Annotated in this window: 43 protein-coding genes and 2 pseudogenes; 26 read left to right on the top strand and 19 right to left on the bottom strand. The window is 67.8% G+C overall.

What is annotated here, in order from left to right; all coding sequences use genetic code 11:
* Positions 1-207 precede the first annotated feature (207 nt).
* The 7 genes from VL15_RS31805 (at position 208) to VL15_RS31775 (ending at position 6713) form a co-directional block, all read left to right on the top strand.
* Positions 208-561, top strand: a complete 354-nt coding sequence (locus VL15_RS31805; RefSeq protein ID WP_048250751.1) for a YgiW/YdeI family stress tolerance OB fold protein — start codon at positions 208-210, stop codon at positions 559-561.
* A 55-nt stretch (positions 562-616) separates the two neighbouring features.
* On the top strand, positions 617-1477 hold the full coding sequence (locus VL15_RS31800; protein WP_048250749.1) for a MurR/RpiR family transcriptional regulator: 861 nt from the start codon (positions 617-619) through the stop codon (positions 1475-1477).
* A 55-nt stretch (positions 1478-1532) separates the two neighbouring features.
* Positions 1533-1958 (top strand): GNAT family N-acetyltransferase, encoded by a 426-nt coding sequence (locus VL15_RS31795; RefSeq protein ID WP_048250748.1) that lies wholly within the window; start codon positions 1533-1535, stop codon positions 1956-1958.
* A 189-nt stretch (positions 1959-2147) separates the two neighbouring features.
* A complete protein-coding gene (locus VL15_RS31790; protein WP_048250746.1) occupies positions 2148-3815 on the top strand; it encodes an ankyrin repeat domain-containing protein in 1668 nt (555 codons plus the stop codon).
* Positions 3816-3971: 156 nt separating this feature from the next.
* Positions 3972-4832: an isocitrate lyase/PEP mutase family protein gene (locus tag VL15_RS31785; protein ID WP_048250744.1), complete on the top strand. Its 861-nt coding sequence runs from the start codon at positions 3972-3974 to the stop codon at positions 4830-4832.
* 343 nt (positions 4833-5175) lie between these two features.
* Complete coding sequence (locus VL15_RS31780) at positions 5176-5442, top strand: YodC family protein (RefSeq protein WP_048250743.1); 267 nt, start codon at positions 5176-5178, stop codon at positions 5440-5442.
* Between the two features lie 101 nt (positions 5443-5543).
* Positions 5544-6713 carry a cytochrome P450 gene (locus VL15_RS31775; protein WP_048250742.1) on the top strand — a complete coding sequence of 390 codons (1170 nt, stop codon included), beginning with the start codon at positions 5544-5546 and terminating at the stop codon, positions 6711-6713.
* Between the two features lie 15 nt (positions 6714-6728).
* Here VL15_RS31775 and VL15_RS31770 read toward each other — a convergent pair whose 3' ends face one another.
* Positions 6729-7055, bottom strand: coding sequence for a superinfection immunity protein (locus VL15_RS31770; RefSeq protein WP_048250741.1), 327 nt, complete (start codon positions 7053-7055; stop codon positions 6729-6731).
* 90 nt (positions 7056-7145) lie between these two features.
* Positions 7146-7565 carry a rhodanese-like domain-containing protein gene (locus VL15_RS31765; RefSeq protein ID WP_048250740.1) on the bottom strand — a complete coding sequence of 140 codons (420 nt, stop codon included), beginning with the start codon at positions 7563-7565 and terminating at the stop codon, positions 7146-7148.
* Between the two features lie 114 nt (positions 7566-7679).
* On the opposite strand from VL15_RS31765, the gene ftrA reads away from it, so the two are divergent.
* The 7 genes from ftrA to VL15_RS31730 all read left to right on the top strand — a co-directional run bounded on the left by ftrA (position 7680) and on the right by VL15_RS31730 (position 14663).
* A complete protein-coding gene (ftrA, locus tag VL15_RS31760; protein ID WP_048250738.1) occupies positions 7680-8642 on the top strand; it encodes a transcriptional regulator FtrA in 963 nt (320 codons plus the stop codon).
* A gap of 53 nt (positions 8643-8695) precedes the next feature.
* Entirely contained in the window at positions 8696-9427 is a 732-nt protein-coding gene (locus VL15_RS31755) for a hypothetical protein (protein WP_048250737.1), read from the top strand.
* 48 nt (positions 9428-9475) lie between these two features.
* Complete coding sequence (locus VL15_RS31750) at positions 9476-10546, top strand: NAD(P)H-dependent flavin oxidoreductase (RefSeq protein ID WP_048250736.1); 1071 nt, start codon at positions 9476-9478, stop codon at positions 10544-10546.
* Positions 10547-10627: 81 nt separating this feature from the next.
* Positions 10628-12082, top strand: coding sequence for a M20 family metallopeptidase (locus VL15_RS31745; RefSeq protein ID WP_048250734.1), 1455 nt, complete (start codon positions 10628-10630; stop codon positions 12080-12082).
* A gap of 45 nt (positions 12083-12127) precedes the next feature.
* Positions 12128-13237 (top strand): malate/lactate/ureidoglycolate dehydrogenase, encoded by a 1110-nt coding sequence (locus tag VL15_RS31740; protein ID WP_048250733.1) that lies wholly within the window; start codon positions 12128-12130, stop codon positions 13235-13237.
* Positions 13234-13815, top strand: a complete 582-nt coding sequence (locus tag VL15_RS31735; RefSeq protein WP_048250758.1) for a TfoX/Sxy family protein — start codon at positions 13234-13236, stop codon at positions 13813-13815. The genes VL15_RS31740 and VL15_RS31735 overlap by 4 nt, the downstream gene beginning before the upstream one ends.
* 269 nt (positions 13816-14084) lie before the next feature.
* Entirely contained in the window at positions 14085-14663 is a 579-nt protein-coding gene (locus VL15_RS31730; protein WP_048250732.1) for an NnrU family protein, read from the top strand.
* 28 nt (positions 14664-14691) lie between these two features.
* Here the strand turns inward: VL15_RS31730 and VL15_RS31725 are convergent.
* Together VL15_RS31725 and VL15_RS31720 are read right to left on the bottom strand one after the other, a co-directional pair.
* Positions 14692-15243 (bottom strand): annotated as a pseudogene (locus tag VL15_RS31725) (amino acid permease); the annotation flags it as partial.
* An 80-nt stretch (positions 15244-15323) separates the two neighbouring features.
* Positions 15324-16061, bottom strand: a complete 738-nt coding sequence (locus tag VL15_RS31720; RefSeq protein WP_048250731.1) for a sulfite exporter TauE/SafE family protein — start codon at positions 16059-16061, stop codon at positions 15324-15326.
* Positions 16062-16325: 264 nt separating this feature from the next.
* On the opposite strand from VL15_RS31720, the gene VL15_RS31715 reads away from it, so the two are divergent.
* Genes VL15_RS31715 through VL15_RS31705 form a run of 3 tightly spaced genes read left to right on the top strand, consistent with a single transcriptional unit; the run spans position 16326 to position 18759 of the window.
* A complete protein-coding gene (locus VL15_RS31715) occupies positions 16326-17381 on the top strand; it encodes an aromatic ring-hydroxylating oxygenase subunit alpha (RefSeq protein ID WP_048250730.1) in 1056 nt (351 codons plus the stop codon).
* 20 nt (positions 17382-17401) lie between these two features.
* A complete protein-coding gene (locus VL15_RS31710) occupies positions 17402-17572 on the top strand; it encodes a rubredoxin (protein WP_048250728.1) in 171 nt (56 codons plus the stop codon).
* A complete protein-coding gene (locus tag VL15_RS31705) occupies positions 17569-18759 on the top strand; it encodes an NAD(P)/FAD-dependent oxidoreductase (RefSeq protein ID WP_048250726.1) in 1191 nt (396 codons plus the stop codon). Before VL15_RS31710 ends, VL15_RS31705 begins: the two co-directional genes overlap by 4 nt.
* A gap of 168 nt (positions 18760-18927) precedes the next feature.
* On the opposite strand, the gene VL15_RS31700 is transcribed toward VL15_RS31705, so the two are convergent.
* A complete protein-coding gene (locus tag VL15_RS31700; protein ID WP_048250725.1) occupies positions 18928-19869 on the bottom strand; it encodes a LysR substrate-binding domain-containing protein in 942 nt (313 codons plus the stop codon).
* A 276-nt stretch (positions 19870-20145) separates the two neighbouring features.
* On the opposite strand from VL15_RS31700, the gene VL15_RS31695 reads away from it, so the two are divergent.
* Positions 20146-20577 (top strand): hypothetical protein, encoded by a 432-nt coding sequence (locus tag VL15_RS31695; RefSeq protein WP_048250724.1) that lies wholly within the window; start codon positions 20146-20148, stop codon positions 20575-20577.
* A gap of 154 nt (positions 20578-20731) precedes the next feature.
* On the opposite strand, the gene VL15_RS31690 is transcribed toward VL15_RS31695, so the two are convergent.
* From VL15_RS31690 to codB, 3 genes are read right to left on the bottom strand one after another with little or no spacing between them, the layout of a single operon-like run.
* A complete protein-coding gene (locus tag VL15_RS31690) occupies positions 20732-21412 on the bottom strand; it encodes a TetR/AcrR family transcriptional regulator (protein ID WP_048250723.1) in 681 nt (226 codons plus the stop codon).
* 38 nt (positions 21413-21450) lie between these two features.
* Positions 21451-22704, bottom strand: coding sequence for a cytosine deaminase (gene codA, locus VL15_RS31685; RefSeq protein ID WP_048250722.1), 1254 nt, complete (start codon positions 22702-22704; stop codon positions 21451-21453).
* A 44-nt stretch (positions 22705-22748) separates the two neighbouring features.
* Complete coding sequence (codB, locus tag VL15_RS31680) at positions 22749-24044, bottom strand: cytosine permease (RefSeq protein ID WP_048250721.1); 1296 nt, start codon at positions 24042-24044, stop codon at positions 22749-22751.
* 803 nt (positions 24045-24847) lie between these two features.
* On the opposite strand from codB, the gene VL15_RS31675 reads away from it, so the two are divergent.
* Complete coding sequence (locus VL15_RS31675) at positions 24848-25762, top strand: LysR family transcriptional regulator (RefSeq protein WP_048250720.1); 915 nt, start codon at positions 24848-24850, stop codon at positions 25760-25762.
* A 278-nt stretch (positions 25763-26040) separates the two neighbouring features.
* Complete coding sequence (locus VL15_RS31670; protein ID WP_419188706.1) at positions 26041-26292, top strand: LuxR C-terminal-related transcriptional regulator; 252 nt, start codon at positions 26041-26043, stop codon at positions 26290-26292.
* Positions 26293-26333: 41 nt separating this feature from the next.
* Here the strand turns inward: VL15_RS31670 and VL15_RS31665 are convergent, their stop codons facing one another.
* The gene (locus VL15_RS31665) at positions 26334-26774 is read right to left on the bottom strand and encodes an acyl-CoA thioesterase (RefSeq protein WP_048250717.1); all 441 of its coding nucleotides are present in this window, start codon (positions 26772-26774) and stop codon (positions 26334-26336) included.
* A 207-nt stretch (positions 26775-26981) separates the two neighbouring features.
* Between VL15_RS31665 and VL15_RS31660 the strand changes: the two genes are divergently transcribed.
* The 5 genes from VL15_RS31660 to VL15_RS31640 are packed head-to-tail and all read left to right on the top strand — an operon-like array spanning position 26982 to position 30562.
* Entirely contained in the window at positions 26982-28088 is a 1107-nt protein-coding gene (locus tag VL15_RS31660; protein WP_080971020.1) for a 3-deoxy-7-phosphoheptulonate synthase, read from the top strand.
* Positions 28089-28101: 13 nt separating this feature from the next.
* The gene (locus VL15_RS31655; RefSeq protein WP_047902669.1) at positions 28102-29361 is read left to right on the top strand and encodes an aromatic ring-hydroxylating oxygenase subunit alpha; all 1260 of its coding nucleotides are present in this window, start codon (positions 28102-28104) and stop codon (positions 29359-29361) included.
* Positions 29362-29889, top strand: a complete 528-nt coding sequence (locus VL15_RS31650; protein ID WP_048250716.1) for an aromatic-ring-hydroxylating dioxygenase subunit beta — start codon at positions 29362-29364, stop codon at positions 29887-29889.
* A gap of 14 nt (positions 29890-29903) precedes the next feature.
* Positions 29904-30254 carry a non-heme iron oxygenase ferredoxin subunit gene (locus VL15_RS31645; protein ID WP_048250715.1) on the top strand — a complete coding sequence of 117 codons (351 nt, stop codon included), beginning with the start codon at positions 29904-29906 and terminating at the stop codon, positions 30252-30254.
* Positions 30251-30562 (top strand): DUF1330 domain-containing protein, encoded by a 312-nt coding sequence (locus VL15_RS31640; RefSeq protein WP_048250714.1) that lies wholly within the window; start codon positions 30251-30253, stop codon positions 30560-30562. Before VL15_RS31645 ends, VL15_RS31640 begins: the two co-directional genes overlap by 4 nt.
* 398 nt (positions 30563-30960) lie before the next feature.
* Here the strand turns inward: VL15_RS31640 and VL15_RS31630 are convergent, their stop codons facing one another.
* The 10 genes from VL15_RS31630 to VL15_RS31585 form a co-directional block, all read right to left on the bottom strand.
* Positions 30961-32499, bottom strand: coding sequence for a DHA2 family efflux MFS transporter permease subunit (locus tag VL15_RS31630; protein WP_048250712.1), 1539 nt, complete (start codon positions 32497-32499; stop codon positions 30961-30963).
* Positions 32500-32501: 2 nt separating this feature from the next.
* Positions 32502-33701: an efflux RND transporter periplasmic adaptor subunit gene (locus tag VL15_RS31625; RefSeq protein ID WP_048250710.1), complete on the bottom strand. Its 1200-nt coding sequence runs from the start codon at positions 33699-33701 to the stop codon at positions 32502-32504.
* A complete protein-coding gene (locus VL15_RS31620) occupies positions 33698-35143 on the bottom strand; it encodes an efflux transporter outer membrane subunit (protein ID WP_053077749.1) in 1446 nt (481 codons plus the stop codon). Before VL15_RS31620 ends, VL15_RS31625 begins: the two co-directional genes overlap by 4 nt.
* Positions 35144-35296: 153 nt before the next feature.
* The gene (locus VL15_RS31615; protein ID WP_196319647.1) at positions 35297-35821 is read right to left on the bottom strand and encodes a shikimate kinase; all 525 of its coding nucleotides are present in this window, start codon (positions 35819-35821) and stop codon (positions 35297-35299) included.
* Positions 35818-36489, bottom strand: coding sequence for a hypothetical protein (locus tag VL15_RS31610; RefSeq protein ID WP_048250709.1), 672 nt, complete (start codon positions 36487-36489; stop codon positions 35818-35820). Before VL15_RS31610 ends, VL15_RS31615 begins: the two co-directional genes overlap by 4 nt.
* Positions 36489-37628, bottom strand: coding sequence for a prephenate dehydratase (gene pheA, locus VL15_RS31605; protein ID WP_048250708.1), 1140 nt, complete (start codon positions 37626-37628; stop codon positions 36489-36491). Before pheA ends, VL15_RS31610 begins: the two co-directional genes overlap by 1 nt.
* Positions 37625-38644: an NAD(P)H-dependent flavin oxidoreductase gene (locus VL15_RS31600; RefSeq protein WP_048250707.1), complete on the bottom strand. Its 1020-nt coding sequence runs from the start codon at positions 38642-38644 to the stop codon at positions 37625-37627. The genes pheA and VL15_RS31600 overlap by 4 nt, the downstream gene beginning before the upstream one ends.
* 17 nt (positions 38645-38661) lie before the next feature.
* On the bottom strand, positions 38662-39066 hold the full coding sequence (locus VL15_RS31595; RefSeq protein ID WP_034180561.1) for a thioesterase family protein: 405 nt from the start codon (positions 39064-39066) through the stop codon (positions 38662-38664).
* Positions 39067-39102: 36 nt separating this feature from the next.
* A complete protein-coding gene (locus VL15_RS31590) occupies positions 39103-40251 on the bottom strand; it encodes an acyl-CoA dehydrogenase family protein (RefSeq protein ID WP_048250706.1) in 1149 nt (382 codons plus the stop codon).
* Between the two features lie 496 nt (positions 40252-40747).
* Positions 40748-41644 carry a LysR family transcriptional regulator gene (locus VL15_RS31585; RefSeq protein WP_048250705.1) on the bottom strand — a complete coding sequence of 299 codons (897 nt, stop codon included), beginning with the start codon at positions 41642-41644 and terminating at the stop codon, positions 40748-40750.
* A 104-nt stretch (positions 41645-41748) separates the two neighbouring features.
* Between VL15_RS31585 and VL15_RS31580 the strand changes: the two are divergent.
* Positions 41749-41968 (top strand): annotated as a pseudogene (locus VL15_RS31580) (alpha/beta hydrolase); the annotation flags it as partial.

The following is a 41968-nucleotide window of genomic DNA, read 5'->3' as shown; positions in this document are numbered from 1 at the left end:
TCCCTATGTAAACAGACCCTAATGATAAGCGGGCGTGCCTTAGCGGGAGCTTAAACACGGACGCCTCCGTGCGTTGGCGCACCGTATCGACACGGTCGCGTGCCATGTCGGACGTTCTTCAGGTTTGCTTAATCTTACGCTCCGTAATCTCGGGCCGTCGCGTTCAACGGGAGCGCGGCATACGATCAAAACCGGAGGAACAACACCATGAAACACCTGACGAGAATCCTTGCCGTGGCGCTCGCCGTGCTGCCTGCCGCCGTCTACGCGGAATATAACGGGCCGTCCACGCTGACCACGACGACCGTGAAGGAACTGCTCGCGAACGGCAAGGACGACCAGCACGTGCAGTTGCAGGGGCGCATCGTCAAGCATGCCGGCGGCGAGGACTACGAGTTCGCGGACGCAACCGGCACGATCCGCGTCGAGATCGACGACAAGCTGTGGGCGGCCGGGCAGCCCGTCAACGACAAGAACGAGGTGAAACTGAGTGGCGAATTCGAGCGCAAGTGGTCGGGCAAGGTGAAGGTGGACGCCGATCACGTCGAAGTGCTGCACTGACCGATGCGCGCGGGGCCGGTGATAACATGGACGACCGGTTCCCGCTCCCACCAAGATGGCCGACAATTTCGACGAACTCGCGTCCCGGATCCGGGCGCAATTTTCCGAGCTGAGCCCGCAATTCCAGGCGGGCGCCGCTTTCCTGCTCGATCATCCCGACGAAGTCGCCACGTCGTCGATGCGCAAGGTCGCGCAGCGCGCGCAGGTGCAGCCCGCGTCGCTCGTGCGGCTCGCGCAGCAATTCGGCTTCCCCGGCTGGAACGAGCTGCGCGACCTGTGCGTCGCGCGCGTGCGCACGCGCCCCGAGCCGCTCACGCAGCGGGCGCGCTCGCTCGTGCGGCCCGACGCGAAAGCGTCGCTCGCGCACGACCTGCTCGCCGCGCAGCAGCACAACCTGTCGGCCACCGCCGCGCAGAACGAGCACGCGCTTGCGGACGCGGCCAAGCTGATCCGCAAGGCGTCGCACGTGCATGTCGCGGGGTTTCGCTCCTGTTATCCGGTCGCGTTCGGCTTCGTGTACGGCTACCGGCTGTTCCGACCGACCGTGTCGCTGCTCAACGGCGTCGCCGGCTCGCTCGAAATGGAGCTGCGGACGATCGCGAAACAGAGCGTGACCGTGGTCATCAGCTTTGCGCCGTATTCGGCGGAAGCGACGCGCGTCGCGCAGGCCGCGAAGGCGCAGGGCAGCCGGATCGTCGCGATCACCGACAGCGCGGTGTCGCCGATCGCGCTGCATGCGGACGCGCAACTGATCTTCACGCACGACAGCCCGTCGTTCTTTCCTTCGCTGGTGGCCGCGCATGCGATGACCGAGGCGCTGGTCGCGCAGTTGCTGGCGCTCGAAGGCAGCGATGCGGTCGCGGCGCTCGAGCGCACGGAAGCGGAGCTGCACGCGAAGGGCGCTTACGTCGTTTGACGTGGTACCCACGGCTTCGGCCGTTTCCCGTTCACGATTCAATCCGAACCATCCGATGACGTTCACATACGAGGTGACCGACGCGGGCGATGCGAACATGCGCAAGCAGATCGTCGCGCCGCTCGTGCGATTCAACGAAAGCCAGGCCGGCCCGAACGACTTCCGTCCGCTGGCCGTGCTGGTGACCGACGCGGACGGCTCGGTGGTCGGCGGCCTGTGGGGCGGCACGGCGTTCGGCTGGCTGCATGTCGACCTGCTCGTGGTGCCGGAGGCAGCGCGCGGCCAGGGCGCCGGCACGCGCATCATGGATCTGGCCGAAACGGAGGCCGTCGCGCGCGGCTGCCACAGCGCGTGGCTCGACACGTTTGACTTCCAGGCGAGGCCCTTCTACGAGAAGCGCGGCTACGTTCGCTTCGGCGAGCTGCCGGATTATCCGGTCGGACACACGCGCATTTTCCTGACGAAGAAGCTCGCGGGTTGAGCGGCGCCGCCGCCGCGCGGCACGGTTGACGATGTCACCGGCCGTCGCCTAGGATACCGGTCAGCGATGCAGGTCGCTTCCGGGTCCGCGGAAAGGGTTGAACCCACCTGTCGCAGCAAATCCAGTCTTTCCCCATCCTTTGTGCTGGCGGTATTGCGGACCTTCGGCCATTTCTGCACGAGGATCCGCATGAACACGCTGCCCCCCAGGGCCAATCCCGAACATCTGAAAAAGCAGGCCAAGGCATTGTTGCGCCTGTACCGGCAGGGCGACGCGCATGCCGTCGAACGCTTTGTCCGGTTTCTCCCCGCCGCCGCGAACCGCACGCACGCCGAAGTGCTCGCACTCGGGCTTCGCCTGCACGACGCGCAGTCGTGCATTGCGCGCGAGTACTGCGTCGCGTCGTGGGCCGATCTCGGCGCGTTCGTCGAAACGCATGCGCTGGCGCGGCAGCAGCGCTCGCTGCTGATCCGGCGCTGGCTCGATCTCGCATACGGCGGCGATGTGACCGGCGGCTTCGGCGCGGCCCGGCCGCGGGTCGCCGCGCAATTGCTGCGCGACCAGCCCGACCTCGTGTCGGGCGATCCGACCATCGCGTGCGCGGCGGGCGATCTCGACGCGGTGCAGGCGGCCCTGGCCGCCGATCCCGGCTGGATCGCGCGCGCCGGCGGTGCGCTGAATCTGCCGCCGCTGGTCGCCGTCACGCATTCGCGGCTCGGGCAGATTCCCGAGTTTGCCGTCAGGCTGCGCGCCTGCGCGCGTCTCCTGCTCGATGCCGGCGCCGACCCGAACCAGCGGATCGGCAACCGGTTCCCACCGGCTTCGCTCGCCGCGCCCGACGAGTCGGGCCCGCTGTCGGCGCTGTATGGCGCTGCCGGCGTCAATCGCGATCCGGTGCTCACGACCCTGCTGCTGGAAGCCGGCGCCGACCCGAACGACGGCGAATCGCTGTATCACTCGCTGGAGAACCCGGCGTGCACGCGCCTGCTGCTCGAGCATGGCGCGCGGGTGGGCGGAACGAACGCGTTGCGGAGGGCGCTCGACATGCGCGATGCGGCCGCGCTCGAACTGGTGCTCGCGCATGGCGGCGACCCGAACGAACCGGCCGGCGAGGGGCCGACGAAGATGTGGGGCGCGCCGTTGTTGCGGGCGATCGCCGTGCGCTGCTCGGCGCGCCATATCGCCGCGCTGCTGGCGGCCGGCGCCGATCCGGGCGCGCGGACGGTGGCAGGCGTCAGTGCGTACCGGCTGGCCATGCAGGCCGGGCTGCCCGACGTCGCGACGTTGCTGCGCGCGGCCGGCGCGGAGGAGACGCTCAGCGCGGAAGACGCGTTCGTGGCAGCCTGCGCGCGTGCCGACGCCGACGCCGCGCGACGCATCCAGGCGCGGCATCCCGAACTGCCCGGCGCGCTGCCCGACGACCGGCTGCGGTTGCTGCCGGACGCCGCCGCGTGGGGCTCGGGCGACGCGGTGAAGGTCATGGTCGAACTGGGCTGGCCGATTGCCGCGCGGGGCGGCGACTGGGACGCGAGCGCACTGAATCAGGCCGTGTTCCGCGGCGACGCGGCGCTGCTGGCGTTCCTGCTCGAACACGGCGCAAGCTGGCGCGAAACGCACGGGTTCGGGAGCGATGCGCTCGGCACGCTGTCGTGGGCGTCCGTCAACGAACCGGAGGGCGTCGGCCATCCCGACTGGGAAGCCTGCGCGCGCGTGCTGGTCGCGCACGGCATGCCGCAAGCCGCGCGCGATCCGTCGGATCCGGACGGTGTGCTGATCGGCGGTCGTGCGATGCGGTTCTCCGAAGCCGTTACCGACGTGTTGCTCGGCATCGACGACGGGCAGCCCGTATCGAAGTGAACGACAGCGGCTGGGCAGCGGGCAGGCGGCGATACCTGCCCGCGCGTTGCCGGTCGCGAGATTTTTCCTGTCGTGCGACGACATTTCGGCCATCGCTGAAACGTCGCGTGCACGACCGGCGTAAGCTCACCCGTCAACACCTTCCGGGAGTCCACGATGACCCGTTCCGACCTTCAAGCCCGCCAAGCCGAAGCTTTCCGCGCACTGCACACGCGCCCCGGCGCGTTCATCATCCCGAATCCGTGGGATGCCGGCACCGCCCGCCTGCTCGCGATGGCCGGCTTCGAGGCGCTCGCCACCACGAGTGCCGGTTACGCGTTTTCGAAAGGGCAGCCCGACAACGCGATCGACCGCGATGCGATGCTCGATCACATCGCCGATCTCGTCGCCGCGGGCGGCCTGCCCGTGAGCGCCGATCTCGAGAACGGCTTCGGCGACGCGCCCGCAACGGTGGCCGAAACGATCCGGCTGGCGGCCGAGGCCGGCGCGGTCGGCGGCTCGATCGAGGATGCGACGGGCCGCACCGATGCGCCGATCTATGCGCGCGAAGCGGCGATCGAGCGCATCGCGGCGGCCGTCGACGCGGCGCGCGCGCTGCCGTTTCCGTTCACGTTGACCGCGCGCTGCGAAAACTACCTGCATGGCCGCCGCGACCTCGCCGATACGATCGCGCGGCTGGTCGCCTATCGCGACGCGGGCGCCGACGTGCTGTACGCGCCGGGCATCACCGATGCCGACGAGATCGCGGCGGTGACGCAGGCGGTCGGCGCGCCCGTGAACGTCGTCATGGGATTGCAGGGTGGCTTGCTGAGCCTCGATGCGCTGGCGGCGCTCGGCGTGAAGCGCGTCAGCGTTGGCGGCGCGTTGGCGCGGGCCGCGCTCGGCGCGTTCCTGCGCGCCGCGATGGAGATGGCGCGCGACGGCACGTTTACATTTTCGCAAGCAGCCGTGCCGGGTCGCGAACTCAATCGCTGGTTCGCGGCGCCTGATAATTCGCCGGTTTTGTTCGATGAATGACGACAAATAAAAGGTGGGATCGTTTCCAGTCGAAACGTTGATTGACAATAATCAACCGATTTCGCGTCCGAATTAAATGGCAATGACGGCGCGAAAACCATCGTTTATTCTCCGCATTTCTCCGGTTCACCCGGAACCGGCGCGCAAGCCGCGCCGGACCTGGCGATTGCCTTTCGCCGCGCGTGCCATGCGGCGCATTGTTACATTTTCCCGGGCGACGCGTTTTTTGTGCGCGGGAGTTGCCGGTTATTTTTTTGATTGATAATCTGCCGCACGTCGAACGACCGGTCGATGAGTTGCCGGGAATATCAATATATTCAATATATAAAAAATTGAGAGAACGATGACGATCCGAGAAAATCAGCGTGTCGGGTTTCGCGTCGGCGATGTCGTGACGCTGAAAACCGGTGGGCCGCGCATGACCGTCACCTATGCCGGGCCGGTCGTGTTCGACGACGCCGACTGGCTGATCTGCCAGTGGTTCGACGAAAGCGGCGAGTTCCGGCAGGAAATGTTCCATCACGACACGGTCGTGCCCGAGCCGCGCGCGATTTCGGCCGGGCGCGTCCGGATGCGCATGCAGTCGCATCGCTATCGGTCGGCTGCCTGACGTCGGCCGGTCACGTCGATGCGGCAGTGCGCCGCGCCCGCGCCACGACATTTCACGCCAGCCCGAAACATGAGGCGGCGCGTTGCGCCGATACTGCACGCATGAACCCGACCGATCCCATTGCCGCGGTGACGCACCGCGATCCCTATCCCTACTACGCAGCGCTCGTTGACGGGCCGCCGCTCGCGTTCGACGCGACGCTCGGCCTGTGGGTCGCGAGCCGCGCGGCGGCCGTGACCACCGTGCTCGGCCATCCCGCGTGCCGCGTGCGTCCGCTGGACGCGCCCGTGCCGCCCGCATTGCGCGGCACGACGGCCGGTGCGCTGTTCGGCGAGCTGGTGCGGATGAACGACGGCCCGTCGCGTCACGACGTGCCGAAACAGGCGCTGCGCACGGCGTTCGCGCCGATCGACACGGATGCGCTGCGCACCCGCGCCGCGCAGCTGGCCGAGCGGCGGTTGCCGGCGCCGGGCGACGCCGACGCGCTGAACGCGTGGTGCATGACGGTGCCCGTCTGCGCGGTCGCCGATCTGCTCGGCTTCGACGAGACGCAGCTCGACGACATTGCGGTGCAGGTCGTCGACTTCGTCGCCGCGCTGTCGCCGCTGTCGGACGCCGCGGCGCTGGCCCGCGCGAGCGACGCTGCGCGGCAACTGCTCGACCGGATGACGGAGCGCGTTGCGCAGACGCACGCGCACGACGGCACGCTGGTCGCCGCGGTGCAGCAGGCGGCCCGCGCGGCGGGCTGGCAGGCGAGCGGCGCGCTGGTCGCGAATCTCGTCGGGTTGCTGTCGCAGACCTGCGAGGCGACGGCCGCGTGGCTCGGCAATGCGCTGGTGGCGTGGAACGGGGAAGCGCAAGCCGCGCGCGTCGCGCCGGACGACGCGACGCTCGACGCGTTCGTGGCCGAAGTGGGACGCTTCGATTCGCCGGTGCAGAACACGCGCCGCTTCGTCGCGTCGCGCACGACGATCGAAGGCGTGACCGTCGAAGCCGGCGACGCGATTCTCGTCGTGCTCGCCGCGGCGAACCGCGACCCGGCCGTGCATCGCGATCCGCATCGGCTGATGCCGGGCCGCGCGGCCGGGCCGAATTACGGTTTCGGCACGGGGCCGCACGGCTGTCCGGGCGAGCGGATCGCACGGGCGGTGACGACGGGGGCGTTCGGTGCGTGGCTGCGCGCGGGCGGCTGGGCGCCGCGCGACCGGCTGGCGTGGCATTACCGCGCGTCGACCAACGTCAGGATGCCGACGTTCGACGCGGCGCGGTGAAGGGGAAAGAGGGACTTAACGGCAGCCTTGCTTCTCCGCCCATTGCTCCTGGGCGGCGACGCGGCGTTGCACGCGTTCGACGAGGCCGGTCGAGAAGGTGCGCATGCTGATGCCGCGACGCTTCGCGATGATCGTCTGCGCGACGTCGGCTTGCGGGTTCGGCTGGCATGCCCAGTACAGCGTCATCAGCCAGCCGATGCCCGTCCATGCGAACAGCGCGTTGAACAGCGCGATCGTCAGCTTGTCGCGCCGGCCGCGCCGGTCGGCAATGATGGCAGGCAGAAAATAGAGCGCGATCGCGACAACCGAACCCACTGCTTCAAACAGGACTGCGTCATGCATGGTGCTGCTCCGTCCGAACTGCAATGGGACCGATTGTCGCGCTTTTTCCGTTCGTGTGCCGGCAATTGATTGTTGCGTTTTTAATCACGATCAGCCGGCTTCGGCGTCCTCCAACTGCTCATCGTTGCTCAGGATGAACCCTTCGTCGAGCCAGCCCGTCACACCGCCGATCATCAGCTTGACCGGCCGGTCGAGGCGCGCGAGCTGGATCGCCGCGCGCGCGGCGCCGTTGCAGTGCGGGCCCGCGCAGTAGACGACGAACAGCGTACCGGCCGGATAGCCGGCGAGCTTGCTCTCGATGATCTTGCGGCGCGGCAGGTTGCGCGCGCCGGGCACATGGCCGGCCGCGAACTGGTCGGGGCCGCGCACGTCGAGCAGCACGAAATCGGGCGCGCCCGACGCGAGTGCGTCGTGCACGTCCCAGCAATCGGTCTCGAATCGCAGCGAAGCCTCGAAATGCGCGAGGGCGGCGGGGCTGTCGGCGGCGGGTACGTCGGTGACGTAAGACATGGGCAGGCTCTCCTGGTCGAAAGGGCGCGGAAGGCGCCGTCATGAAGGGCAGTATCGCGGTTCGGCGCGTTTCGCGGCAGTGGCGCGATCGACAAGTTCCGGTAACATCGCGCCATGCACAATCATCTCGTCGTCGCGCTCGCCTACGATCGCCTCTGCACCTTCGAATTCGGCTGCGTGGTCGAACTGTTCGCACTCGAGCGCCCCGAGCTCGGCGTCGACTGGTATCGCTTCGCGGTATGCGCGAGCGAGCCGGGGCCCGTGCGCGCGGCGGGCGGCATCACGGTCGCCGCGCCGTACCGGCTCGCGACGCTCGATCGCGCGGATACCATCGTGATTCCGGGCTGGCGCGATCCGGACGAACTGCCGCCGGAGCCGTTGCTGAAGAAACTGCGGGCCGCGCATCGGCGCGGCGCGCGGCTCTGCTCGATCTGTTCGGGCGTGTTCGTGCTGGCGGCGGCCGGCGTGCTCGACGGTCTCACCGTGACGACGCACTGGCGTTACGCGGAGCGCCTGCAGGCACGTTATCCGGCGCTGCGCGTGAATCCCGATGCGCTTTACGTCGACGAAGGGCAGATCGTCACGTCGGCAGGTTCGGCGGCGGGGCTCGACATGCTGCTGCATCTGGTGCGCCGCGATTACGGCGGCGCGATCGCGAACCGTGTCGCGCAGCGCCTCGTGTTGCCGCCGCATCGCGACGGCGGCCAGGCGCAGTTCGTGCCGCGTCCGGTCGCGCCGGGCGGCAGCGACCGGCTCGCGAAGCTGATCGACTGGATGCGCGTGCACGCGGCCGAGCCGCACACGCTCGCGTCGCTCGCCGCGCAGGCCGCGATGAGCACGCGCACGCTGCAGCGCCAGTTCGCGGATGCAACAGGGATGTCGCCGCTCGCGTGGCTGATCCGCGAGCGCGTGAATGTCGCGAAGGACATGCTGGAAGCGCAACCGGCGCTGCCACTCGCACAGGTCGCGGCGCGCGCGGGGTTCGGTTCGGAGGAATCGCTGCGCCGGCATTTCCGGCGCGTCGCGGCGACCAGCCCGGCCGCCTACCGGCGCGGGATGGGTCGCGGCGAAAGATAATGACGGTCGCCGAACGGGGCCGTTCGGGCACGACAACAAAAGGAAAAGACATCATGGGTTTGTTCGGAAAGCTGTTCGGAAAGAAATCGCGCGACGAAGCGTCGTCGGCATCTCAGGTGCCTTCGACCGGCGAGCAAGGTGAGCAGAACGAGCAAAACGGCCCCGACATCGCACCCGAACTCGCGCCCGCGCTGGCGGCCTACCAGGCCGGCCGGCACGAGGCCGCTATCGCGATCGCCGCGCCGTATGCCGAGCGTCTCGCCGATGCGGCGCGGCTCTGCGCGCTCGCGTATTCGGCGATGGACCGGTATACCGACGCCTTCCCGCACTGGCTTGCGTTGTTCGAACACGAGCCGAGCGCACACAACGCGGTGCAGCTCGCGACGACATCGGTGATGTGCGGTGAGGTCAAGCGCGGTGAAGCGTGGATGCAGAAGGCCGCCGAGATCAATCATGAAACGCACGAGCAGTCGGATGTCGCCGCGCGCGTGAACTTCGTCTCCGCGCTGATGCAAAGCGGCCATCTTTACGACGCGCTGCCGCATATCGCGTGGATGCGCGACGTGTACGGCCAGGTGCGCATCACCGATTCGACGTTCCTCTACATGCGCGGCATTCCGTTCTTTCCGTCGTTTCTCGAGAAGAGCCTGGAGATCCTGAAGGCCACGCAGCCGGCCGACGCGATCGCGCCGTGGTACGGCGCGCTCCACGGCAAGCTCGACGAAGAAGGCGAAGCGCAGCTTGCCGCGTGGGTCGGCCAGCTGCCGGGACAACCGGCCGCCTGAACGGCCGTCGGCGCTCGCGATAACCATTCATTCCGAACAAGGATTCCGATGACGATGCTGCCTTCCCGTTTGCCGCTGATCCAGGCCCCGATGGTCGGTTCGCTGAGCCCGCTCGCGATCGCGGTGTGTGAAGCCGGCGGGCTCGGCTCGCTCGCGTGCGCGGCGCTCGGCCCGCAGCAACTGCGCGACGAGATCGCGGCGATCCGGGCACGCACGTCCGCGCCGTTCAACGTGAACTTCTTCTGCCACACGCCGCCGGCGCCCGACGCCGAGGTCGACGCGCGCTGGCGCGCGGCGCTCGCCGGCTACTACGCGGAAGCCGGGCTCGATCCGGCCGACGTGAAGGGCGGTCCCGGCCGCGCGCCGTTCGACGATGCGATGTGCGCGGTCGTCGAGGACTTGCGGCCGGCCGTCGTGAGCTTCCATTTCGGGCTCCCGGACGACACGCTGCTCGAGCGCGTGCGCCGCACCGGCGCGCGGGTCGTTTCATCCGCGACGACCGTCGAGGAAGCGCGCTGGCTCGATGCGCGCGGCGTCGATGCGATCGTCGCGCAGGGCGCGGAGGCCGGTGGTCACCGCGGAATGTTCCTGACCGACGACATCCATGCGCAACCGGGCCTGTTCGCGTTGCTGCCGCAGATCGTCGACGCGGTGCGCGCGCCGGTGATCGCGGCCGGCGCGATCGCCGACGGGCGCGGCATCGCGGCCGCGTTCGCGCTCGGCGCGCGCGCGGTGCAGATCGGCACGGGCTACCTGCTGACGCCGCAGGCCGGCCGCTCGGCGCAGCATCGCGCGGCAGTGCGCGCCGCGTGCGACGACGGCACACGCGTGACCAACCTGTACACGGGCCGCCCCGCGCGCGGGCTGCTGACGCGCTTCATGCGCGAGCAAGGGCCGATGAGCGCGCTCGCGCCCGCGTTCCCGCTCGCGACGGCCGCGGTCGATCCGCTGCGCGGCGCGTTCGAGCGGCAGGGCCGCGACGATTTCTCGCTGCTGTGGTCGGGCGAGGCCGCGGCGCTTGCGCGCGAAGAGGATGCCGGCGCGCTGACGCGGCGCCTGTGGGACGACGCGCTGGCGTGCGCGGCGGGGTTGCGCGACGCGTTCCCGCAGGCGGTCTGAACGGCCAGGGCAGGGGGCGCCGGAGCGGAAGCATCGGCGTATGATCTGGGTTTTCGTCAGCCCGATCCAGGCACCCCCATCATGACCTCCGTTGACACTACCCCCGTCCTCGACCATGACAAGCTCGTTACCTTCATCGAGCGCAAGTGGAACGATGAAATCCTCCACGCACTGACCGACTACATCGCGATTCCCGCGAAGAGTCCCGCGTTCGACCCCGATTGGGCGAAGCGCGGTTATCTCGAGCGCGTCGTCACCGACGCCGCGCAGTGGGCCGAACGGCAGCCCGTGAAGGGCCTGAAGCTCGAGATCGTGCGCCTGCCGGGCCGCACGCCGGTGATCTTCTTCGAATCACCAGCCACGCGCTCGGGCAGCACCGACACGATCCTGCTATACGGCCACCTCGACAAGCAGCCCGAATTCGACGGCTGGCGCGCGGACCTCGGCCCGTGGACGCCGAAGTTCGAGAACGGCAAGCTGTACGGCCGCGGCGGCGCGGACGACGGTTATGCGATCTACGCGAGCCTCGCGGCGCTCGGCGCGCTCGACGAGCAGGGCATCGAGCGGCCGCGCTGCGTCGGCCTGATCGAGACTTGCGAGGAATCGGGCAGCTACGACCTGCTGCCGTACGTCGACGCGCTGCGTGACCGGCTCGGCCAGGTGTCGCTCGTCGTGTGCCTCGATTCGGGCGCCGGCAACTACGACCAGATGTGGCTCACCACGTCGCTGCGCGGGCTCGTGTCTGGCGACCTGCAGGTCGAGGTGCTCGAGGAAGGCATCCACTCGGGTGTCTATGGCGGCATCGCGCCGTCGAGCTTCCGCGTGATGCGCCAGCTGTTCGAGCGTCTGGAAGACGCGAAGAACGGCAACCTGCTGCCGGGCGTGTTCCATTGCGAGATTCCGTCGAGCCGCGTGCGCGAAGCCGACGCGGCCGCCGCGATCCTCGGCGACGCGGTGTGGAAGGGGCTGCCGTGGGCGTGCGGCGCGGACGGCAAGCCCGTGCTGCCGACCACGACCGATCCGCGCGAGGCGCTGCTGAATTCGACGTGGCGTCCGTCGCTGTCGGTGACGGGCGCGGCCGGCATGCCGGCGCTTGCCGATGCGGGCAACGTGCTGCGTCCGCGCACCGCGTTCAAGCTGTCGCTGCGCCTGCCGCCGCTCGTCGACGCCGCGCAGGCCGTGCAGCAGCTGAAGAAACTGCTCGAACTCGATCCGCCGTACAACGCGAAGGTCACGTTCAAGCCCGACGCGGGCGCCGCGACCGGCTGGGCGGCACCCGATCTCGCGCCTTGGCTCGCGTCGTCGCTCGACGCCGCGTCGCGCCGCCACTTCGGCGCGGACTGCGCGTACATGGGCCTCGGCGGCACGATCCCGCTGATGAACGTGCTGCAGGCAGGCTTCCCGTCTGCGCAGTTCATGGTGTGCGGCGTGCTCGGGCCGAAGTCGAACGCGCACGGCCCGAACGAGTTCCTGCACGTGCCGTACGCGAAGAAGCTGACGGCCGCGGTTGCCGACGTGATCGCGTCCGCACGCTGATCGTCGCGACTGTCCGACCCAATTCGACCTGATGGAGTCCTGCCGATGACCGCACTGCCGACGCCCGACACCGAACCGCTGCGCATGCGCGCCGAACCGCTGCATGCGTTCGTCGCGGCACTCTGGGAACGGGCCGGCAGCAGCGAGCGCGAGGCGCGGCTCGTTGCCGATCACTTGGTCGGCGCGAATCTCGCGGGCCACGATTCGCACGGGATCGGGATGATCCCGAACTACGTCGCATCGTGGCGGGAAGGGCAGTTGCAGCTGAACGGGCACGCGTCGATCGTCCGCGACGGCGGCGCGGTGCTGACGATCGACGGCGGGCGCGGCTTCGGCCAGGTGATCGCGTTCGAGGCGATGGTCGAAGGGATCGAGCGCGCGCGGCGCATGGGCATCTGCGCGATCGGGCTGCGCGACGTGCATCATCTTGGCCGCATCGGGCACTGGGCCGAGCAGTGCGCGCGCTCGGGGCTCGTGTCGTTCCATTTCGTCAACGTGCCGGGCGACCTGCTGGTCGCGCCGCTGCACGGCACCGATCCGCGCTTCGGCACGAACCCGTTCTGCGCCGCGTATCCGCGTGCGGGCAAGCCGCCGCTGCTGCTCGATTTCGCGACGAGCGCGATCGCGTACGGCAAGACGCGCGTCGCGTACAACCAGGGCAAGCGCGTGCCGGCCGGGTCGCTGATCGACCATCTCGGCCAGCCGACCGACGATCCGGCGGTGATGCACGAGCAGCCGTTCGGCGCGCTGCTGCCGTTCGGGCTGCACAAGGGGTATGCGCTGGCCGCGATGTGCGAGATCTTCGGCGGCGCGCTCGTCGGCGGGCATACGACCTATGGCGACACGCTGCAGAAGACGAGCGCGATCGTCAACGGGATGTTGTCGGTGCTGATCGATCCGAACGCGTTCGACGCGGCCGACGCCGAGCGCGAGGCCGATGCGTTCGTCGCATGGGCGAAGGCGTCGCCGCAGGCCGGCGATGCGCCGGTGCAGGTGCCCGGCGAGCCGGAGGAAGCGAGCCGCGCCGCGCGCGGCGCCGGCGGCATTCCGGTCGATCGCGCGACGTGGCGGCAGATTCGCGAGAGCGCGGCGGCCGTCGGCTTTGACGATGCCGAACTCGATGCATGGACGCAGCGCTGCGAGGCTTCCGCGTGAGCTGGCAGTCGGAGAAGGCGCACGGCGAGGAGATTGCGTACCAGCTTGCTCCGCTCGGCATGGTCGAGGTCGCACGGTTCTTCAGCGGGGCGGCGATGCGGCTCGATGGCGTGATGTTCGGCTTCATGTCGCGCGGGTCGCTGTTCCTGCGTGTAGACGACGTGAATCGTCCGGCGTTTGTCGCGGCGGGCATGGGGCCGTTCTCGTACGCAAGGCCGACGCGTACCGTAGCGCTCGAGGGCTACTACGAAACGCCGGCCGACGTGCTCGAGGATGCGGGCGCGCTGTTCGACTGGTGCCGCAGCGCGTATCGCGCGGCGCTGCTGGCGGGGCCGCCGAAGCGCAAGGCGAGGGCCGCCCGTAAGCCGGTGTCGGCGACGGGATCCGCGGCGGCGCCGAAATCCACATCGAAGCGTTCGGTGAAACCGGAGCCGAAGAGGGCATCCACGGCGGCAGCGAAATCCACGCCTAAGCTTGCGCCAAAACCGGCGCCGGAGCCGAAAGCGATAGCGGTAGCGGCGTCGAAACCTTCGCGGAAACCGGCATCGAAACCCCCGGCCAAGCGCAAACCGGCATAGCGCCGGTCTTGCGAGGCGATCGCCTCGCGACGTTCCCTTTCCTTTCTTTCAGGCGTGCCCATTGCCGCGCGACGGGTGCGCGAAAGCGTCAAGCTTGCCGCACCGCACATCCGGCATGCTTCACAACGGCGGCCCCGGCGTTTATGATCGGCGCGGGTTGCGCCGGTGCCTGGCACGACCCGCGCCGGCCTCGCCGCCGGCCCCCGCGAACGGCGCATCGTACGCCGCGCGGGACGCTTCCCCACTCATCATTCCAGCGGAGACAGCCGATGCTCGTCCTGATTCTCGGTTTAGCGATCTTCCTCGGTGTGCACTCGATCCGGATCGTCGCCGACGGCTGGCGTTCCGCGATGATCGCGCGAATCGGCGAGAAAGGCTGGAAGGCCGGTTATGCGATCGCGTCGATCGTCGGCTTCGTGCTGATCGTCCGCGGCTACGGGATCGCGCGCGAGAGCGCGACGCAGCTGTGGGTGTCGCCCGTCGGCGTGCGCCACCTGACGGGCGTGCTGACCGCGGTCGCGTTCGTGCTGATCGCCGCGTCGTATGTGCCGCGCAACCGGATCAAAACGCTCGTCGGGCATCCGATGCTGGCCGGCGTGATGGTCTGGGCGGTCGCGCACCTGCTGATGAACGGCACGGTGCACGCGGTCGTGCTGTTCGGCGCGTTCTTCGTATGGTCGCTCGTCGATTTCGTCGTGTCGCGCACGCGCGATCGCCGCGACGGCGTTCGTTATCCGGCCGGCGCGCTGCCGGGCGACATCGCGGCCGTCGCGGCCGGGCTCGTCGTCTGGGCCGCGTTCGCGCTGTTCCTGCATGGCCCGCTGATCGGCGTGCGGCCGTTCGGCTGAACGCGCACGCCGGGCAGGCGTCCGGCGGTCAGCGCAGCTTCGCGCCGGACGCCTGCCCGAACGACGGCTGCCTGCGCCGCAGGAAGTACGACGCGACGATCGCGAGCGCCGTCGATACCGTGAACCAGAACTGGAATCGCGAATCCGGATTGAAGGCCTGCGATCCGAGCACGGCGACCAGCGCCAGCAGCGCGACCCAGTTCGACACCGGATAGAACCACGCGCGGAACGCCGACGGGTCGCGCTGCTCGTGCTTCGTCTGCCGGCGCATCGCGAAGTGCGCGGCGATGATGAAGATCCACACGATCATCACGAACGCGCCGCTGCTCTTCGCGAGCATCAGGAACAGGTCGCCGCCGCTCACGAAGTGCACGCCGAGGATCGACACACAGATCGCGAGGCACAGCACGAGCGCGTTCATCGGCACGCCCTTCGCGTTGGTGCGCCCGAACATCGCGGGCGCATGGCCGCGCTGGCTCAGCGAGAACAGCATGCGCGAGTTCGAGAACAGGAACGAGTTCATCACCGACATGAACGACACGAACAGCACGATCTTCATCGCGACGGCCGCGCCGGCAAACGAGATATGCGAAAGACGTCTTGCGGTTTGCTCATCAATTGCCGCTGCATTGCCGTGATGGCGGCAGCGGCGAGCGTGCGTCAGATCGGTTTGACGAACAACCCGATGGTCAGTATCGCGCCGATGCAGACGATCCCGATGCGCAGGATGCGTTCGTTCACGCGCTGCAACGCCCACGTGCCGAGCAGCCCGCCGACGATCGCGCCGCCGCCGAGCGCGAGTGCGGAGCGCCAGTGCAGTTGAGGTGAGGTCAGGAACAGCACGACGGCCGATGCGTTCATCACGCCCGCGAGCGCGTTCTTGGTCGACATCGCGTGACGCGGCGACAGGCCGGCCATCGTCAACGTGGCCATCATCAGGAAGCCGAGCCCGCCGCCGAAGTAGCCGCCGTAGATCGCGATCATGAACTGCGAGATCGCGGCGGGGACGGCGCCGAGGTGAGCCGTGCCTTCGCGCGGCTTGCGGAAAAAGCTGCCCCATGCGAACACGATCGTCGCGAACAGCACGAGCCACGGCACGAGGTGCGAGAAGATCGACGAAGGCGTCTTCAGCAGCAGCAACCCGCCAAGGGCGCCGCCGACGACGCTGATCGCGAACATCGCGCGAAACGACAGCTTGCCCACGCCGCGCACCATGTTCCGGCTCGCCCAGCCGGTGGTGACCTGTGCGGGAAACAGCGCGACCGTCGACGTGATGTTCGCCGCGAGCGGCGACATGCCCGACACGATCAGCGCGGGCAGCGTGACGAACGAGCCGCCGCCGGCGAGGGTGTTCTGCAGGCCGGCCCAGAGGCCGGCGAGGATGACGAGAGCGAGCATGGGTGCGGGAGCGGGGAGGTGGCTGGGCTCGCTTGCCGGAGGCGGGCAGGCGCGGTGGACGCACGATGGTAATGCAGGATCGCGGGCGCGGGAAGCCGATGCGGCACGCGCGTGCGGTGCGCGTCCATGCCGGCGTCGACATGGACTACATGGCGGTCCGGCGATGGGAGCACGGCAACGCGTTCTATATCGTGGGTTCCGCGCGGCTATGCAATGACCTTCGACGGTCACCGCGTTGACAGCCACTCATGCCAGGAGACACGAATGACGCATACCCAGGTCGTGCCGTTGACTCGGTCACGCTCGCCCGTCCCGCCCCGCAACTGCACGTTCGACGTGCGCGATTGGGAAATACTGAGCCGCTACTGGCATCCGGTCGCGTTCGCGAGCGACGTGCGCGAACGCCCGCTCGGCGTGACGCTGCTCGACGAGCGGCTCGTGCTGTTCCGCTCCGGCGATACCATCGTCGCCGCGCGCGACGTGTGCCCGCACCGGGGGGCGCCGCTGAGCCGCGGCTGGGTGGTCGGCGATCGGCTCGTGTGCCCGTATCACGGCCTCGAATACGCGGCCGGCGGCAAGTGCGAGCATATTCCGTCGCAGCCCGACGGCCCGATTCCGGAGCGCCTGTGCCTGACGACCTTTGCGGCGCAGCAGGCCTACGGGCTCGTATGGGTATCGCTGGGCGGCGGGGAACTGCCTTTGCCCGACTTCCCCGCGTGGAACGAGGAGGGCTTCCAGCAGATCCTGCCGCCGTCGATCGATATTCGCGCGTCGGCCGGCCGGCAGACGGAAGGGTTCATCGACGTCGCGCACTTCGCGTGGATTCATCACGACAGCTTTGCCGACCGGCGCAATCCGGTCGTGCCGCAATACTCGGTGGAGCGGCGCGAGAACGGGTTGCGGGCCGAATACGTCAGCACGGTCAGCAACTTTCCGAAGTCGATGCAGCATCGCGCGCCCGACGGGTTTCTGTGGCGGCGCGTGTTCGAGGTCGATGTGCCGTTCTTCGCGCGCCTTACCGTGCATTTTCCGGAAGGCGGCCGGCTCGCGATCCTGAACGCGGCCAGCCCCGTGTCCGCGCGACTGACGCGCCTGTTCGTGCCGATCGTGCGCAACTTCGATCACGACCTGCCGCTCGACGACGTGTACGAATTCAATCGCCAGGTGTTCGAGGAGGATCGCGAGATCGTCGAGCAGCAATGTCCCGAGGATCTGCCGATCGATCGTTCGCAGGAAGCGCCGATCCTGGCCGATCGCTCGTCGGGTGCCTACCGGCGTGCGCTCGGCGAGTTGGGGCTCGGCCAGTCTTACGCACGCTGATCGCTGCACGGGAGAACACGATGAAGATCTGGGAATGCGTGATCTGCGGGTTTCGATACGACGAGGCCGAGGGTTTGCCGCAGCACGGGATCGCGGCCGGCACGCGCTGGGAAGACGTGCCCGACGACTGGATGTGTCCGGACTGCGCGACCGGCAAGCACGATTTCGACATGCAGGTGGTGGCCGCATGAGCACACTTGAAACGTCGAATAACCGGCGCGATCCCGTCGTCATCGTCGGCACGGGCCTCGCGGGTTACACCGTGGCGCGCGAGTGGCGCAAGCTCGACGGCGAGACGCCGCTCGTGATGATCAGCCGGGACGACGGCAGCTTCTATTCGAAGCCGGCGCTGTCGAACGCGCTCGCGCAGCGCAAGACACCCGAGCAGCTTGCGATGTCCGATGCGGCGACGATGGCGGATCAACTGCACGCGTCCATCTGGACGCAGTGCGCGGTGCGGCGGATTCGCGTGGACACACATGAGATCGTGCTCGACGACGCGCGGGTGCTGCGCTATCGCGCGCTGGTCCTCGCCACCGGCGCGGATGCGCGGCGCGTGCCCTGCGAAGGCGATGGCGTGGCCGACGTGCTGTCGGTCAACGATCTGGCCGACTACGCGCGGCTTCGCGGCGCGCTGCGCGACTGTCGCTCGGTCGCGATCCTCGGCGCGGGTCTCATCGGTTGCGAATTCGCGAACGATCTGGTCGCGGCGGGGCTGACGGTCACCGTGATCGATCCCGCTGACGCGCCGCTGTCGCGGCTGCTGCCGCCGGAGGCCGGACAGGTGTTCGCGCATGGGCTGCGCGACGCGGGCGTACAGCTTCGGCTTGGCGCGGGCGTGCGCTCGATCGCCCGTCTCGTGCGCGGATACCGGCTTGCGCTGACGGATGGCGCGAGCCTCGACGCGGACCTCGTGATCTCGGCGATCGGGCTCGTGCCGCGAACCGCGCTCGCGCGAGAGGCGGCGCTCGATGTCGCGGACGGGATCGTGACCGACGCGTGGTGTCGCACCAGCGCGCCGGACATCTTCGCGCTGGGCGACTGCGCGGCGATCGACGGGCGCGTGCGGCCTTACGTGCTGCCCATCATGCATGCGGCGCGCGCCTTGGCGCAGTGCTTGCGGGGTACGCCGGCACGGGTGGATTTTCCGGTGATGCCGGTCGTGGTGAAGACGCCGGCCATTCCAGCCGTCGTCGTGACGGCGGACGACGGCGGCCGCTGGACCACCGAGATCGGGGTCGGCGATGTGCCGCGCGCGACGCGCGCGCTCTGCTCGGATCCCGAGTCGGGGCGCATCACGGGTTTTGCGCTGCTCGATGCGGCGACGGCGGAAAAGGCCGCGCTGCTGAAGGTGATGAGCGGCGGACCCTCGACCTAGCCGCATAGCCGCGCGCCTGCGCGCGGCCCCTGAAATGGCGCTTTTCCAGGTGCGCCTTCGACAGGCAGCCCCTTCGCTGACCGACCCCTGTCGCGGACGCGGTCCGCACGATGTGCGCGGGCCCGTCCGTTCGTCGCCGCGAGCATGTGCTCGCGGCTTTTTTGCTTTTCACCGCCTGTCGCTTGCGTTTTCCGGCACCAGCTTCTTCGCGACGCCCGACACGAGACGCCGCAGCCAGATGGCAGCGGCGCTGCGATGCGTGCGGTCGTGCCAGAGCTGGTAATAGCTCAGTGCCTGCGGTTCGCACGGAAGCGGTTCGATGCGCAGCGGCAGCAGGCTGCAGAAATGCATCGCGAGCGTGCGCGTCGTCGTGAACAGCAGGTTCGAGCGCATCAGCACATAAGGCGCCATGCCGAAGTAGGGCATCGTCGTGGTGACGTTTCTCGACAGGCCGCCGCGCGCGAGTTCCCGGTCGATCGTGCCGAGCCCCGTCGCGTGATGCGTGGTCACGCCGAGATGTTCCGCTTCCCGGTAGACGTCGGCGGTAAGCCGGCCGTGCTTGATCCGGTGATCGTCGCGCATCAGGCACACGAGATCGTCCCGGCACAGCGGCTGCAGGTGCAACTGCTGGGCAGGCGTGCTCCAGTTGCCGACCGCCAGATCGAGCGCGCCGCTTTCGAGCGCGTGTTCGTATCCGCCGTCCACCGTCATCAGGTGCTGGAACTCGATACGCGCGCCCGGCGCCTCGTGCTTGAACGCGTCGACGATCGCGGGAAGGAAGAACACGTCGAGATAGTCGGGCGAGCCGATGCGGAACGTGCGACGCGTCGTGGCGGGGTCGAACTTGCTGGCGGGATTCAGCACGGCGGCGATGCCGGCGAGCGCCTGGTCGAGCGGCTCGACGAGCGTCATCGCGTGACTGGTCGGCACCATCCGGCTGCCGCTCCGCACCAGCAGCGGATCGCCGGTGATCGCGCGCAGCCGGCGTAGCGCGACGCTGATGGTCGGCTGCGATTGTCCGAGCAGCAGGGCGGTGCGCGAGACGCTCGATTCGGTGATGAGCGTGTGAAGGGTCTTCAGGAGATGGGCGTCGATGACGTGTCGGGACATGCTGGCTGCCGGTGAGTTCGTTCGTGCAGCGATGTATACGTAGCGATATTTCGATCGTCAATCGAGTGGATCGCCGGAGCGGCCGGACGGGCCTTGCGGGGCGGACTTCATAACGGATCGGATATCGCGTCTATGTCCGTGGGTTCATGGCCGCGACGTGGGCCGCAGTGCGGATCCGACCCGAAAACCGCTGATTTAACGCTTCATTACGATGGGTTTACCGGAAAGGTGCTAAATTCGCCGATCGATATCTCGGAAAGCGAAGAGGGCAGACAGATGCTGAAGAAATTGGCCGGAATGGCAGTGGTGGTCGGTGCGGCGGCGGTGGTATCGCTGCCTGCGGTCGCAGGCGATACGAACAATGCACTGGGCGGCGCGCTGGGCGGCGTTGCCGGCGCGGCGGTCGGCAACGCGGTCGGCGGGAGCACGGGCGCCATCATCGGCGGCGCGGTGGGCGGTGGCGCAGGCGGTGCGGTGACGTCGAACAAACGCGAACGTACGGGCGCGATCGTTGGCGGCGCACTGGGCGGCGGCGCAGGCACCGCCGCGGGCCACGCGATGGGCGGCACGACCGGCGGCCTCGTTGGCGCCGCGGTGGGCGGCGGCGCGGGTGCGGCGTTGGGCGGCCACGTGTCGCGCAACAACTCGCGTTCCGATGACCATTACCACGGCAACAAGCACAAGAAGCGCCACAAGCACAACGACTGACCGGCGATTCCCCGGCGAGCCTCGATAAAGCGAGCGGCGAGCGAACGGCGACGAAGCGGACCTCATCGCGACTTCATCCCGGACGGCTCGACGAACGCCGAGGGCGCCGGGTCGCCGTTGTATGACCGACCTCGCGACGGAGGCGGTCAATCCATCATTTCGTCGCGCCGTCGTTGGTGATCAGGGCCTTGAGCACCAGGTCCGAGATGGTGCGGTAAGCCGCGTCGAAATCGTCGCTTCCCAGCGTGCGCTTGCCGAGCACCAGCAGCATCTGGGGCGCGAAATCCGCATACGCCTGCGTGGCTGCCCAGATCAGGAAGAACAGGTGTTCCGCATCGACCGGCCTGACCTTGCCGGCATCGATCCAGCGTTCGAGCACCCGGATGTCGTCGCGCAGCACCGGAATCAGTTGCTTGCGAATTTCCTTTCCGTAAGTCTTCGCGCCGCCGATGATCTCCAGCGCAAACACCCGCGATCCATGCGGGCGATTTCGGGAGAATTCGAGCTTGGCCCGGATATAGGCCGACATGGCTTCCGCGGGCGCTCGATCGGGCGCCGCAAACTCCCGCATTCTGCCGAGCCAGTCCCGCATTACGTCATCGAGCACGCGCTTGTAGAGCGCCAGCTTCGTCGGGAAGTAGTACATCAGGTTCTGCTTCGACAAGCCGGCGGCCGCGGCGATCGTCGCAACGGAACTCCCCTCGAATCCGTAAGTGGAAAACGACTCTTCGGCCGCGGCGAGAATGGCCGCCTCGAGCGTGTCGCGCAGCGCCTCGCGCCGGCCATGGGGCCGGGCGGGCGTTCCGGCCGTCGGCTCGGATGGGTTTGTTGCCATGTCTTCCACCTGCAGGTCGGGCCGGGGGTGTCGTCCGCTCAATGCGTGTTCGCGTCCGGATAGGTGATGCGTTCAGGCGCGCGCTGCATGATGACCTTCCCGGCGCGAAGCGACATGTGCACCTTGGCTTGCTTGCGAACCACTTCGTAGTCGCAATCCGCGTCGAGGATCAGCAGGTTGGCCGGCCGCCCGACGGCGATGCCATAACGATCGCCCAGCGACATCGCATTGGCGCTGTGCTCGGTGACGAAATCGAGGCACCGCTGCAGGTCGTCGTAACCGAGCATGTGGCACACGTGCAGGCCGACGTCGAGGATGCGCAGGATGTTGCCGTTGCCGATCGGATACCACGGATCCTTGATCGAATCCTGTCCGAAACACACGTTGATGCCGGCGCGATCGAGTTCCGCCACCCGCGTAATGCCGCGTCGTTTCGGAAAGGTGTCGAAACGCCCCTGCAGGTGGATGCTTTCGGTCGGACACGAAACAAAATGGATTTCCGAGCGCTTCAGCAAACGGAACAGCTTCGAGCAGTAGGCGTTGTCGTAGGAACCCATGGCGGTCGTGTGGCTGGCGGTGACGCGCGTGCCCATCCCGCGAACCCGCGCTTCTTCCGCGAGCACCTCCAGGAAGCGCGAATGCGGATCGTCGGTTTCGTCGCAATGGACATCGACCAGGCAGCCCTTGCGTTCCGCGAGATCCATCAGGAACTTGATGGAGCTCACGCCCTGGTCGCGAGTGTTCTCGAAATGCGGAATGCCGCCGACGACGTCGGCGCCCATCTCGATCGCGCGCTCCATCAGCGCACGTCCGTTCTCGAACGATTCGATGCCCTCCTGAGGGAACGCGACGATCTGCAGATCGATCAGATCGCGCGCCTCGTCCCGGACCTCGAGCATCGCCTTCAATGCGGCGAGCGTGTGATCGGTGACGTCCACATGCGTGCGCACGTGCTGGATGCCGTTGTCGCGCAACATCCCGATCGTGGTGTGGGCGCGGGCTTTCGTATCGTCGTGCGTGATGGTGGCCTTGCGCTGCCCCCATCGCTCGATGCCTTCGAACAGCGTGCCGCTCATGTTCCACTCGGGTTCGCCGGCGGTCAGCGTCGCATCCAGATGAATGTGCGGCTCGACCAGCGGCGGGATGACGAGATTGCTGCCTGCATCGATCGTGTCGTCCCCTTGCGGCGTCAGCGGCGACGGCTGGAGGTCGATGCTTCGAATCGTGTCCGCATCGATGTCGATCGTGAAGAGGCCGCTACGGCCGCGCAATTTCGCATTGACGATTTTCATGAAAGCTCCTGTTGTTCGGGGGACCGGGACGGCGCTCGGCGGCATCATTCGCCCTGGACGGACGGTTCGCGCGAGAGCGCGCGGGCAATCTGCAGCAGCACGACGTACGCGCCGGCGGACGCCGCGATGCCGACGATCGGCGCGATCCACGGCGACGTGTAGGCGAGGATGGCGCCGATCGCGTAGGCGGCCAGACCCACCAGATTGAAACGCGGAAGGCGCGCGGTGGCAAGCGGCGGGTATTTCCCGCGATGGCGGTACCAGTAGTCCGCCATGATCACGCCGCCGACCGGAGGAATGATCGAGCCGAGCAGCACCAGGAACGGAATCAGCAGCTCGTACATTCCGCCGACCGCGAGCACGATGCCGATCGCCGCGCCCACGAGGACGAGCGTGCGGCGCCGTTCGGTGCGCAGCAGGTGGCATCCGGCGGCCGCCACGTTGTACATCGTCGGCCCCTGGATGGTCCACAGGTTGAGGCACAGCATCACGACCGCCGCGATCGACAGGCCCTGCAGCATCATTACTTCGACGATGTCCGCTTGCTGATAGACGATCGCGCAGTACGCGCCCGCGATGATCATCAGGCCGTTGCCCGCGAAGAATCCGATCAAGCTTGCCGACACGGCGCTGCGCGCGCTGCGTGCGAGGCGCGTCCAGTTGGTTGCCTGGGTGGCGCCGCTGGCAAAGGTGCCGATGACCATGGTCACGGCGGCCGAGAACTGCATCGGATGAGACGGCGCGATGTGCTTGAGGCCGGCCCATCCGCCGATATCGCGGGTGGCGATCCACATCGACGTCATCAGCAGCACGAACATCAGCGGCACCGAGACGCGCGACAGCACGTCCATGCCCCGATAGCCGATGATGGCCGTGATCGAGAACCCGAAGCCGAACAGGATCATCAATGGCGTGGTAACGGAGGCCGGCCACCCCAGCAGCTTGACCAAGACGATGGCTACCGTTGCGGTGCCCCATGCGTACCAGCCGAGTTCGGCGAAGCCGAGCAGGAAATCGGACAGCTTGCTGCCGACTTCCCCAAAGCAGAATCGTCCCATCAGCACCGCATTCAGGCCGCTGCGGGCCGCAATCAGCGCCAGCGACGCCGCATAGGCGGCGAGCAACAGGTTTCCGATCACGGCGATCTGGATCATGCTGACGACGTCGAACGCAACGCCGATCTTGCCGCCGGCAAACATCGTTCCCGTGAAGAACGTGAAACTCAGCAGCACCATCGTGATCGACAGGAATCCGGTGCGTTTCTCGAGCGGGACTTCGCTTAGCGAGAATTCTCCGTGATCGGATGCGTTCGTCGGGCGTGAATCCTGGTTCGTGGGCATCTTTACTCCCGTCAGCGATCTGGGTGGGTCCGAAAGGGTTGGCAGGGGCCGTGCGTGGGCAGATGACGCGCTGTTTCTGCGCGTCATTCTCTCTGGCCAAAATTTTTACAAGGGTAAAAATTCAGGGCGGGTGGATGGGACGAAACATCACCGGACTGAGTGAAATGCCGAGCGAGTCGCGAAAGGGGCATGCCGGACAATCCAGTGGTTTTTCTCGGATCGCGGGAAGACCTGCGCGAATCGCCCGATCGGGATTGGTTTCATGAAACGTTTGCGCGCCAAAGCGGAATATCGGCGTGAAAGTCAATAGAAGAGTCTAAAAGTTCTGTAATTCGATCCCGATGCGCGGAATGTGCCGTGCTTTGCGCGGAAGCCGTGCGGGCGGGCCCGGCCACGCAGCGCCTGGTGAGGCCCGCGCTGGCTTTGCCGCGGCGGGCTTAGCTTCACCGGCCGGCTTGCGCGCGCGATGCGCGGATCGACGCAATCGAATCGGTTTGTTTTATTGTTCACTCGTGCACATCGTTTCATTTAAACCGGATATGCATCGCGTCCGGTTGCGATTTATTGCAACGAGGTGCACAATCGTTCACAAGTGCAATAAATCCGCAGCGGATTTTCTCAGCGGCACGAATACTCCCCGCCGTTCACTGCACGCCATTTCGGCGGGCGCACGATCGTGCGTCAGGTTCGGCGGCGCGACTGCCGATTTCCGGTATATCGCGAATCACGGAGCACATACGCCCGAGGCACGATGCCGTTGGCCCATCGGCCGGCCGGTCCCGACAGTACAGCATGGGCGCAACATGGCGACTTCCATCGACCTCAATCTTCTCGTCGTTCTGGACGCATTGCTGTCCGAGAACAGTGTCGTGGGCGCGGCCAACGCGCTCGGCCTCAGTCCGTCCGCACTCAGCCGCTCGCTTGCGCGGCTGCGGGTGATGACGGGCGACCCGTTGCTGGTGCGGGCAGGGCGCGATCTCGTCCCGACCCCGCGCGCGCTCGAGTTGCGCGACAGGGTGCATGCGCTCGTCATGGAGGCGCATTCGGTCATGTGCCCGTGCGAACGGGTCGACATGAGTACGCTCAAGCGCACGTTCTCGATTCGCGCGAACGAGGCGTTCGTCGAGACGTTCGCGCCGGCGCTGCTCGAACACGCGTCGTGCACCGCGCCCGACGTGCGGCTGCGCTTCGCGCCCAAACCCAACAAGCATGTCGATGCGCTGCGCAACGGCGACATCGATCTCGAAGTCGGCGTGATCGGCCAGGCCGGCCCGGAGCTGCGCGTGCAGGCGCTGTTTCGCGACCGCTTCATCGGCGTGGTCCGCGCGGATCATCCGCTGGCGACCGGCGAAATCACGCCGCAACGCTTCGCGTCGTTTCCGCAAGTGGGCGTGTCGCGCCGCGGGCAGTTCAACGGCCCGATCGATACGCTGCTCGATGCCCTCGGCATCGCGCGCTCGGTGACCACCGTCGTGTCGAGCTTCCCGACCGCGCTGTCGCTCGCGCACAGCTCGGACTTCGTCGCCAGCGTGCCGGAGCGGCAGACCGAGCGGTCCCGCGTCGGCATGTACAGCTTTACGCTGCCGCTGCCGATCGCGGACCTGACCGTCTCGCAGATCTGGCACCCGCGTTTCGATCGCGACCCCGCGCATCGCTGGCTGCGCGATAGCGTGCGCAGTATCTGCGCGCCGCGCGTGGCCGATGCGATCGCCCGCTAGTCGCGCGGTCGCTTCGATGTGACGCGTCATGCAACCGCTGGTAGCGCGCGTCAACGTCATTGATATATTGCGTTTCGCGCATCTTCCGAAGCGTAAATCGATTCGGTATGCTCGATTCCATTCGGACAACAATGGAGATAATAGGCAGGGCGGTTGTTGCTTTTGGATTCGCCGAACATTCGTGACGCCTTTAAATAATAAATATCCAATCCGAGGGGTATGTGGATCGAGGTGAACATTGGAAATCGTGAATCTGACATATTGGCGTCTTGTTCTGGATGGGGATACGAATGGTTCAGTGTGCAGCGAATATAGCGACACCCGAGGATGTCACGCTGAGTATGCGCGAATGCGAGGTGTTGCGATGGGCGGCGGAAGGGAAGACCGCGTATGAGATCGGCATCATTCTCGGCTTGACCGAGCGCACGATCAATTTCCATATTTCGAGATCGATTGTGAAGCTCGACGCGTGCAACAAGACCAATGCGGTCGTGAAAGCCGTGTTGATGGGCCTGATCGTGTTTGTATGAACGGCACCGGGGCGTCCGTCCGTGGACCCCCGGTTGCGGCATCAGATCGCGCCCTGGAACGACAGCACGCGCGTCCTGAATTCTTCCGGCACCGGCACCGTGCTCTTGCTGCCGTAGTCGAACATCACGTGCGTGGACACGGCCCGCGCAACCACCGCATGATCGTCGGCCGAATCCTCGGTGTCCGCCTGCGGGTCACGCACCATCAGGTATTCCAGTTCGAAGCTCTTCGAGCCGAAGCGCGTGACGCTGCTGCGGACCGTGATCGTATCGCCGTACTGCGCGGGCTTCAGATATTCGCACGAGGTCTTGACCATGATGTGCGGCAGCTTTTCCGAATAGGGCAGCTCAAGCAGATCGTGCATATAGGTCAGGTACGCGTGCTGCAGATAATCGTAATAGACAGGGCTGCTCACATGGCCCATCGCGTCCGTTTCCCGATACTTCACGTCGATTCGGGTTTCAAAATATTTTCTTGTCATTACGAGGCTCCTTGGCTGAACAGCGGGTGAGAACGGGTTTGTGCAGGAGTTAAGTTAGACGTGATCCGCATATCGGAATACTGTCGGAAATCACAGATATCCACTATGCGAAATGCTTCTGAGATAAATGACAGTATCACCGGGGATTTGACCGCGCTCTAATTGCCTCCGTATATCGGCATCCGATCAGCGAGAGTGGAGCGTTAAATGGAAAAACCTGTTGAGGCAGCGTTGACGCAGGGCGTGGCGGTGATCAGTGCGCAGCGGTTGCGCGCCGAGTTGCCATGCGATCCCGGCTTGGCACGGTCGATCGGCGATGCGCGGCGCGCATTGGCGCGCATCATCGCGGGCGAGGACGACCGGCTTGCGCTGATCGTCGGCCCGTGTTCGATCCACGACGCGGAGGCCGCGCTGGCGTTCGCGCGCCGGCTCGCGCCGCTGCGCGAGCGGTACGCCGATGTGCTCGAGATCGTGATGCGCGTCTATTTCGAAAAGCCGCGCACCACGGTCGGCTGGAAAGGGCTCCTGAACGACCCGTATCTCGACGGCAGTTTCCGGATCGAGGACGGCCTGCGCGTCGCGCGCAAGGTGCTGCTCGGCATCAATGCGCTGGGCCTGCCGGCCGCGACCGAGTTTCTCGATCCGATGACCGCGCCGTATCTCGACGACCTCGTGTCCTGGGGCGCGATCGGCGCGCGGACGACCGAATCGCAGATCCATCGCCAGGCGGCATCGGGGCTCGACCTGCCGGTCGGCTTCAAGAACGGCACCGACGGCAACGTGAAGGTCGCGATCGATGCGATCCGCGCGTCGCGCGCGTCGCACAGTTACCTGAGGTCGTCCGTCTCCGGCAGCGTGGAAATCGCGACCACGTCGGGCAATCCCGACACGCATATCGTCCTGCGCGGCGGCAAGTCCCCGAACTACGACGCCGCCAGCGTCGCGGCCGCCTGCGCCGCGCTGCGCGACGCGCATCTTCCCCCGTATGTCGTGATCGACGCGAGCCATGGCAACAGCGGCAAGCAGACGCGCGCGCAGATCGACGTCTGCGGCAACCTCGCCGCGCAACTGCATCGGGGGGAGCGCGCGATCGTGGGCGTGATGATCGAGTCGTTCCTCGTCGAGGGGCGGCAGGACCTGGTCCCGGGTACGCCGCCGGTGTTCGGCCAAAGCATTACCGACGCATGTCTCGGCTGGAATCACACGGCCGAGCTCGTCGAGCAGTTGGCTGCCGCGGCGGTTGCGCGGCGGCGTTCGCCAGCCGGCTTCATCGCGCACGGCGCCGCCGTCGCGATGCAAGCCGTTTCTTACTGAAAGAGGAGCTCTCTTGAACTCACCCATCGACATCGCCCGCGCGCTCGACTGGAAAGGCGACGGCGCCAGCCGCACGCCATACGAGGCGTACACGAGTGAAGCGCTGTACCAGCGCGAACTCGAGCGCCTGTTCTACGCGAATCACTGGTGCTACATCGGCCTCGAAGCCGAAGTGCCGTCTCCCGGCGATTTCCAGCGCACGGAAGTCGGCGAGCGATCCGTCGTGATGACGCGCACGGAGGACGGCGAAATCGTGGTCTTCGAAAACGCGTGCGCGCACCGCGGCATGCAGTTCTGCCGCGAGCGCTCGGGGAAAGCGAAGGATTTCCACTGTCCGTATCACCAGTGGAACTACGACCTGAAGGGTAACCTGATCGGCGTGCCGTTCCGGCGCGGCGTGCGTCAGGGCGGCACGATCAACGGCGGCATGCCGGCAGATTTCGATCCGGGCAAGCATGCGCTGCGGCGCCTGCGCGTGTCGACGCGCGGCGGTGCCGTGTTCGCGTCGTTCGACGAGAACGTCGAGTCGTTCGAGGATTTCCTCGGCCCGCGCATCCTGCCTTACTACGATCGCCTGTTCCACGGCCCGAAGCTGACCGTGCTCGGCTACACGCGGCAGCGCGTGCCGAGCAACTGGAAGCTGATGGTCGAGAACATCAAGGATCCGTATCACGCGGGGCTGCTGCATACCTGGTTCGTCAATTTCGGCCTGTGGCGCGCGGACAATCCCGCCAAGCTCGTGACCGACGCGCATCACCGGCACGGCGCGATGGTGTCGATCCGCAGCGGCGGCGGCGGCGGCGAGGTGACCCACAACGTGACGAGCTTCAAGGATCGCATGACGCTGCACGACGACCGTTTCCTCGATGTCGTGCACGAACCGTGGTGGGGCGATCCGACCGTCGTGATGCTCACGCTGATGCCGAGCGTCATCATCCAGCAGCAGGTCAATGCGCTGTCGACGCGCCGCATCCGGCCAATCAGCCCGGGCGTGTTCGACTACGTGTGGACGCATTTCGGTTTCGAGACCGACACCGAGGAGATGACGCGGCGCCGTCTGCGCCAGGCCAATCTGTTCGGGCCGGCCGGCTTCGTGTCGGCGGACGACGGCGAGGTCATCGAATGCGTGCAGCAGAGCTTCGAGCAGATCCAGCACGGCAACGTCTACAACGAACTCGGCGGCCGGCAGATCGACGAGCAAACCGACCATATGGTCAGCGAAACGCTGGTGCGCGGCATGTACCAGTACTGGCGCCAAGTGATGGAGGCCTGAATGAGCACGATCACGACACGAACGGGCCGGCCGGCCGCCGAGCCGCATGCGGGCGGCGCGAGCTTCGAGGATTTCTATTCACTCGTCCAGCTCAACGCGCGGTATGCGGCCGTGCTCGACGGCGGCGACTGGGATGCGTGGCCGGAATTCTTCGTCGAGCAATGCCGGTACACGGTGGTACCGCGCGAGAACCACGAGCGCAACCTGCCGCTCGCGGTGATGGATTTCGAGAGCAAGGGCATGCTGAAGGATCGCGTCTACGGGATCAAGGAGACGCTGTTCTTCGACCCGTACTACCAGCGCCACGTGATCGGGCTGCCGCTCGTCACGTATCTCGACGACACGGTGATCGAGGCGGAGACGAACTATGCGGTGCTGCGCACGAAGACCGAGCAGATGAGCGACGTGTACAACACGGGGCGCTATCTGGACCGGATCGTGCGCACGCCGCAGGGGCTGCGTTTCGAGTCGCGCATCTGCGTCTACGACAGCGAGATGATTCCGAACTCGCTGATTTTCCCGATCTGAACGAGGTGCCGAAAGTGACTACGGAATGGATCGATGCGGTCGCGCCGGAGACGGTGCGCACCGACGGAATACTTGGCGTCTGGGTGGGCGGGCGCGACATCGCGCTGTATGCGGTCGGCGACGCGATCTTCGCGACCGAGAACCAGTGCACGCACGGCGACGCGCGACTGAGCGACGGCTTCCTGCTCGACGACGAGATCGAATGCCCGCTGCATCAGGGGCGCTTCAGCGTGCGGACCGGCATTGCGCTGTGCGCGCCGCTGACGACGTGCGTGCGTACCTATCCGGTGAAGATCGAGAACGGCCGCGTGTTCGTGCAACTCGCGCCGGCCGATGCGGCGGCGCCGTCGGAGGCGCGATCATGAGCGCGTACGTGGTGTTCGATATCGACGTGCACGACGTCGACGCATACCAGGCGTACCGCCGGCTCGGCGCGCCGACGGTGGCTGCGTACGGCGGGCGCTTCCTGGTGCGCGGCGCCGAAGTCGAGACGCTGGAAGGAGACTGGGCACCGAAGCGCGTCGTCGTGCTCGAATTCGAGTCGGCGGAGCGCGCCCGTGAGTGGTATCGGTCGGAAGGCTATCAGGCGGCGAAGCGGCTGCGCGAGCCGGCCGCGCGGACGATCGGCATCCTCGCCGACGGCTACGTGCCGGCCGCTGTCGATCCGCGTTAAGCGGTGCAGGTGAAGGGGCGCCGCGCCGTGTCGATCGGCGCGGCGCCCCTTTTTCATTTGGGGTGCCGTCGAGCGCGATCGGCACAATCGATTCATCGGTGATGGCGATGCGATCCGGCAGATACCTCCGCCGCCTGTCGGCGGCCCGGTTACCCGGTCCGTCGCTCCCGTCGGGCGAGACGGGTTCCGGATCTTTCCGCTCGCGCGTTTTCACACATGCCGCTGCCCGGTGCACGCAGTGGCTGTGCATGCGCGGGCGCGCTTCGCCGTCAGGGAGGCGTACCGAAGCGCCGTCATGATCGAACGTCGTTGCGATCGCGACGCGCGTTCTTCGAAGCGGAGGAAGCGGAACGTGTCGCACACGGTGTGCGCCGCGGCCGCCGGCCGCGGCTCATGCGTCACGCGTGGCGGTAGCGGATCGACCAGACCGTCAGCAGCGTCGCGCCGAACAGCAGCAGGCAGCCGAACGAGAAGTCGTTCAGCGCGAGCATGTGCGCTTCGACGTCGATCGCATGCGAGACCGACGCGAGCGCGCCGGACGGCGACAGCCCCGCGTGATCGAGCCGCGCGAACCAGTCGCCGGACGCGAAATCGTACGGTGTGATGTGGTCGACGAGATAGGTGTTGTGCACGCGGGAGCGGCGCTCGAAGTAGGTCGGCGCAACCGACGTCGCGACGCTGGTGCCGATCCGCCGCAGCGCGTTCTGCAGCCCGGATGCCGCGGGCAGCCGCTCGCGGGGCAGCCCGGCGAGCGAAAGCGACACGAGCGGCGTGATGAAGAACGCGGTGGCGGCACCCATCAGCAGCGAATTGGCGGCGATGTCGCCGATCGTCACGTCGCTGTTGAAGTGCATGCGCCAGAACGAGGCGGCGCCCCAGCCGACGAGCGCGACGGTCGCGAGCAGGCGCGGGTCGGTGCGGCCCTGGAAGCGGCCGAGCAGCGGCGCGATCACGATCCCCGCGAGACCGAGCGGCGCGGTGGCGATGCCGGCCCAGGTCGCCGTGTATCCCTGCTGCGTCTGCAGCCACAGCGGCACGAGCACCAGCGCGCCGAAGTAGAGCCCGAAGCCGACCGTGATCGCGAGCGTGCTCGTCGTGAAGTTGCGGTCCGCGAACAGCCGCAGGTCGACGATCGGATGGCTGTCGGTCAGCTCCCAGAGGATCAGCGCGACGAACGACACGGCGCCCACGACCGCCAGCACGCGGATTTCGTCGGATGCGAACCAGTCGAGGTTCTGGCCGCGATCGAGCAGCAACTGGAACGAACCGAACGCGGCGGTGAGCAGCAGCAGCCCGACGACGTCGACCGGCAGCCGCCGCGTCGCGTTGTCGCGTCCCGCCAGCAGCCGCGAGAGCACGCCCAGCACGAGCACGCCCGGCGGCACGTTCACATAGAAGATGTATGGCCAGCTCAGGTTGTCGGTGATCCAGCCGCCGGCGATCGGCCCGAGCACCGGCGCGACGAACGTCGTGGTCTGCCATACGGCCAATGCGACGTGGCGGCGCGTCGACGGGAACACCGCGAGCAGCAGCGCCTGTGACAGCGCGGTGATCGGGCCCGACGCGGCGCCCTGAAGCGCGCGAAACAGCAGCAGCGACTCAAAGTTCGGCGCCATCCCGCACAGGATCGACGTGAGCACGAACAGCACCACCGATACGCGGAACAGCCGCACCTGGCCGAAGCGCTGCGTGAGCCAGCCGGTGAGCGGCAGCGTGATCGCGAGCGGCGTCGCGAACGAGGTCAGCATCCACGTGCCCATGTCCGGTGCGACGCCGAGATCGCCCGCGATGGTCGGGACGGCGACGTTCGCGATCGTCAGGTCGAGCGTCTGCATGAAATTCGCGACGCTGACCGCGATCGCGACAAGCGCCAGCGGCATGCCGGCGAGCGGCTCCAGCGGCAGTTTCGGCGCCGCGTTCCGGGCGAAGAAGCGCATCGTCAGGCTCCCGGTGCGAGCGGGCGCGCGCCGCTGTTCGCGCGAATCGTTTCGGCGACGAGCGCATCGCCCGCTTCGTCGTCGTCACGATAGATCGACGTGGCGTCGACCGACCGGCGCGCTTCGGGCGGACGGGCGGGCGGCGACGCCGATGCGGTGCCGGGGCCGTGATCGACCGGCACCGATGCCGTCATCGACAGGCCGATGCGCAGCGGGTGCGCGCGCAGCTCGGCGGGATCGAGCGCGATCCGGACCGGCACGCGCTGGACGACCTTGATCCAGTTGCCGGTCGCGTTTTGCGCGGGCACGGCCGCGAAGGCGGCGCCGGTGCCGGCTTCGAGCCCGACGACGTACCCGTGGAACACAACGTCGCTGCCGTACAGGTCCGAGAACAGTTCGACCGCCTGCCCGGCGCGCATGCCGCGCAGTTGCGATTCCTTGAAATTGGCTTCGACCCACACGTGATCGATCGGCACGACCGCCAGCGACGGCGCGCCGGGCGACACGTGCTGGCCGACCTGCACGACCCGGCGCGTGACGAGCCCGCCGAGCGGTGCGCGTATTTCGGTGCGGCGCAGCGCTAGCGCCGCGCTGCGGACCCGGGACGCCGCCGCGCGCACGAGCGGATTCGTGTCGATCGACGTGCCGTCGGTGTGCGCGAGCGTCGCGTCGTACGCGGCCTGCTGCGCGTTCAGCGCCGCTGCCGCGCCGTCCATCGCATCCCGCGCATGGCGCAGGTCCTCGCGCGACACGCCGCCGTCTTGCGCGAGGCTCAGCCGGCGCTGCAGGTCGTCGTTCGCCTTGGACCATTCGGTGCGCCGCACCCGGATCTGCGCTTCTTCGCGCACCGCGTCCGCATGCGCGGTGCGGTATTGGCGCACCGCGTGCGCGAGTTGCGCGACCGCTTCGTCCAGCGCGAGCCGGGCATCGGTCTTGTCGACGCTGAACAGCAGGTCGCCCGGACGGACCCAGTCGGCATTCTGCACGCGCACCGCGTCGACGGTGCCGCCGATCTGCGGCGAGATCTGCACGACGTCGCCGGACACGTACGCATCGTCGGTCGTCTCGGTGCCGCGCGTGGTGGCCCACGCGGCGGCGGCGAGGCCGGCCGCGCCGGCGAGCGCGATGAAGAGCCAGCGGAAGTAGCGCCGGCGCGCGCGTTGCAGCGACGGCTCGGCGGCGGGGGATTCAGGACGGTTCATTGCGTGACTCCAGTGGAAGTGGTGCCGCCGAGCGCGGCGATCAGGCGGGCATGCTCGATCGCGAACGACGCATCCGCACGGGCGACCGACGCGCGATCCTCGAGCAGCCGGCCTTCCGCGAGCAGGACGTCGAGGTAGCCGGAAATGCCTTTTCGGTAGCGCTGCGTCTCGATGGCGTAGGTCTGTTGCGCGCGCGACAGCGCCTCGCGCTGAAGCGCGCGCTGCCGGCCGAGCGTGTCGATCTCGACGAGGGTGTCGCTGACCTGCGCGAGCGCGTTGACGACCGTGTCGTCGTACACCGCGACGGCGGCGTTGTAGGCGGCGGTTTGAGCGCGCAGGCCGGCGCGCAGGCGCCCGCCCTCGAAAATCGGCAACGTGATCGCGGGGCCCGCGCCGAACGTGCCGCTGTTGCCGTGGAACAGCGCGCGGAAGCCGAAGCTCTGCACGCCGGCGAAGGCCAGCAGGTTGACGTCCGGATAGAACGCGGCGCGCGCCGCGTCGATGTTCTCTGCTTCGGCTTCGACCCGGTAGCGCGCGGCCAGCACGTCCGGCCGGCGGCCGATCAGCGCCGCGGGCACGACGGCCGGCATCGGCAGCTCGGCCGCCGGCGGCGCGGCGGGCGTCAGCGCATCGGCGTAACCGGGCCCCCGTCCGACGAGCGCGGCCAGCCGGTGGCGCAGCCGGGCCGATGCGGCTGCATGCGTGTTGATGTCGGCCTGCGCGTGCGGGATGGGTTCGCTCGCCCTGAGCACGGCGACCTGCATGTCGAGACCGGCATCGGCGCGTTGCGACGTGAGGCGGAGCAGATAGCTGTGCTGCTGCAGCGTTTCGCGCGCGATCGCGAGCAGTTGCTGTTCGAGCGCGAGCTGCAGATAGGTTTCGACGATCGCCGCCTGCAGCGACACGGTGGCCGCGTGCTCGAGCGCGCGCTGCTGGTCCGCGCGCAGCGCGGCGGCGCGCGCCAGCGCGTGCTGTCGGCCGGCGATGTCGAGATCCCACGATGCGCCGAGGAGCGCCTGCGCGTCGACCTGCCAGTGTCCGGCCGCGGGCGGCGGCGTCCGGTAGCTGCCGGGCAGGCGCGTCGGCACCGCGCTCGCCGTCGCGCCGAGTTGCGGCACCAGCGCGGCGTTTTCGACGTCGGCGTCGGCCAGCGCCTGCGCGACGCGTTCGCGCTGCGCCTGCAGCGTCGGTGCGCGGGCCAGCGCATCGTCGACGAGGCGATCCAGCTGCGCATCGCCGAACGCGGTCCACCAGCGCTCGGCGATCGTCGGCGAGCCGGCGCCGGCGGAGCGGATCGCGGCGCCCGCATCGAGCTGCTCGAGGGGCGTGATGCGGGCCGCCGGGCGTTGCGGGCCGAACGGGGCGCAGCCGGCGATCATAAGCGCGGCGAGCGCGGGAATCAGGCGGCGGGCGCCGCGCGCTCGGTCGTTGAGGAAGGGCATGATCGGTTTCCTGTGACGCGATGGCGAACGATTTGTATCTAAAAATATATCTTTAGATATTATTAGACGATCGGCAACTGGTAGAAATGGCAGTTCGGCCGAACCGGCCGGCATCGTTGAAACCGCTGAAGGGGACCGATAAGGTCGCGTGGGTTACGCCATCGCGAGCGCGTCGAGCGCTGCCGCGAGCGTTTGGGCGACGGACTGGCCCGAGGTATCGATGCGGCAGTGCGCGCAGGCGTGGTACAGCGATTCGCGCGCGTCGTGCAGCGCGGCGAGCGCCGCGCGCGGGTCGGCGACGTTCAGCAGTGGGCGGGACGCGTCGTCGCGCGTGCGGTGCCACAGGGTGTCGAGATCGCTCGCGAGATGGATCACGAAACAGCGCCGGCCGAGCCGGGCACGCGTATCGGCGCGCAGCACGGCGCCGCCGCCGGTTGCGAGCACGAGCGCCGGCCCGCGAGTCAGCGCGTCGATGACGTCGGCTTCACGTGCGCGGAAGTCGCCCGCATGGAATTGCGTCGCGACGGGCGCGCCGAAGCGGCGTTCGAGTTCGCGGTCGGCGTCGACGAACGGCAGCGTGAGCGCGCGGGCCAGTGCGCTGCCGAGGGTCGTCTTGCCGGCGCCGGGCATGCCGACGAGCGCGATGCGCGTCGGGCCGGCCTGCAGGCGCGGGCTCACAGGCGGCTCCGCAGCGACGGGGCGCGGCGCGTCACGGCGGCGATGCGCTGCATCCGGACGTAATTGGCGAGCGGGTCCAGCGCATCGGTGATGAAGGTGTGAGGCGCGCCGGGGGCCGTGTCCAGCGCAATGCCGGCGATCACGAGCGTGCCGTCGCACAGTGCGTCGGCGAGCGCGCCGATCCGGGCGCCAAGTGCCAGCGACGCAGCGCCGAGGTCGGCAACGACGCGGCGCGAGCGCGGCCAGTCGACCGGCTCGGCCGCGCGTGCCGGCCAGCGCGCCAGCAGGCCGCCGGGCAGCGGCGTCGCGGCCCGTGCAGCGGACGTTTCGAGCACGCGCCAGGTCAGCGGCGCCGCGGGCAGGCACGCGCGCCAGCGGCCATAGGCGGTCGCCGCGGTGTCGCCGATCGCCACCGCCGGAAGCTGGAGCCGCGCGCAGCGCCGCAGCAGGCACGCGGTGCCGGCGGCGTCGGGTGTGCCGCGCACGAAGGGCAGCAGCTCCAGTTCGTCGTCGTATTCGGCGCGCAGCGCGCGCAGCCATCGCCCGGCGGTGAGCGGCAGGCAGCCCGCCGCGGCGATGCCGCACAGCACGAGCAGGCGATCGTCGCGACCGTCGCGAATCGCGAGCAGCCGGGCGGCGACGCGGGACGAAGCGGGCGCCGTCGTCATCACGCGGCCGGGCCGTCGGCGCGCCCGTCGGTGCCGCCCGCGGCACGCGGATAGGCGCCGAGGACGCGCAGTTCGGATGCGGCGAGCGCAATCTCGTCGAGCGCCGCGCGCACGTTCGGATCGAGCGGGTGCCCGCCGAAATCGATGCAGTACCGATACGCATGGCCGGTGCCCCGTGCCGGGCGCACGTCGACCCACAGCAGCGGTGCGCGGTGGTGGGCGAGCGCATCGAATACGCGCGCGAGCGCGTCGGGCGCATCGGTCGGCCGCAGCACGATGCTCGTGCGGTCGTGGCCGGTCGGGGCGGGCGCCTGGCCGCCGACGATCATGAAGCGCGTGCGGTTGTCCGGGTGATCCTGGATCGCGCTCGAGACGATTCGCAGTCCGTAAAGTGCGGCCGCTGGTTCGCCGGCGATCGCCGCGCAGTCGTACAGGTGCGCGGCCTCGCGCGCGGCTACCGCGTTGCTGGACACCGGGATGCGGCGCAGGCCGGGCGCATGCGCATCGAGCCACGCACGGCATTGCGCGAGCGCCTGCGGATGGCCGACCACGCTGTCGACGCCGGCGAGCGATCCGCTGGCGCTCAGCAGGCAGTGCGCGACAGGCAGTTCGATCTCGCCCGTGACGGGTGCCGCTTGCGCGATCAGCAGGTCGAGCGTGCGGGTCACGCTGCCTTCGGAGGAATTCTCGACCGGCACGACCGCGCATTCCGCGTCGCCGCGCGCGAGCGCTTCGAATACCGCGTCGATCGTTTCGTGCGCCTGCCCACGGGCGAATTCGCCGAAGTGACGCAGCATCGCGGTTTCGGTGTAGGTGCCCGACGGGCCGAGAAACGCGACGGTCGGCAGCGATTGCGCGTCACGGCTCGCGCTGAACAGCGTCTGCCAGATGGCTCGCAGGTCGCGGTCGCGCAGCCCCCACGGCGCGCGCGTGCACAGCGCGGCGACGATCGACGCTTCGCGGGCAGGCTGCCGCACCACGAGCCCTGCATGCCGCTTGAGATGACCGATCTCGGTTGCGTGAACGATGCGCTGGCCGATCAGCTCGAGAAGCTGGTCGTCGATCACGTCGATCTGCGCGCGGCGGCGCGCGATCGCATCGTCGACGGACGACGGGGCGGCAAGTTCGGACGGCGTCATGGCGTGTCGATCCGTGAAGTCGGGGAAATGGACGGGCGGCGTGCGGCGACGTGCGTGGCCGCGCTCGGCTGCACGCGCGCGACGGCGCGGTCGTATTCGGCTTCGAGCTGCTCGACGATCTCGGCGACGCTGAGTACCGCGTCCATTGCGCCGACGCCCTGGCCGGCACCCCAGATGTCGCGCCACTGCTTCGCGCCGCCGTCCGGCGAGAAATCGAGTTGCGCGCCGTCGACCCGCGCGAGCCGGCGCGCGTCGAGCCCGGCCGCCTCGATGCTCTGGCGCAGGTAGTTGCCGTGGACACCGGTGAACGCGTCGGTGTAGATGATGTCGGCCGCGTTGGCTTCGACGATCGTGTCCTTGTAGCGCTGCACCACGTTCGCTTCGTGCGACGCCAGGAAGCGCGTCCCGATGTACGCGAAGTCGGCGCCGAGCGCGCGCGCGGCGGCGATTGCGTCGCCTGTCGCGATCGCACCGGACAGCGCGATGAAGCCGTCGTAGAAGCGCCGCACTTCCGTGACCAGCGCAAACGGCGACAGCGTGCCGGCGTGGCCGCCCGCACCCGCCGCGACGAGAACGAGGCCGTCGACGCCGGCCTCCAGCGCCTTCTGCGCGTGCCGCACCGTCGTGACGTCGTGCAGCACAATCCCGCCGTAAGCGTGGATCGCATCGACGACGTCGCGCGACGGCGCGCGCAGGCTCGTGATCATCAGCGGCACGCGTCGGTCGATGCAGATGCGCAGATCCTGTTCGACGCGCGGATTCGACGGATGGCAGATATGGTTGACCGCGTACGGGCCGACCGGCGCATCGGGATGGGCATCCCGGTACGCGCGCAGCGTGCCGTCGATCGTGTCGATCCAGTCGCCGAGTTGCGTGCTGAGCCGCGCGTTGAGCGCCGGAAATGCGCCGACGATCCCGCTCTTGCACTGGGCGAGCACCATCTCGGGATAGCTCGCGATCAGCATCGGAGACGCAATCACCGGGAGCCGGAGACCCTGTAGCGGAAGTGGAATCATGGTCGGGCTCCGGCTCGTTAGCGCGCGAGCGCCGCGCTGTCGCGCCGCTCGTCGAGGCGGCGGTGGAAGCCGTCGCGGCTGACGGCGCAGCGCGTATGCACGCCTTCGCCGACGACGCCCACCGCGTCGCGCACCTCGACCCGGTACGTCATCATGCGGCCGTCGACCTCGATCAGTTCGGCGTCGATCGTCACGTCCCATTCGGGCGGCGTCGGGGCGAGGTGCTTGATCTCGAAGTTGTAGCCGACCGTCATCTGCCCGGCCGGCAGCAGATGGTCGGTCGCCTGCATGCAGGTCTGTTCGATGAAGATGATCATGATCGGGCTCGCGAGCGCGTGCGCTTCGCCTCCCCATTGATCGGCGAGCGAAATCGTGTCGACGCGGTGGGTGGCGCGGGCGCGCAGGCCAGTCTGGATAGTCAAGGTCAGCTCCTGAAGGGGTGATGGAAGGGTGAGCGGTTACGCCGCGCGCGCCGTGGCGGCCGCGCGTCGTTGCATCTGGCTGAAGATGTTTCGGTAATGCATTTCCTCGGTGCCGCCGGCCGAGCCCATCGCGAGCGCGTCGGCGACGAAGGTGGCGAGCGGGCCGCGCCGGTAGCCGTCGCTGCCGTGAATCGCAAGCAGGTGCAGCGCGGCCTGCGCGAGATCGCGCGCGCCCGCGAGCTTCGCGATCGAGCAGTTCGCGAGCGCTTCGGGACGTTGCCCGACGAGTTGATCGAGCGCTGCGCGCGCCGTCCAGCGCGTGCGTTCGATGCCGACCTGGACGTCGACCAGCCGGCGCTGCACGTGCTGATGGGCGTCCATCGCGACGCCGAGCGTCTTGCGGGCGCCGGTGTACGCGAGCGCGTCGGCGAGGAACGGCTGGGTGACGTTCGCGCACAGCAGGCCGAACAGCGCGCGATTCATCGACGCGATGTCCATCAGCAGGCGCAGCCCATCGCGGGGCGCGCCGAGCAGTTCGTCGGCGTCGACGCGCACGCCGGATAGCGCGAAATCGCCGATCGGAAGATCCGCGACGCCGAGCGTCGCCTGCGGCGCGCTGCGCTGCACGCCCGCGCGTTCGGGATCGATCAGCACCAGCGCGGTGGCAGGCTTGGCGTCGCCGGTCAGGGTCGCGACGATCATCATCAGACGCGCTTCGGGTGCGTGGCTGATGTTGTACTTGTGGCCGTCGAGCCGGTAGTGGTCGCCGTCGCGAACGAGGCACGTTTCGAGCGCGCGCACTTCGGTGCCGGTGCCTCTCTCGGAGATCGCCGTGGCGCCGATCGCGCCGGACAGCAGCGGCGGCAGATGCCGCGCGCGCTGCGCGTCGGAACCGTATGCGACGATCGCGCGAATCAGCGTCGCCTGGTTGGCGAGTGCTATCGCGAAGCCGACGGAGCGCAGCGCTGCGGCGACCGCTTCGAATGCATCGACGAAGTCGTGCCACGTGCGCCCAGCGCCGCCGAGTTCGCGCGGTACGGGCAGGCGCCACAGTCCCGCGTCGGACAATGCATCCCATACATCGCGATGGAACGCGCCGGAAGGGGCGGACCGTGCATGGCGTTCGGCGATGTCCCGGTACGTGGCGGTCGTCGTGGGCTGTGCTTCGCTGGCAGTGAGAGTCATGTCGATGAGCGAGACCTTGTATGGATCGTGTCGCCAATCTAATGAAAAGCCCCCGGACGAGAAACTGTCAGTTATCGCACTCGGGTGCGACGCGCATCGGCGAACGATCCGGGTGAATTGCACGATGTGACGAGCGGCGGAACACGCTTGCCGAGCGAGGTCGTGACGCCCGTCGCACATGTCGTTGCAAAGGATGGCTGGCAGGGGATGCCGGACGATTCCGGTCACGGTGTGCCGTCGCCGCCAGGGCCGGATCGCTGCGGCGACGGGAAGGGATTGCGCGCCGGCGGGTGAGGGCGCTGCCGCGCGTCGATCGTGACGGCGTCGGGTTGCCGATGCTCAGTCACACGGGCGACGTCGATTGAGTTCGCACTGCAGATCATTTGGAGAGGGTGTGATTCATGCCGAAGATTCAGCGTTGCGCAACTTGCGCGGCAGCATGGATCGCATGCGCGTACGGGCACGCAACGATGAATGCGGGCGCGCAAGCTGCGCGTTAATTGTTGCCTAACTGAATCCGCTGGGCGAGCAGATCGACGAAGGCGACGACCTTTGGTGAAAGATGACGTCTCGTCGGATAGAGCGCATGCACGGGGATTTCCGGGAAGGACCAGTCGACAAGCAGGTGCAGCAAGCGCTTGGCGCGAACGTCATCCGCACAGAAGAGTTCGGGTAGACATGCGATCCCCACGCCCGCAAGGGCGGCATCGCGAGCGATCTCCATGTCGTTGACCGTCAGTCGCGGCCTGATGCGGACCTCGACACGTTTACCTCTCGATTCCAGGGGCCAGACGTGCGGCGCCACTCCACCGCTGAATGCGACACATGCGTGGCTCGCCAATTCGGCAGGTGTTTTCGGGACGCCATGGTGTCTGCTGTACTCGGGTGCCACGACGAGCATGGACTTCGCTTTCCCGAGGTTGCGTGCGACGAGCGACGAATCCACGAGTGCGCCCGCTCGAATGGCCACATCGAAGCGCTCCTCCACGAGGTCGACGCGACGATCGGAACACACCATCTCGACTGCCACGTCAGGATGACGAACGAGATACTCGGCGACGATCGGTCCGAGCGTACTGGACGACATGGGAGCCGAGACCCGCAGCAGGCCGCGCGGTGTTCCGCGCATTCCCGCCACTGCGCTTTCCGCCTCCTCGATATCGCTCATGGCCGGGCTGACGCGCTCGAACAGAACGCGGCCCGCTTCGGTGAGGCTCAACTTGCGCGTTGTGCGCTGGATGAGCCGCTCGCCTACCCGCTCCTCGAGTTCGGAGATTTTTCGGCTTACGGTGGACTTCGGCAGGTTCAGGCGTCGCGCTGCCTCACTCAGGCTTCCTGCCTGAATGACCCGGACGAAGATCAGGAATTGGTTGAAATCGGTCGTTCCACTCATGGAACGATGATACTCAAATTGCACGGCTTGTTCAACAACAGGTCGGGACGTATCTTCTACGGACGGGAAAACCTCCCGAATCGGAAAGCAAAGGAGAAACAGTCATGCCCGATACTTCGCAGATGCTCACGACTTTGGCCCAGGGCCTCAGTACCCCGGTCCGCGCACCGATCCTCCATACGCCGGATGAGTACGGAATGGCGTACGAGGAGATCTCGTTCCCGTCCCTGGACGGTACCCCGCTGGAGGCGTGGTGGATTCCCCGGGCGGGCTCTGACAAGCTGGTGATCGTCAATCACCCAATGCCGATGAACCGCTACGGCT

The organism is Burkholderia cepacia, assembly GCF_001039005.1.
GTDB classification, from domain to species: Bacteria; Pseudomonadota; Gammaproteobacteria; order Burkholderiales; family Burkholderiaceae; genus Burkholderia; species Burkholderia theae.
This window is presented reverse-complemented; position numbering and strand designations above follow the sequence as displayed.

Coding starts and splice junctions, on each gene's coding strand:
- VL15_RS31805 (WP_048250751.1), top strand. CDS start 208: ATGAAACACCTGACGAGAATCCTTGCCGTGGCGCTCGCCGTGCTGCCT.
- VL15_RS31800 (WP_048250749.1), top strand. CDS start 617: ATGGCCGACAATTTCGACGAACTCGCGTCCCGGATCCGGGCGCAATTT.
- VL15_RS31795 (WP_048250748.1), top strand. CDS start 1,533: ATGACGTTCACATACGAGGTGACCGACGCGGGCGATGCGAACATGCGC.
- VL15_RS31790 (WP_048250746.1), top strand. CDS start 2,148: ATGAACACGCTGCCCCCCAGGGCCAATCCCGAACATCTGAAAAAGCAG.
- VL15_RS31785 (WP_048250744.1), top strand. CDS start 3,972: ATGACCCGTTCCGACCTTCAAGCCCGCCAAGCCGAAGCTTTCCGCGCA.
- VL15_RS31780 (WP_048250743.1), top strand. CDS start 5,176: ATGACGATCCGAGAAAATCAGCGTGTCGGGTTTCGCGTCGGCGATGTC.
- VL15_RS31775 (WP_048250742.1), top strand. CDS start 5,544: ATGAACCCGACCGATCCCATTGCCGCGGTGACGCACCGCGATCCCTAT.
- VL15_RS31770 (WP_048250741.1), bottom strand. CDS start 7,055: ATGCATGACGCAGTCCTGTTTGAAGCAGTGGGTTCGGTTGTCGCGATC.
- VL15_RS31765 (WP_048250740.1), bottom strand. CDS start 7,565: ATGTCTTACGTCACCGACGTACCCGCCGCCGACAGCCCCGCCGCCCTC.
- ftrA (WP_048250738.1), top strand. CDS start 7,680: ATGCACAATCATCTCGTCGTCGCGCTCGCCTACGATCGCCTCTGCACC.
- VL15_RS31755 (WP_048250737.1), top strand. CDS start 8,696: ATGGGTTTGTTCGGAAAGCTGTTCGGAAAGAAATCGCGCGACGAAGCG.
- VL15_RS31750 (WP_048250736.1), top strand. CDS start 9,476: ATGACGATGCTGCCTTCCCGTTTGCCGCTGATCCAGGCCCCGATGGTC.
- VL15_RS31745 (WP_048250734.1), top strand. CDS start 10,628: ATGACCTCCGTTGACACTACCCCCGTCCTCGACCATGACAAGCTCGTT.
- VL15_RS31740 (WP_048250733.1), top strand. CDS start 12,128: ATGACCGCACTGCCGACGCCCGACACCGAACCGCTGCGCATGCGCGCC.
- VL15_RS31730 (WP_048250732.1), top strand. CDS start 14,085: ATGCTCGTCCTGATTCTCGGTTTAGCGATCTTCCTCGGTGTGCACTCG.
- VL15_RS31720 (WP_048250731.1), bottom strand. CDS start 16,061: ATGCTCGCTCTCGTCATCCTCGCCGGCCTCTGGGCCGGCCTGCAGAAC.
- VL15_RS31715 (WP_048250730.1), top strand. CDS start 16,326: ATGACGCATACCCAGGTCGTGCCGTTGACTCGGTCACGCTCGCCCGTC.
- VL15_RS31710 (WP_048250728.1), top strand. CDS start 17,402: ATGAAGATCTGGGAATGCGTGATCTGCGGGTTTCGATACGACGAGGCC.
- VL15_RS31705 (WP_048250726.1), top strand. CDS start 17,569: ATGAGCACACTTGAAACGTCGAATAACCGGCGCGATCCCGTCGTCATC.
- VL15_RS31700 (WP_048250725.1), bottom strand. CDS start 19,869: ATGTCCCGACACGTCATCGACGCCCATCTCCTGAAGACCCTTCACACG.
- VL15_RS31695 (WP_048250724.1), top strand. CDS start 20,146: ATGCTGAAGAAATTGGCCGGAATGGCAGTGGTGGTCGGTGCGGCGGCG.
- VL15_RS31690 (WP_048250723.1), bottom strand. CDS start 21,412: ATGGCAACAAACCCATCCGAGCCGACGGCCGGAACGCCCGCCCGGCCC.
- codA (WP_048250722.1), bottom strand. CDS start 22,704: ATGAAAATCGTCAATGCGAAATTGCGCGGCCGTAGCGGCCTCTTCACG.
- codB (WP_048250721.1), bottom strand. CDS start 24,044: ATGCCCACGAACCAGGATTCACGCCCGACGAACGCATCCGATCACGGA.
- VL15_RS31675 (WP_048250720.1), top strand. CDS start 24,848: ATGGCGACTTCCATCGACCTCAATCTTCTCGTCGTTCTGGACGCATTG.
- VL15_RS31670 (WP_419188706.1), top strand. CDS start 26,041: ATGGGGATACGAATGGTTCAGTGTGCAGCGAATATAGCGACACCCGAG.
- VL15_RS31665 (WP_048250717.1), bottom strand. CDS start 26,774: ATGACAAGAAAATATTTTGAAACCCGAATCGACGTGAAGTATCGGGAA.
- VL15_RS31660 (WP_080971020.1), top strand. CDS start 26,982: ATGGAAAAACCTGTTGAGGCAGCGTTGACGCAGGGCGTGGCGGTGATC.
- VL15_RS31650 (WP_048250716.1), top strand. CDS start 29,362: ATGAGCACGATCACGACACGAACGGGCCGGCCGGCCGCCGAGCCGCAT.
- VL15_RS31640 (WP_048250714.1), top strand. CDS start 30,251: ATGAGCGCGTACGTGGTGTTCGATATCGACGTGCACGACGTCGACGCA.
- VL15_RS31630 (WP_048250712.1), bottom strand. CDS start 32,499: ATGCGCTTCTTCGCCCGGAACGCGGCGCCGAAACTGCCGCTGGAGCCG.
- VL15_RS31625 (WP_048250710.1), bottom strand. CDS start 33,701: ATGAACCGTCCTGAATCCCCCGCCGCCGAGCCGTCGCTGCAACGCGCG.
- VL15_RS31620 (WP_053077749.1), bottom strand. CDS start 35,143: ATGCCCTTCCTCAACGACCGAGCGCGCGGCGCCCGCCGCCTGATTCCC.
- VL15_RS31610 (WP_048250709.1), bottom strand. CDS start 36,489: ATGACGACGGCGCCCGCTTCGTCCCGCGTCGCCGCCCGGCTGCTCGCG.
- pheA (WP_048250708.1), bottom strand. CDS start 37,628: ATGACGCCGTCCGAACTTGCCGCCCCGTCGTCCGTCGACGATGCGATC.
- VL15_RS31600 (WP_048250707.1), bottom strand. CDS start 38,644: ATGATTCCACTTCCGCTACAGGGTCTCCGGCTCCCGGTGATTGCGTCT.
- VL15_RS31590 (WP_048250706.1), bottom strand. CDS start 40,251: ATGACTCTCACTGCCAGCGAAGCACAGCCCACGACGACCGCCACGTAC.
- VL15_RS31585 (WP_048250705.1), bottom strand. CDS start 41,644: ATGAGTGGAACGACCGATTTCAACCAATTCCTGATCTTCGTCCGGGTC.